Origin of the sequence: Vibrio sp. Hal054, assembly GCF_037162405.1 — a bacterium.
Classification (GTDB): Bacteria; Pseudomonadota; Gammaproteobacteria; order Enterobacterales; family Vibrionaceae; genus Vibrio; species Vibrio diazotrophicus.
Map to the genome: position 1 here is coordinate 1,499,458 of NZ_JARLUT010000001.1, position 57,671 is coordinate 1,557,128.

Consider the following 57,671-nt stretch of genomic DNA (forward strand, 5'->3'; position numbering starts at 1 on the left):
TTCACCAATTGGAGAAAGCAGGGCATTTGGATCGTGCATTGGAATATATTCCTGATGACGAAACACTGCTTGAGCGTGAAAAACTTGGTCAAGGTTTAACGCGTCCAGAGCTTTCTGTACTCGTCGCCTACGGCAAGATGGTGCTGAAAGACGAATTGGCTTGTGAAGAGATTGCGAATGACGAGTTCCATGCGCAGCAGCTAATGCAATACTTCCCAACTGAGTTACGTCGTAACTATTCACAACACATGCAGAACCATCCGCTACGCGCTGAAATTATTGCAACAGCGCTTGCGAATCAGATGGTTAACGAAATGGGTTGTAATTTCGTTACTCGTTTGCAGGAAGAAACAGGCTCAAACGCTGTTGATATTACTAATGCATACGCTGCTGCCCGTGAAATCTACAAGTTAGGTTCAGTGCTCGAAGAAGTCCGTAAGCTGGATAACAAAGCCGATGCATTAACGCAATACGAAGTGATGTTCCATGTTCGCCGTACTCTGCGTCGTCTATCTCGTTGGTTGTTACGTAATCGTCCGGGAAAACAATCAGTTCGTGATTTGATTGAGTTGTACCAAGCAGATGTAGAAGCTATCGCGAACAAACTTGATGACGTGCTTGTGGCTGAAGAAGTAGAAGAGCACAACATTATGGCTAAGGCTTGGATCGATAAAGGTATCGAACCTAAACTGGCTAACTATGTGGCTCGTTTGTCTAGCTTACACTCAGTGCTGGATATATCTACAGTAGCTAAGGAAAAACAGAAAACAGTTGAGCAAACAGCCAAACTGTACTTTAACCTTGGCGACCGCTTGTCTCTGCACTGGTTCTTGAAACAGATTAATAACCAAGCGACAGACAATAACTGGCAAGTATTGGCACGTGCAGCATTCAGAGAAGATCTGGATTGGCAGCAACGTCAACTAACCGCACAAGTGCTTAACTGTGAATGTGCAAGTGGTGAGTTGGACGTCATCAAAGCGCTGGATGAGTGGATGGAAGCAAATTCAGTCTCTTTACACCGTTGGGAAAATATCCTCAATGAGTTCAAAGTCGGTACAGTCCATGAGTTTGCGAAATTCTCTGTTGCATTAAGAGAATTGATGCTGCTCAACTTAAACTGCCAAGCGGTTGAATAAAGTTTGAATTGTTAGCCGAATAAGACAATAATTACGCCCCGTTTAATCGGGGCTTTTTTCTATCGGAGGCACAATGCTCTACCGCTTAGCCAGAACTGGCTTTTTCAAATTGGATGCTGAAAAGGCGCATGATCTTGCCATCCAAAACTTCAAACGTTTTACCGGCACTCCTCTTGATCTCTTCTATCGTCAACATCTCCCTAATCGACCAGTTGAATGTATGGGATTAACATTCAAAAACCCTGTTGGCCTTGCGGCTGGTCTTGATAAAAATGGCGAATGTATTGATGCATTTGGTGCTATGGGTTTCGGATTTGTAGAAGTAGGGACAGTAACTCCTCGTCCTCAATCCGGAAACGACAAACCACGTCTTTTCCGTATAATTCCAGCAGAAGGGATCATCAACCGTATGGGTTTTAATAACCTAGGCGTTGATAACCTAGTTGAGAATGTAAAGAAAGCCAATTACGACGGGATTATCGGTATCAATATCGGTAAAAATAAAGACACACCAATCGAAAAGGGTGCGGATGACTATTTGATCTGTATGGAGAAGGTTTATCAGTATGCTGGTTATATTGCTGTAAACATCTCATCGCCAAATACTCCTGGACTGCGCACTTTACAGTACGGTGAAGCACTCGATGAACTATTAGCAGCGCTGAAGGAAAAACAAGCTGAACTTGCTAGCAAGCATGATAAGTATGTTCCTTTAGCTCTTAAAATTGCACCAGATCTGAGTGATGACGAAATTAAGCAAATTTGTGCATCATTACTTAAGAACCAAATCGATGGTGTCATTGCAACTAACACTACTTTGGATCGTTCTTTGGTTGAAGGTATGAAGCACGGCAATGAAGCGGGTGGGCTAAGTGGTAAACCACTTCAATCTCGCAGCACTGAAGTGATCAAATGTTTATACCGTGAGCTAGGCGATCAAATTCCGATTATTGGTGTTGGTGGTATTGATTCATATGTTGCCGCTAAAGAAAAATTGTTGGCTGGTGCAAAACTTGTTCAAGTTTACAGCGGCTTCATTTACCAAGGACCAGGTTTGGTAGCGGACATAGTAAAAAACATCTAATTTGTCTTGCGGTGTATAGATTTACGCAAAAGTGACAAGGTAATGTAGAGAGGGAATGAGCAAATCATTTCCTCTTTTTTTTGTTTTTCCTCTCTTAGAATGAACTTCAGTTAGTTGGCAAGGGTAATTAAGCGTTTTACCTAAATAGTCTGATAAAAAATATATAGAGAGTCAGGACAATGCTTAAACCGAGTGACAAATGGAATTGGTACTACTCAGATAGTGAAGGCTATCTGATGCTAGAACTGGGTGAGGATATGGTGTTTCGCACCAACCTTAGCAGCAATCTATTAGTAGATTGCGCTTTTGCATCTAATCAATTTACCGTTGATGACGCTTCCGACTATCAAACATATAAGGAGCGTATTGATTGCTTAAATCTCAGTGAGCCGCGCAAAGTAGAATTAGTTCTATATTGTGTAGCCGCTAAACGCTTCCATAAGCCAGTTCAACCTAAGAGCTGGTTCTTCGACTATCAAAGCAGTGGTTATTCTCCAGAAGAGGGTGAAGTTGTCAGCTTGGTTAACAGTAATGGCCAAGGCTATTTTATCGTCTTAGAAGTGGGCGACAGTGCAAGTCTTTGTGCACTCGTTGACCTTGAAGATTTTGCTCTAAACGGTTCAAAGCAATTGCGCTTTGGACAGGTTATTAAAGTCATGCATGATCGAATGGCTTCAGCAAATCAAATTTTGCTACCTCAGCCTATGGCGATGGTAGGTTAACTTTCCCTAGTATTTTCGTTCCTTTGTTTCATTTCCTATCGGCGTAAAGCCGATTTTTTTTGCCTCAAATTTGCCATCGACAGGTAGGGTAACATCCGTTACTGCTATCTCATTTTTGATTCTGACAAATTAATTACATTTATTTTCCTTCAAATGTGACATCCAAATCGCACAAATCTCACCCCCAACTCATCTAAAAATTCCTGTTTTAGCTAATTTTGTAACTAATTTACAGTGTAAAAATGCATCTGGTATAGTCCAATTTGAGGGTGAATAAATACTCACTATCGCTATGAGCCCTTAAATTATTAGCTTTAGCCTTAGTGATGATTTATCCGGCGGTTTTTTGGGTAATAGAAAGGATGTTTTGTGTTTTTATGGATTTGGGGTGTTTAGATTTGGGCAAGCTGTCCATTGTCAGTTATAATCTGACACCATTTTTATTAGCTAAAGAACAGTATGAATCAGTATCTAGCGGTAACCTCAAACGGTCTTGAGAACCTATTAGTAGAAGAATTAACAAAATTAGGGATTTCAGACGCCAAACCTGTACAAGCAGGGGTGAAATTCAAGGCGTCAAATGAGCAAATTTACCGTTGTTGTTTATGGAGCCGACTTGCTTCACGATTTGTACGTGTTATTACAGAATTCAATTGTCAAAATGATATGGACTTGTACCTTTCGGCAACGTCAGTGAATTGGGTCAATCATTTTCACAGCTCTAAAAAGTTTGTTGTTGACTTCAACGGTACAAACCGAGAGATCCGTAACAGTCAATACGGTGCAATGAAAGTTAAAGACGCCGTAGTTGATTGTTTTGAAAAGAAAAATCTCCCACGCCCTTCGATCAGTAAAGATCATGCAGATCTTCGCATTCATGTTCGTTTACATAATGATAAAGCGCTGCTGGGTATCGATATGGTTGGTGGTGGCTTACATGTCCGAGGTTACAGACCGGAATCTGGTCGAGCGCCACTTCGTGAAACGTTGGCTGCAGCAATCATTCTACGTAGTGGTTGGGATGCCTCTAAGCCATTGCTAGACCCTATGTGTGGCTCGGGAACTCTATTGATTGAAGCTGCAATGATGGCTGCAAATATCGCACCTGGACTTAAGCGCGAGAAATGGGGCTTTGAGTCACTTGAAGATTTTGAACCAGAGCTATGGGCAGAGGTGAAATCTGAAGCGAGTGTTCAAGCAAAAAGGGGTGTCAATAAAACTGACACTAAGTTCTTTGGCCTAGATAATGATAGTCGTGTACTGAAAACAGCTAGAGATAACGCTAGACGAGCTGGTGTAGAAAACTTGATTCAATTCGAGCTTGGTGATGCTTCTCTGCTTAAGAAGCCACAAGGCTTTGAGAATGGCGTTATTATATGTAACCCGCCATATGGTGAACGTTTGGGAACTCATCCTGGTCTGATTGCGCTTTACACTGCATTTGGTGCTCAGCTGAAATCAGAGTTCGGTGGTTGTCAGGCGTCTATTTTCTCTAGTTCAGACGAACTGCTAAGTTGTTTGCGTATGCGCGCTGAGAAACAATACAAGCTGAACAACGGTGCGTTACCTTGTCACCAAAAGAACTACTCAATTTCAGCTCGTGAACGTTCTGAAGATGAGCAGCAGTCACAATCAACACAAATTGCACCAGATTTCTCAAATCGATTGAAGAAGAACATTGGCAAGATTGGTAAATGGGCGAAACGAGAAGGTTTAGATTGTTACCGTATCTATGATGCTGATCTTCCAGAATACAACGTAGCGATTGACGTTTATCAAGACCAGCTTGTTATCCAAGAATACGCAGCGCCTAAGAATATTCCAGAAGAGAAGGCGAAACGCCGTCTTACTGACATCATTCGAGCGGCGATTCAGGTGACGGGAACAAACGCAAACAATGTGGTTCTAAAAGTTCGCGAGAAACAAAAAGGTACGTCCCAGTATCAGAAGTTTGGCCAGCAGTCTCAAACGATGGAAGTCAGCGAGTATGGTGTAAAACTTATCGTTAACTTACACGACTACTTGGATACAGGTCTTTTCTTAGATCACAAAATCACTCGTCGTAAATTGGGTGAGATGGCTCAAGGTAAAGACTTCTTGAACTTATTTGCCTACACAGGTTCAGGCACCGTTCACGCGGCTTGCGGTGGTGCAAAATCAACTACTACGGTTGATATGTCGAATACCTATCTTGAATGGGCTAAAGACAACATGAAGCTAAATGGTCAAGTAGGGCGTCAACATCAGTTTATCCAAGCGGATTGCCTTCAGTGGCTGGATCAGGCTTCGGGTCAGTATGATCTAATCTTTATCGATCCACCGACGTTCTCCAACTCGAAACGCATGGAACAGTCTTTTGATGTTCAAAGAGATCATATTCAGTTAATGAAGAACCTCAAGCGTATTCTACGCCCAGATGGCACGATCGTTTTCTCGAACAACAAGCGTCATTTTAAGATGGATATAGAAGAGCTAGCTAACTTGGGCTTGGAAGCGAAAAATATTTCAGCACAAACGCTTCCGCTCGATTTTGAGCGCAATAAGCATATCCATAACTGTTGGATTGTTACTCACAAGCAGCTCTAGTAGATAATTAATAGGGAAAGGTTGAGTGATCACTTTATATAGTACAGAAGGCTGTCATCTATGCGAGATGGCCTTCGCTTTACTAAATCAAGCAAATGTCGCTTCTCAAGTTGAAGTGATTGACATTGCATTCGATGAAGAACTGTTTTCTCGTTACGGGGTAACTATACCCGTTGTCTCATATCAAGGTTCAGAGCTTAACTGGCCTTTTGATTTTTCAGAATTAACTCAGTGGTTAGAAAATAATGGCATTAATTACCATTCATAACGGTTTACTGGCTTTCGGTGATCATCCTTTACTCGATCACGCAGATTTTGCATTACAAGAAAACGAGCGAGTGTGTTTGGTTGGACGAAACGGCGCTGGTAAGTCGACGTTAATGAAAATCATCGCAGGTGAAATCCTTCTGGATGATGGCAAAATGCAAGTGATGCAAGATGTTGTCGTCTCACGTTTAGAGCAAGACCCGCCTCGTAATCAGGAAGGAACGGTTTTTGACTATGTTGCTGGTGGACTACAAGAAGTCGGTGAGCAATTAAGGATCTATAACGATCTGCTCGATCTCGTTGCCGTTGACCCATCTGAGTCCAATATTAAAAAGCTTTCTAACGTGCAAGAGCAGTTGGAACACGCAGGCGCTTGGCGTTTCGAAGACAGAATTCAGAACGTTTTGGGCTCTTTGAAGCTTGATGGTCATACGAAACTTACTGATCTATCTGGTGGTTGGCAGCGTAAAGCTGCTTTGGCTCGCGCCTTGGTGTGTGACCCCGATGTATTGCTTCTTGATGAGCCAACCAACCACCTAGATGTTACGACCATTGAATGGCTGGAAGGGTTCTTAAAGGACTTCCGTGGCTCAATTATCTTTATTTCTCACGACCGTTCATTCATTAAATCTATGGCGACTCGCATCGTAGACTTAGATCGTGGTCAATTAAACTCTTTCCCGGGCGACTATGAAAATTATCTCAATGAGAAAGAAGAGTTACTGCGAGTAGAAGAGCTGCAAAACGCTGAATTTGACAAGAAATTGGCTCAAGAAGAGGTCTGGATTCGTCAGGGTATCAAGGCTCGTCGTACGCGCAACGAAGGTCGAGTAAGAGCGTTGAAAAAGCTTCGTGAGGAGCGTAGTGAAAGACGTGAAGTGCAGGGGAAAGTTAACCTGCAAATTGATGATGCTGCTCGTTCAGGAAAGATTGTATTTGAAGCAGAAAAATTAAGTTATGCCATTGATGGCAAACGCCTCGTTGATAACTTTAGCTTCAATATTATGCGCGGCGATCGCATTGCACTGATTGGTCCGAATGGTTGTGGTAAGAGTACACTGCTGAAGCTTCTTTTGGGTCAGTTGGAGGCGGACAGTGGCCGTTTGCACTGTGGTACGAAGCTGGAAGTGGCCTATTTTGATCAATATCGTGAAGTTTTAGACCCTGAAAAAACGGTTATAGACAACCTTGCTGATGGTAAACAAGAAGTGACTGTAGGTGGTCGTCAACGTCACGCATTGAGCTATCTTCAAGATTTCTTATTCGCTCCTAAACGCGCAAGAACACCCGTAAAAGCGCTGTCAGGAGGTGAGAAAAACAGACTTCTGCTCGCTCGTCTGTTCCTAAGATCCAACAATTTATTGGTTCTAGATGAACCAACCAACGATTTAGATATCGAAACTTTGGAACTTTTGGAAGATTTGCTTGCCAATTATCAAGGTACTTTATTGTTAGTCAGCCACGACCGTGAGTTTGTAGACAATACAGTGACGACGAGTTGGATTTTTGAAGGTAACGGGAAAATAGAAGAGTTTGTCGGTGGCTATCACGATGCTCAACAACAGCGCTCTCAAGTACTGCAATCGCGTAGTGTCGAAAACGCCGTCAAACAAGAAAAATCGGTTGAGCCAGCTCCCAAATCGGAGCCTGCGAAGCCTAAGTCTAAGAAGTTATCTTATAAACTGCAGCGTGAATTAGAAACTCTGCCGCAAAAACTCGAAGAATTAGAAGCTGAAATAGAATCAATGCAAGAGCAAGTCAACGATGCAGATTTCTTTAGTCAGTCTGTAGATGTGACACAACCAATTTTAGACAAGTTAACTGCTAAAGAGCAGGAGCTTGAAATTGCATTTGAGCGTTGGGAAGAGCTCGAAGCAATGCAACAGGATAGTTAATGGATTTTATGAATAGAAAATTGTTTAAGCTGAGCCTTGTGAGCTCAGCTATTCTTGCTACCACACAGGTGTCTGCTGCGCTTTATAATGTAGTCGAGGTAACGCCAAGTACTACTAACAGCTATAAAAGTGCTTATGGTGTCGCTATTGAGCCTGCAACCACCACTGGTGCAAGTGATAACTGCTTTGTAAGTAATGTTGCTGGTTCCAAGTCATGTGACAGCTATATTCTGGGTGGAGAAACTCGATTAGTAGAGATGAACTCAGGTTCAGAAGTTGATGGTTTAAGCTTTAGAGAAGAAGCGCCGTTCGCGATGAACCGTCAGTTTAACTTAATCAATACCTATGATGATTTCGAAAACTATTGTGAAGCTCAACTAGGCTATTCAACTTGTAACCAGTGGGCAAGTGTTCGTTGGAATATCTGGTCTGCTGAACTGAATGGGAATGCTACACCAAATTCGATTGGTTTTATCGGCGCATCAACGACTAGTGACGAGGTTTATGAGTCTGCTAACGTAGTTATCAATAGTATTTCAGATTCTGGAAAAGCGATTGGCATTGACTCAGGTTTTGCTAACGTTACTAATTTTCGCCGAAATTCAGTAACTGCTCGTACTGAAGATAAGGTACCTTCAGGCTATTTCCAAACCAGAGCTTGGAAATCTGACGGTACATATACTGCGGGAAGCGTATCAAAAGAACAAGCAACTGCCGACAACGGTACATTCTACTCATCTCATCCAGCTCTTTGGGAAAATAGCACCGGTACAGCGGTAGAAATTCCGTGGGTAAGTGGCACCGCTTTAGCATCTTCAAATAATATTGCTGAAGGAAGTATGCGTGATTTCGTTATTGTTGATAACGTTATTTACGGTGTGGGCTTCAATGCATATGACTCCAGCAACAACTATATGAATGCTACGGTCTTTAAATTAGATCTAGGCTCGAATACATTCAACACTCAATCTGCATGGTCATCAACGGTTGTGAATGATGCAACTGTCGTTATCGGTTCTGACACCGTTCACACTAATTCAGTCATCACGTCTGTAAACAAACACTTAGTCGCTATTGGTAGCGCAAAGAGAACGGGTAATACACCGTACAACGGTTCTGCCTCAAACCGACTATTTATTGTTAATGATGTTTCTGCTTCATCATTAAACGCATTTTATCCAACTGGCGGAATTCTCTTTGCTGGTGCCGGTGGTAAAGCTGGGGCAATTAACAACTACAACGAAATTGTTGGTCAGCTTGATTTTGCTGACACTCGAGAAATAGATGGGAAACCGAGAGTGAAACGCGGATTTATATATCCGTACAATGCTGCTAGTAGTGATGCCACTCGCATGAGTCGCTTCGCCAATAAAGCATGGTTTCTTGATGATCTAACAAATGGCGACAATGCAGCGTCGACTAATAACCAATATCGCGTTGTGGATGCTACAGATATCAATGATGCAGGCGTGATTTCTGGTACAGCGCTGAAGTGTAGTGGTGGATACAGTACTACTTCTCACAACGCTTCTTGTAGTGGAACTGAAACTGTTGTGGCAGTGAAACTTGTACCGATTGCTGGAGCCACTTCAAGTGACATTAGCCAGCGATCTACCGATACAACAACCTCTGAACGTTCGGGCGGTAGTTTAGGTTTGTGGAGTTTAATCCTTCTGACTTTAGGTTGGTTCCGTAGAAAATAGTCATTTTTTGTCAATAAAGGCACAAGCTCACAAAAATAAGCTTGTGCTTTTTTTTGACTTGAGAAAGGTCAGATTTTGCGCGATTCTTTAGGTGTGGTCATAAAAGATCCACACTAATGTAATAGTTGTAAGTAAGACACAAGTTACTGTATGAGGACTGCACTATGAAGAGACAAAAGCGTGATCGCCTTGAAAGAGCACAATCTCAAGGTTATAAAGCTGGTTTGAATGGACGATCTCCTGAGGAGTGTCCATACCAACAAAGTGATGCTCGTTCATATTGGCTAGGCGGTTGGCGTGACGCAAGAGATGATAAAAACTCTGGTCTCTATAAATAACCCCCACATACTAAAGGATCTTAAGCCCCGAAAGGGGCTTTTTAGTACCTAGTATTTATAACGCACTATAACTAAGTGCATATGATAAAATTAAAGCAGCTCGATAGCTGCTTTAATTAATAACTGAGAATTAAAACGCAGAAGTGTCTTGGAAGAGACCAACTTTCAAATCTTTAGCTACATAGATTTCTTTACCATCAACAAGCACGCGACCATCAGCAAGACCCATTACAAGTTTGCGATTTACTACACGCTTCATGTTGATTTCATAAGTCACTTTTTTCGCAGTTGGTAGAATCTGTCCAGTAAACTTAACTTCACCAACACCAAGAGCACGGCCTTTACCTTTACCGCCAACCCAGCCTAAGAAGAAACCCACAAGTTGCCACATTGCATCTAGACCTAGACAGCCAGGCATTACTGGATCGCCAGGGAAGTGGCAATCAAAGAACCATAAATCTGGAGTGATATCTAACTCAGCAATAATAAGACCTTTACCAAATTCGCCTTCAGTTTCAGACATTTTGCTAATACGATCCATCATCAGCATGTTTGGTGCTGGTAACTGAGGGTAACCTGGGCCAAATAGCTCACCACGGCTAGAGGCTAATAGGTCTTCACGATTATATGAGTCACGTTTGTTTTGCATTATCAATTACTCCAATTTCTGATAGGGTGCATGTTAGTGAACACGTGTACGCCAGACAACTCCGATCAGTACTAAACAAACCAGTTTTTGATACGTTCCACAAACCCAACTGGCTGAACATGTTTTTCAAAATTTTCAATACGTTCTGCAATTTTGCTAATGACGCTATCTTCATCTTCACCTCTGAATGGTTTACCCATAACAAGAGGAACGACTTCATCGACATGCGACACTGGCCAAATATGAAACTCTCCATTCTTAATACTTTCGACTACAGATTTATGAAGAGCCAAATGTTTCAAATTACTTTGAGGAAGGATCACTCCTTGCTCGCCTGTAAATCCTTGGTGTTGGCAAACATGGTAGAAGCCTTCAATTTTTTCATTTAAACCACCAACAGCTTGCACTCGGCCAAATTGATCTACGGCTCCAGTAACGGCAATTTGCTGATTAATAGGGTATTCAGAAAGCGCACTAACTAATGAGCATAGTTCAGCTAGCGATGCACTGTCACCATCAACTTCACAATACGACTGCTCAAATACTACAGATGCTGAATAAGGAAGAGGGACGTCTAAGTCGAGTTCGCTGCTAACAAAAGCTTGCATAATCATCATACCTTTTGCGTGCAAGTTTCCGCCTAGTTCAACCTTACGCTCTACGTCAGCGATGTCACCATCACCAAAGTGAATAACACAGGAAATACGTGCAGGCTCACCATAAGACACCGGGTGGCCGGCTATATCTACAACGGTTAATCCATTGACTTGACCAACTTGTTCGCCCTGAGTCTCAATAAACACTTGTCCATCGAGGATATCGTCTAAAGCTCTTTCTGGTAGGTAAGATTCTCTGTAGTGACGTGCATCTATCGCTTTTTCTATGTGAATAGCTTCAATTACATCACCATTCGCTTCTATTGCAGCTTCTTCCAAGAGAGCTCTATGCCACATAACGCAAAGAGGAGCATAGTGTTGATCTTCGGTATATCTAGCGCCGGCTGTCATTAAGCTTACAAGTGCTTCAATGTTTAGCTGAGGAAGTGCGTAGTAATCGCATAGCCATTTAACAAATGATAAATATTGGGTTATCGAATCTGAATCAATCTTTACATCTAGTTCTAGTTCACTGTAAATACACAGACCAGAGTGGATATCTGCATCTAGAAAATCAACATCACCAAGTTGACTTCTATCACCAACAACGATGAGTTTGACATCATATTGGCTGTACTGCGTTTCTTCGATGATAGATTTTGGATCACAGTTAAATGGAGCAACGGGTGTACCAAGAATGGCCGATTTCAAAGTAGGCCAGTGACGTGGATTGGCTAAAAGTAAGTTAGCGGAAACGATAAGATAGCCACCATCAGCTTGAGATATCAGGCCCTTAGATTTAGAGACAATATGACCATTTTTAGCTTTTACTTGTCCTAAAATTGCTTCCATATCAAGCGATTCAGTTGAAATAACTGGCTTGCCTTCAACCATGCTTTCTAATTTTTCTTTTAACAAAGAGCGATATATTGAGTTGTCAGGGGCATTAACAATCAAGAAACGGCTAAATCCTCTAATGTTTAGAAATCTGTCGATTGCTTTTGTTAACCTAGATTGAGTATCGATTAGCGAGATCGGCTGTAGGTTAGGGTACTGTTCGAGTTGAATTTGAAATTCATCGTACTGGGGAGTTGCAAGGCGCCAAATATCTTGAGTCATTGAATTACTGAATTGATTGTTAAGAGACAACGAATTATATAGAAAAACCACTAGTTCGAATAGCACACTTGATGAATGATCTTCCTCTAGTTTTTATCAGGATTAATTTGAACATAAAATCGGGTTGGGTTACGCTGTCACCCTGATTTTTAATGGATTGCCTCAAATGAAATATCAACAGCTTGAAAACCTAGAATGTGGTTGGAAATGGCAGTATTTGATTAAGAAGTGGAAAGATGGTGAATCAATTACTTGCCATCTCGATCGCAGTGAAGCGGATGCTGCCATACAGAAATTGAAATCGATTGAACATGAACCTACGTTGGTTCTGGAATGGATTGAAAAGAATATGGCTCCAGAGCTTGATAATAAGTTGAAGCAAGCGATTCGAGCAAAACGTAAGCGCCATTTTAACGCAGAGCAAATCCATACACGTAAAAAGTCGATTGATCTTGATTACCAAGTCTGGGAAAAACTTTCCACCAGAGCTAATGAATTGGGATGTACGTTGTCAGACGCAATTGAATATCTGCTTAGTGAAGCTTCTCGAAGCGAAAAAGCCAGTAAAGCGGTATCAAACTTAAAAGAAGATTTGAGTAAGTTGCTATCTAATTAGGAGTTAACTCATGCTGTACGTAATTTTAATCGCTGCTTTAATCATTTTCTGGCTTGTAGCTGTTGATAGGCCTGTACTTAAAGTCACTTTTAAAGATGGTACTTTAAGTAAAGTAAAAGGTCATTTTCCTCCAACTTTTAAACATAACGTCACTGAGATTGCGGAAGTAACTCCATTCAGTGGTGAAATGAAGGTATATCAACAACGTACAGGCATGAAATTAGTATTTACAGAGCAAGTTCCTAAAAAAGTTCAACAGCGAATTCGCAACGTTTTTCCGCATCAGGGATTTAAGAGTTCTGGTGATAAAACCAAGAAGAGTCATTAAGTAAATGATTAAAAATCAAATCGATAAGGCGATAACACAGCACATTATCTCAATAATATCCAAGTGCGCATTATATGTATTATGTTAAATACAATCTTGTAGGTTCGAATAAAACACCTGTATTGCACGGATAACTGCTCTATTCCTTGTGCGTTTTAACATAATTGGTATTTACCATAAAATACCTAATAACTACATTTATCATCTGTGATTAAAAATGTAGTTATTAGGCTGTAAACCTTTCTATAACTGATGAGATTTCATTGATACGCATCGGTTTAAGCATAAAGTCATTCATTCCGGCTTTTAGGCATTCGTCTTTATCGTCATCCATTGTGTGTGCTGTTAGTGCAATGATCGGGACACTAAGACTCTTAGCGCGAATTTGTTTGGTTGCTTCAATTCCATCCATCACTGGCATTGAAATATCCATAAAGATTAAATCGAATTGTTCGTCGTTTTTGATGAGCTCTACTGCTTGTTTGCCGTTATCTGCTAATGTCACGTTGTAACCTAGGCGGCTCAGCATCAATTGTATTACTATCTGATTGGTTTTCGTGTCTTCAACTACCAGAATGTTATAAGCCTTCTCTTGGTTCTTCTTAATTGCTGCGTTGGTTATTGTGCCCTTGGATACATCCATGCAACTATCTTTGAGAGGAATCGTTATTTCAAAGCAACTTCCTTTGTGTAATGTGCTGCTAACTGAAATTGTGCCTTTCATCAGTTCTACAAGATGTTTAGTTATGGTTAACCCCAGTCCTGTACCGCCATAATTTCGAGTATGCGAGCTATCCGCTTGTATAAATGGTGAGAACAGTTGTTCAACTCTTTCGCTTTCTATTCCTATGCCCGTGTCGTTAACCTGAATATTCAATTTTCCGTCGAGGTCATAAAGTGACACTGTGACCATACCTTTTTCGGTGAATTTAACGGCGTTCCCAACAACATTAAACAGTATTTGAGTTAAACGAACAGGATCGACTAGATACTCAGTTGTAGGGCAAAGTTTTACATCAACGCAAAATGCTATGCCTTTATCTTCTGCGAGCTGCCGGTGGTACTCTAGAGCATGATTTAGTTTATGGTATAGATTTACTTTGTGACACTGTAGCTTAAAGTGCCCTGATTCAATCCGACTTAGATCCAGAACATCGTTGATTATCACAAGAAGTAGTTCCGCCGAATGCTCCATTTGTTCCAACAGATCCAGTTGATGAATGTTAGATGTATCTCTTAAAACATCAATTAAACCTAACACAGCATTCAATGGTGTCCTTAACTCATGACTCATCATGGCTAGGAATTGAGATTTAGATTTGTTCGCCTGCTCTGCTAGTTGCTGTGCCACAACCAGTTCTTTGGTTTTTATATCAACAAGTCTTTGTAACTCTTCTTTGTATTCAATATCGCTGATTGCTCTTTCTAGAAGCGGCCTAAATCGAAGTAGAGTTGTCTTCATATCTAGACTGAATTGGCCTTTTTTCTTCCCGAGCAGTAACAACACTGAATCTGATGTTTGAGTTCTAATCCCGGTGATCAAGGCTGATTCAATCTGATTTTTGAGGAAGCTATTGAGATATTTAAACTCATCAAGCTTGATGGGTTCAAAAAGTATGATGGATTCGCCATCAAGTACGCGCTGAAATTTGGTTCCGTTTAACCAGTTCTTTCCTGTGAACGCAATATTGGACGTAAGAAATGTGGAGTAGCTTGTGCTGTCCTTCCCTTTAGATATTACGATGAAGTCATTGAACTTAATGTATCGACTAAGCACCTTCTTTAATTCGTCGAAGATTTGATATTTGTTGTCTGCTCGGCTAAGTGCAGACAAAGCCGCTAGGATGACTTGGTTTTCTTCGGTTATTAGGCGTTCCCGCTCTCTGCTACGTTCTAACTCAAGCAACGTTTCGTTGAAATGTTCAATATATTGCTGCTTCATAGATAGTGCTCTGACTCGTAAAAGATTGCAGATGAAATCATTAAATTGCCGTGGGCATTTTCTCCGCCGACAAGTTTCCCTTGTTCACCAAAGGTGAAAGGACAGATGAAAGGACAACCATTCATTTGAGAGATGATTTTTTCATATACTTCTCTCATTTGTTTCCCTAGATGCAGCATAGAACCAGCGCAAAAAATGATGATGCCACCAACCATCTCTGTTTCATTGTAGTTCTTTATATTGGCATCTTTTACAAATCTTGATGCTCTTTCTATTAGATGTGCTTTTGAGCCAGTCATTAAGGTTATGGTCTCTCCTACTTTGCTTTCGGAAAACATTTCTAAAGCATCTTCGTCAGTAATACGAATTGGATGTGACAATTTAAAATATGGTTGATTGTCTATATGACCAACGACATTTCCGATAGGAAATTCAGAGATATAATCAAATAAGTATTCGTCTAGAATCGATAATCCAGACCACTCACTCAACCATTGTTGATAGACCTGTTTAGCTGGCATTTTATCGATAGCATAAATGTAACGTCCACAGGCATTAGTCACTCTACCTGAGTACTCTGTAGGCGAATATCCAACACTCAAACTTGTGGCAACAGGTATGGAAAGAAAACCGACAAGAATAGTCAAAGCTTCAGATGAATCATTATGTTCATTGGACACTGACCAGTTTCCGACGATATTATTGTCGGCAGCGGTTCCACCTATAATTGGTACCTGAGTTCCGAACTGTGCGTCAATCGCTTCTATAATTCGTTCTTCGTTACCTGGAGTTGAATGGAGGACGATAAAGTCTGGAACTTCACCGACTCTGTTTGCTTTTAAAAGAGCTTCATTGACGGCTGAACCAACTATTTCGTCGTACTGAATACAATCTTTAAGGCTGACATAAGCTGTACCGTAGGCGCTGCTCTTTGAATCATCGTAAATTGCCATAACACCAATAACGGTCCCACTGTGTATCCCCTTGTCTGTCATTAAACCATTACAGGAAGAGCAACCGATAATCGGAATATCTGGAAAGTAACAAGAAAAAAAGCTGGAAAGGTTTTGGTTACTATAGGTTTCGGTGTAGTAACAAACTATTGCACTGATACCGATCAGATTGATGGAAGACCGGATCTCTTTGATGGCGTCATTAGCATCTGGATTATTTGAAATAGCTGTTTTAAGTCGCATTTACGAGTTACTTATGTATACAGTCCGAATTAATTTATACCCCATAATAATTTAGATATGTATGGCGCTCTCCTCTCTATGTCACATAAGTCTTATAAATTGAACGATGTAAACTAGTTTTCAACCTCAATTTTTACTGAGTTATTAATAATAAAATAATCAACTGTATTAACTTTGTTACTTTTAGGCAAAAGCGCAACAACTTGAGCGTTTCTTGTCACCTCTCCTTCGTAAGTAATTTTCCAATCTTGGGGAATTGGATAAACATTCAACAACCCTGTTTGCTTATCATTTTTTGTAACAGTTATTTTTTCATTATTTACAAATACAAAACAATTTGGCTGAGGCTTGCAAGTCACCGTGCTTACCTCTGTATATGTGATCGTTCTCCAAAAGAAAGCGATAACAAGCAAGGTTAAAGTGATGAGAATTTGAGCAAGCCTGTGTTTTGTAAGCTTTTCAGCTGCCATTAGAGTGGGTTCCTCGTGTAACAAAGTTCAAAGTTTTGAAATAAAAGGGCAAAACCTGATAAAGGGTAAGGTTACTACACTGTCATTGAATTGTTAATTGCAGTATACTTTTCCGCTTGAAAATGCCACTTTTTCGTAAAGTCAGCAATAGCTATTAACGTTTTGATAAAACTTTAATTTTGTTGTGGATTTGGGTGGCATTGCGACATTTGTCGTGTTGGAAGAAAAGTGTAGTTAATTAGACATTGGAAGCATGCAAAATGAGCCAAGAAAAGCAGCTTGAACAAAACTATAACTATACAGTCGTTCGTCAATTTACCTTAGTGACTATTCTCTGGGGTATTGTCGGAATGGGTGTAGGTGTTTTGATTGCCGCTCAATTAGTTTGGCCACAGCTAAACTTTGATACGCCGTGGCTGACGTATAGTCGTCTCCGTCCGTTGCATACTAATGCGGTGATATTCGCGTTTGGTACAAGTGCCCTGTTCGCAACCTCTTATTATGTTGTACAGCGTACCTGTCAGACTCGTCTATTTGGTGGGCCGCTTGTTGCATTTACCTTTTGGGGATGGCAAGCAATCATTTTATCCGCAGCAATTTCTCTACCATTAGGTTTTACCTCTGGTAAAGAATATGCTGAGTTAGAATGGCCTATCGATATTGCTATCGCAGTAGTATGGGTTTCTTACGCAGTGGTGTTCTTTGGAACACTTGTGAAACGTAAAACGTCTCATATATATGTAGCAAACTGGTTCTTTGGGGCCTTCATTATTACTGTTGCTGTTCTGCATATTGTAAACAGCATGGCAATCCCAGTATCAATGACTAAGTCATATTCGATTTATTCAGGTGCTGTCGATGCTATGGTTCAATGGTGGTATGGTCACAACGCGGTAGGTTTCCTACTAACAGCTGGTTTCCTAGGTATGATGTACTACTTCGTACCTAAGCAAGCAGAACGTCCAGTTTACTCTTACCGTTTATCGATTGTTCACTTCTGGGCATTGATTTCACTTTATATCTGGGCAGGTCCGCACCACTTACACTACACCGCTCTTCCTGACTGGACTCAGTCTTTGGGCATGGTGATGTCTTTGGTTCTATTCGCTCCTTCTTGGGGTGGTATGATCAACGGTATCATGACGTTGTCTGGTGCATGGCATAAGCTACGTTACGACCCTATCCTACGTTTCCTAATCGTATCTCTGTCTTTCTACGGTATGTCTACCTTTGAAGGCCCAATGATGTCGATTAAGACAGTAAACGCACTTTCTCATTACACTGACTGGACGATTGGTCACGTTCACTCTGGTGCATTGGGTTGGGTTGCAATGGTATCGATTGGTTCTGTATATCACTTGATTCCTCGCCTGTTTAACCAAGAACGTATGTATTCAGTTAGCTTGATTAATGCTCACTTCTGGTTAGCAACAATCGGTACTGTACTGTACATCGTGGCGATGTGGATTTCGGGTGTTATGCAAGGTTTGATGTGGCGTGCAGTTAACTCTGACGGTACGTTAACTTACAGCTTTGTAGAGTCTGTACAGGCTTCGTACCCATTCTATACCGTACGTTTCATCGGTGGTTTTATTTTCTTATCTGGTATGTTCCTAATGGCGTACAACACATATAAGACGATTTCAGCTCCGAATCACAGCCTAAAAGCTATCCAACAACCAGCGTAAGGAGATTTAAAGAATGAGTTCAGATTCTAATAATCGCCATGGCATTATCGAACGTAACGTCGGTTTGTTGGCAATTATGATTGTATTCGCCATCAGTTGGGGGGCTTTAGTTGAAATCACACCGTTGATTTTCCAAAAGCAAACTACTGAGCCAGTAGAAAACCTGAAACCATACACTGCATTGCAGATGGAAGGTCGTGACATTTACATCCGTGAAGGCTGTAACGTGTGTCATAGCCAAATGGTTCGTCCTTTCCGTTCTGAAACCGAACGTTATGGGCACTACTCTGTAGCAGGTGAAAGTGTATGGGAACATCCATTCTTATGGGGTTCTAAGCGTACTGGTCCTGACCTTGCTCGTGTTGGTGGTCGTTATTCTGATGAATGGCATCGTGTTCACTTGCTAAACCCTCGTGAACTAGTTCCAGAATCGAATATGCCAGCTTTCCCTTGGTTAGCTGAAAACGTACTTGATGGGAAAAATACTCAGAAGAAACTTGAGGTTTTCCGCAATCAGTTCGGCGTACCATATACGGATGAACAAATAGCGAATGCGGCGAAAGATGTTGAAGGAAAAACAGAGATGGATGCCATCATTGCTTACCTTCAGTCTATTGGTCACGCAATGAAATAAACAGAGGTAATTATGGATATCGGTACTATTCACAGTATTTGGACCATAACGTTGTTTGTCTGCTTCATCGGTGTTGTTTGGTGGGCGTTTGGCAAAAAGCGTAAAGCGCGTTTTGACGAAGCCGCAAACTTGATCTTTGCAGACGAGCAAAAAGAAACACCCTCTAATAAGAACAAGGAGTGACTGAGTAATGACGACATTTTGGAGTCTTTGGATCATCGTAATTACGGTTGGTACCCTACTTGGATGCGCAATTCTTCTCGTTTGGTGTCTTAAAGACAAAATGGGTGTTGAAGAAGGCGCTGACATGGGCCACGAGTACGATGGTATTCGCGAGATAAATAACCCGCTGCCTAAGTGGTGGACCTATCTATTTGTTAGTACGTTCATCTTTGCTGCTGTCTATTTAACGCTTTACCCAGGTTTGGGGAATTTTAAAGGTGTTTTAGGCTGGCAAAGTTCAGACCAAAAAGTACGTACATTGGAAGAATCAAAAGCTTCTATTGCTAATGCTCAAGAAACGAAAACTCTTGTTCAATACGCGAAGGAACTTGATGATGCTGATGCGTACTTCGGTGAAGCTTTCAAGCGTTTAGCGTACAAAGATGGTGGTTCGGAACTGCGTCCTGTTCCTGAAATTGCAGCAGATTCTGATGCATTGAAAGTTGGACAACGTTTGTTCCTACAAAACTGTTCTCAGTGTCACGGCTCTGATGCTCGTGGTCAGAAAGGTTTCCCTAACCTAACTGATAACGCGTGGCTTTATGGTGGTGAACCTGATGCAATCGTGACAACGATTCGTCATGGTCGTATCGGTCAGATGCCAGCATGGAAAGATGCATTGGGTGAGCAAGGTGTAGCTGAAGTAGTGAGTTATGCACTTAGCCTAAGTGGTCGTTCTGTAAATGCTCGTGAAGCTGAAGCAGGTAAAGCGCGCTTTGTAGTTTGTGCAGCTTGTCACGGTACAGATGGTAAAGGTAACCCTGCTGTTGGTGCGCCTGACCTGACTGACCAAGATTGGTTGTTCGGCGATTCACGTGCTGCGGTAACTGAAACAGTGATGTACGGCCGTTCAGGTGTAATGCCTGCATGGATTGACATTCTAGGTGAAGACAAGGTGCAGCTCGTTTCTGCTTATGTCTGGAGCCTAAGCAATTCAGATAAATAGTAAAAATCTAATAACAGCCCCTTTCCTAGGGGCTGCTTTTTTCTTAAATTTAAGCCTTCTAAGTTTAATCCCTTCTTTTTTGTTGTAGAGAACTTTTTTATGGTAAAGCCTTGGTATAAACAATTTTGGCCGTGGTTCCTGATTATCCTTCCACTTACTGTTGTTGTATGGACAATCGTTACGGTTATCGTGTTTTCGAATAACTCAGTTTCATTGGTTACTGAGGATTACTATAAAAAAGGAAAAGGTATTAATGTAGATTTATCTAAGATACACATAGCTAAAGATCTTGGTCTTAATGCTGCTGTTAGCTCTCAAGGCAATGAAATCATTATCCAGTTTAATAAAGGAAAACTGGATCACTATCCAGCTATTCAGGCGATGTTTGCTCACAGAACCCTTGCCGATAGAGACTTCTCACAGCTGATTACTGCTGATGCAAAAGGCAATTACAAAATTACTCGCGATGATGAGATGCAAGGCCCTTGGTTTATCGAGTTAACGCCACACAATGGTGAATGGCTGGTTCAAGGCCGAGTTACATTCCCTTCTGCTTCACCGACTCAACTGATGAACTAGTGATATGAGCAAAGCGTGTTACCACTGCGGTGAAGATGTACCAGAGAACACCGATTTCAAAGTCACCATTCTCAATGAAGAACGCGACATGTGCTGCCCCGGTTGTAAAACCGTGGCAGAAACCATTGTTGATAATGGACTCGTATCCTATTACCAGTTTCGAACAACAACTGCGGATAAAGTTGAGTTGGTTCCGGAACAGCTAAAAGCATTGATCCATTACGATAACTCTGACGTTCAGGCTGAATTCGTCAGAAATGTGGATTCACACTCGGAAGTGACATTGTCACTTGAGGGGGTATCCTGTGCAGCGTGTGCCTGGTTGATAGAAAAGCAGCTGGTTAAAGAACCTGGCGTAATAGGAATTCGTGTCAATACCACAACAAATAGAGCTCTGCTCAGTTGGGATAAGTCTTCTGCAAAACTCAGTGATATACTTTCTCGCATTCATAACCTAGGTTACAAAGCTGCGCCTTTTGAAGCTGATAAGCACGAAGCTCAATATCACCAATCAATGAAGCAATATCTATATCGTCTGGGTATTGCTGGTCTAGCAACAATGCAAGTTATGATGCTTGCGGTTGCTTTGTACTTGGAAGCGTTTGCTGATCTAGATAGTGAATTTAAAAACTACTTCCGCTGGGTGAGCTTGTTGTTTGCTACTCCTGTGCTCCTATATTCCGCATTTCCCTTCTATGTCAACGCATGGCGAAGTATTAAAGGTCGCACTTTGGGAATGGATGTTCCCGTGTCTATCGCCCTGATCTTTGCTTATGTCGCAAGCTTGTTTGCAACTGTTACTCAAAAAGGCGAAGTCTTCTTTGAGTCTATTTCCATGTTCACCTTCTTCCTACTGGTGGGACGTTTTCTGGAAATGCGAGCAAGACGAAAAGCGGCTGCGGCCAGTGGAAACCTACTGAAGCTAATTCCAGCGATTGCCACTCGTATTGACGGCTCTCAAACGCCAGTTAAGACTCTGCAAATTGGAGAGAAAATTCGTGTATTACCCGGAGAGCATGTTCCCGCTGACGGCGCGGTTATTTCAAGCCGTATTCATGTTGATGAATCCATGTTAACTGGCGAATCGCTACCTGTTGTTAAAAATATTGGCGACGCTGTATACGCAGGGACACTAAACGGCGATGAATCATTTGACCTTGAAGTAACGGCAACAAAAGCAGATTCGGTAATTTCAAACATTGTTCGCCTTCAAGACGACGCTCAATCATCGAAGCCGAAAATTGCTGAGATTGCAGATGTTGTGGCGAGATACTTTGTTGCCATCATTTTGGTCATTGCTTTGGGAACATGGTTGTTCTGGCATAGCTCACGCCCAGACGATGCCTTCTGGATTATGTTATCTGTGCTCGTTGCTACCTGCCCTTGTGCTCTTTCATTAGCAACACCAACGGCGATAACCTGTGCAACCTCTCGCCTTGGTAGCTATGGCATTTTGCTTCGTAAAAACCATGTATTTGAAACACTGTGTAATGTTAATCATCTCGTTTTGGATAAAACGGGCACACTCACTCATGGCAACATCGAAATCAGTGAGGTAAAAGTACATTCACAAGAGTGGACCAAAGAACAATGTTTAGCGATTGCTGCAGGGCTTGAACAATACGCCAATCACCCTATTGCACGAGCATTTAAACCTTACCTAAACGCTGACTTTGTTTCGTTAGACGTTAAAAACATTATTGGTTCGGGAATAGAAGGTTCGTTTGAGGGATACAGAGTTTGCATCGGTAATGCGGATTATGTTCTGGAAAGTAAAGACATAATTAACGAGCGAAACGCCGTGTATATGTCTATTGATACTAAACTCGTTGCGACTTTCTTTTATCAAGACCCTATTCGTTCCGAAGCAAAAAGCTTCATTGAAAAGTTTCACCAAGCTGGTATTCGAATCACGCTATTGACGGGCGATTCTCAAGTTAATGCTGAAACTGTTGCGAGTGAACTCGGTGTGGATAATGTAATCGCACAAGCCAAACCTGAAGATAAACTCAATTACTTACGCTCGCTGGATCCGCAAGACATTACATTAATGGTTGGTGATGGTATCAACGATGCCCCAACGCTTGCGGGGGCTCATCTATCTGTTGCCATGGGCGGTGGCACTGATGTTGCCAAAGCTTCTGCTGATATGGTGTTACTCGGAGACAAGTTAGATCGCCTTCTGGACGCTCGAGAACTTGCTCTAAAAACTCGTAGCATTATCAGACAGAATCTTGCTTGGGCTTTGGGGTATAACTTGGTGATTTTGCCCTTGGCTGTCGCAGGGTTTGTTGCCCCTTATGTCGCGGTTGTAGGTATGTCTGCGAGCTCGATTATAGTAGTATCTAATTCTCTTCGATTACTGAAGGAACAGAACAACTAAATGGAAAGCTTGTATATTTTAATTCCCATCGCGATCGTCATTGTAGCCGTAGCAGTTGCCATATTTTTGTGGGCGGTAAAAAGTGATCAGTTCGAAGATCTAGAGCGCCAAGGTCATAACATCTTGTTTGACGAGGATGAGCATTTAACGCCAAAGAATCATTCTGATAACGAAAAAAAGATGAACGCTGATTTCGTTGGAGCCTTTGTTGTCGGTTTATTAGGTACAGGACATTGTGTCGGAATGTGCGGTGGTTTAGGTACCCTGCTAAGCATTGGCCAAGGCACCAATAAATCGACTCTTCCAATCGTATTTTATAATGTTGGTCGTATATTAAGTTACTGTGTTTTTGGCGCACTGATCGGTGGGTTAGCCACAACATTAACTCAAATATCGACTCTCAATCATTCGCTAATCTGGCTAAGAATTTTGTCCGCGATGATGATGATAATTCTCGGTTTGTATGTCGGTCGTTGGTGGTTTGGTTTACTCAAGCTAGAAAAGCTGGGCACGGGCATATGGAAATACATTTCTCCTCTCGGGCGAAAACTGCTTCCACTAAAAAAAGCTGGCATGCTCTCCCTTTTGGAATTATCTGGGGGTGGCTACCTTGCGGTTTAGTCTACTCTGCGCTAACGTGGGCGGCTGTTTCCGGTAGTACTATTGAGGGCGCCTTGATTATGGGTGCATTCGGCCTTGGAACATTGCCTTCTATGTTGCTCGTTGGATTTGGAGCAACACAAATTAAGCAGTTACAGCAGTCGCCTATTTTTAGGACAATTGCTGCAATTTCAATTATTTGTTACGGCATATATACCGGTTACAACGCAATAAACATGCTAGTTAATCTTAGCTAGATGATTGATTAGCAAAATGATTTTTTTAACTATCCTTTAGTGTGAAGGGATGCTAAAATATTGATGTAAATCAATTAGTGAAAGGTCGTTATGATTTCGGAAAAGCCTGCTGCGAAGCGAATTCAATCTGGTGGATGTGCTATTCACTGCCAAGACTGTAGTATTAGCCAACTATGTATTCCATTCACTCTTAACGAGTCTGAACTGGATCAACTTGACCAAATTATTGAGCGTAAAAAGCCAATTCAAAAAGGTCAGGAATTGTTCAAAGCTGGTGACGAACTGAAGTCTTTGTATGCAATCCGTTCAGGAACAATCAAGAGCTACACCATTACAGAACAAGGTGACGAACAGATTACTGCTTTCCATCTTGCAGGTGATTTAGTTGGCTTTGATGCGATTACGGGCGATGCACACCCTAGTTTTGCGCAAGCACTTGAGACCTCTATGGTTTGTGAAATTCCTTATGAGATCCTAGATGACCTTTCAGGCAAAATGCCTAAGCTTCGCCAACAAATTATGCGCTTAATGAGTAACGAAATTAAGGGCGACCAAGAGATGATTCTTCTGCTATCTAAGAAAAATGCTGAAGAGCGTCTAGCTGCATTCTTGTTTAACCTTTCTACTCGTTTTTCTCAACGTGGTTTTAGCCCGAGAGAGTTCCGTTTAACCATGACTCGTGGTGACATCGGTAACTACTTAGGTCTAACAGTTGAAACCATTAGTCGCCTACTTGGCCGTTTCCAAAAATCAGAAATCCTGAGTGTAAAAGGCAAATACATCACAATTATCGATCATGATGCTTTGATGGAATTGGCTGGCGTCTCCAAAGAAAGTAAATAAACATCAATGACGTAGCTCAACAATGAGCTGCGTCATACTTCTTCTATAATCCCTCTTTTTTTGCTAAACCTCTCGCAACTTCTAAGCTACTCTTAAGTAAGAAATCTCCGAAACGATAAAGGAGTTTATTATGAGTATTTACAACAAGATCTTGGTTGTAGCTGATATAAATCATGATGAACAACCCGCTTTAGCCCGAGCTATTCAGTTAGCTAAGAAAAGTCGCTCAACAAGTCATATTACGTTCTTCTTATCTATCTATGACTTCTCCTATGACATGACATCCATGTTATCCGGAGAAGAACGTGATGCTATGAGGCGTGGTGTCATTCATCAACGCGAACAGTGGATGAAGAAAGTTGCAGAACCTTACATCAAAGAATCCATTGTTTTTGATGTTAAAGTCGTTTGGCATAATCGTCCTTATGAAGCCATCATCGGTGAGGTATTTGCTGGTGAACACGATATTTTAATCAAAAGCACTCGTAAGCATGACGTGTTGGAATCAGTGATCTTCACTCCTACTGATTGGCATTTGCTTCGTAAGTGCCCTATTCCAGTCTTGTTGGTCAAGAATTCAGATTGGCCTGAAAATGCGAATATTATCGCCTCTGTCCATGTAGGTTCTGAAGTAGAAACTCACTTAGATCTTAATGACAGAATGGTCGAACAGCTTTTAAATCTTTCTGAACGTTTAGGCACAAACTCATATTTGGTTAACGCTTATCCGGTCACACCAGCAAATATCACAATCGAATTGCCTGAGTTTGACCCGACAACCTATACCGATGCGGTACGCGGGCATCATTTAACAGCCATGAAAGCGTTACGTCAGAAACATGGTATCGATGAAGAACATACGCTCGTGCAACAAGGTTTGCCTGAAGATGTCATCCCTCAAGCAGCTGAGAAGCTCAATGCCGCGATGGTTATCTTAGGCACTACTGGTCGAACAGGTCTGTCTGCGGTGTTTATTGGTAATACGGCTGAGCAAGTGATTGATAAAATTAACTGTGATGTAATGGCACTAAAACCTAAAGGCTATGTTAGCCCTCTTGACCCGACCGTTGCTTCTTAACTATCAGTAACATCTCATAAGTCCCTAAACGAAAGTCTAGGGACTTTTTTTATGCTTGAACGCTTAACTCTGGCATATCGTTCATTTATCCGTATCATACGCACTTCATTTTGTTTCTAAGATTAAAGACTGCAACCTGATGACTGAGCAAACTCAAGAGCTAACCAAAGCTCAACAATACAATTTCAACAAATTGCAAAAGCGTATTCGTCGTAATACAGGCCAAGCAATCGCTGATTTCAACATGATTGAAGATGGCGACCGTATCATGGTCTGTCTATCTGGCGGCAAAGATAGCTTTACTATGCTTGAAATCTTAATGAGCTTACAAAAGAGCGCACCTGTCTCTTTTGAGTTGGTAGCAGTAAACCTTGATCAGAAGCAGCCGGGATTCCCAGAGCACATTCTGCCAGCGTATTTAGAGCAGCTTGGCGTTAAGTATAAAATTGTAGAAGAAGATACCTACTCAATCGTGCAGGATAAGATCCCTGAAGGTAAAACAACCTGTTCGCTTTGCTCTCGTTTACGCCGTGGTATTTTGTACCGTACGGCTAAAGAGTTGGGTGCGACTAAAATTGCACTTGGACACCATAGAGACGACATTCTTGAGACTTTGTTCCTCAACATGTTCTATGGCGGAAAAATGAAAGGTATGCCACCTAAGCTTGTTTCTGACAACGGTGAACATGTGGTAATTCGTCCTCTGGCTTATTGCCGAGAGAAAGACATCATTAAGTACGCAAGCATGCATGACTACCCTATTATTCCGTGCAACCTGTGTGGCTCACAGCCAAACCTACAGCGCCAGAATATTAAGCAGATGCTGAATACTTGGGATAAGCAATTCCCAGGTCGAATCGAGTCTATGTTCCGCGCTATGCAAAATGTAGTACCTAGTCACTTGGCCGACTTCGAACTGTTTGATTTTAAATCTATTAACAGTGAGTCAGGTGTAATTAATGGTGGCGATATTGGTTTTGATAAGGAAGATATTCCGGCAATGCCAATGCAAGACGAAGATAGCGTAATGGAATTTGATCCAAGCTTGAAATTGGACGTGACTAACGTTTGATTCCCGACAGATGAATCCTTAAGAGAAAGGCTGCATTAATTGCAGCCTTTTTTATGTCATTTTTTCGCAGTGGGTAAATATGGAAGAACTCGGGTGGTTTCTTCGGGGAGTTTCATCCAACCATCTTTTCCAATTTGCTCTAAAGAAACCTGAGCTTTACCATTCACTATTTCAACATCTGATCCATTACTTAACTGGATAAAGCCATTCAAGTTGTTGGCAAACTCCAATGTCACACCAGATACTTCAGGTGTAAACCAACTAGAGAACATGCCGCCTAACGATTCAAGAATTTCTTGCATCTGCGGAAGCAATTTCTCGATGTCACCATACGGAACTTGTCCTGATAAAGCGGCTTTTGTCATCACGACAAGTGAAAAGTCGCAACGCGTATCCTGTGGAGTATCAACAAATACTAGTGGATTTGCTTGTTTAAGATTTCCATCAACAGGAAGCAAAAGCTCATGGATTTCGCTGCTCGGAACCAGTTCGTAGTGTTTTTCCTTTTCCATCCAAGCTTTTTCAATAGTACACAGCTTTTTTGTATCGGCATTGACGAAAAACACACCGACCTTCACATCTGGATATTCAGGTTTGTCGTTGTTTTTAAGAGACGAATACAGTTTGTTGTAGGTGAACATGTATTCTTGAGCCGCAGCATTGATAGAAAAGCCCGCACAAATTAGCCCTAGGGCTAACGCTGTAATTCCTTTCATTAATTTGTCCAAAATTGTTCGTTATGACGCATCATGGCCTGTAGATCCTGAATGTAGTCTTCACCTCGTTCAGAATATTTCAATAAGCCATTACTCATTTCCATTGCACTGTTCATACTCAGTAGATCTGCGCCGTCTTCTCTAAGTTGAAAACGGATTTCGCGCAAATCAAAGTAAGCTTGGTTTCTATTTACATTCATAAAGTAACGGTGGATAGATTCTTGAACAGACTTAAATTTTGCCACTTCATGAGTCATACCTTCGCTACGTTGTAACGGAACTACTCCGCAACCTTTGCTATAACACCATTGGCCAAAATAGTTTTTTGCCGTGCGAGCAAATCGCGATGTACCCCAAGCAGACTCATTTGCGGCTTGCGTTAATACCAAAGCTTCTGGAATCACATCGACACGATGCAGCATGTTGTCTATCCAATCAGATGTTACAACATCTCCCTGCATTTCAACTTGATACAGATGAGAGAGCCGTTTCGCATCGTCGATGTCGGAGTCAGACATTAAGCCTGATTCAAGATTTTCTTTGAGACGAACCAGCCTTTCTCTTTCTTTTTCAATTCGTAGGTTTTCTAAAGCAATTCCCGGTTTTAAATATGAGAAGAACGCATGTTTCTTCTCATTCACATCGGTATAAGCAGTGAAATCTGGTGCCTTTGATACAGCTTTACCTTTGCTAACAACAGATTCAGTTGCGCTCTTTTGGCTTTCAAAATTGTAATAGCCATAGCCAGCAACTGCGATGATTCCGCCCAAAGCGGCAACTTGAAAAAACTTATGCATTAAATACCTGAGAGTTATTATCCTGATTGTCATCATTATCTTTATTGGTAGTGATGATCTTTAAACGCACCCCAAACATGTTGCGGTAGACAATTCCTTTTAAATGGAAGAAAAACGGAACAACAAAAATCAAACCTATTCCGTACATAAGAGCCGCTGTAACAAACATAATCATCACGATTAAGTAAAGCGACGCTAGAGGCAAAAGCTTCTTGTTTGCTGCACGCAGTGACAGAAACAGCGATTGCATTGGTGGCACTCTCTTCTCGCAAATGAGTAAGATAGAGTTGCTAAATGCGATGGAAAGATACATAGACAGTAAAGGAAAAATCATTCCTGCAATGCCTTGCAGTACCAAACCCACGAGTGTTGCTAGGATGACTGGGATAGTAAACTGCAAACCTTTACTGATGTGTCGTGTTTTCGTTTTCAGGCCAGCGGCATGGCTCATTGCCATAAGGCTTACACCAGCGAAAATTGGCGCACTGACAACTTCGTAACTAAAATTGGCGATGAAAATGGCCTCAATCATCCCCTCTGGAAAATCAGAACCTTGCTCTATCGCGGTAATAATCGCAGAAGGATCACCAAGTTGAAGCTTTAGTGCAATGAAAAATATTGCAATTTGTATGGCAACCATTACTACGATTGCCGGGGAAAAAGAGACAAAATGCTTTAGTGTTGTATCCCAAGACTCCTTCAGAACCTCACCAACTTTCAGTTGGTATTGACCTGATAGCGCTTGCTCTACAGTACCACCTACGTTGAAATCTCTCTCTATATCCTTGCTCATAAAATGCCCTAGGTTGGCGAGTCATATTTGGGTTTGGAATATGACAACATAAAATTTTGATTCATTATACTGAAATGCACCCGAGTCTAAAATCGAAACTCGAATCGCATCTTGCTTTCTTATTAATATGGTTGATAATTAACCAATTGAAAGCATTGGTAGTTATCGCACTGTGGATGTTAATGAAAGTTTGCTTTTAACTACAAAACTTTTTGTGTTTCAAGATGAGAAAACGCTTTGAGATCGCCTTTTTCGTGATTATCATGCGCCACTAATTTGTATTTATTTAACAGGTCCAACAAGTAGATAGTTTACAACTTCTAGTTAACTTATCTGCGGATCAGGGTGGAGAAAGACAGACGTTGAACAAACCAAATTCAGTAGGAAAACCAGTTGTAAAACTATCTGGTATCAGTAAAAGTTTTGATGGTAAACAGATCATCGGAAACTTGCAGCTAGATGTTAATCATGGTGAATTCCTAACCATTCTTGGCCCGTCAGGGTGTGGTAAAACTACCGTTTTAAGAATGATAGCAGGTTTTGAATCTGCTGATAGCGGTCAGATTCTACTGGATAGTCAAGACGTTACTCAAGTTCCTGCTGAACAGCGACACGTCAATACCGTATTCCAAAGTTACGCTCTATTCCCTCATATGACGGTGTTTGAAAACGTCGCATTTGGTCTGCGTATGCAAAAAGTGCCGGCGAATGACATCGAACCGCGAGTAATGGAAGCATTGCGTATGGTTCGTCTGGATCAAATGGCGCAACGCAAGCCGCACCAACTTTCAGGTGGTCAACAACAACGTATCGCTATTGCACGTGCTGTTGTTAATAAACCTAAAGTACTTCTGTTAGATGAATCTCTTTCAGCTCTTGATTACAAGTTGCGTAAACAGATGCAAAGCGAACTTAAGCATCTACAGCGTCAACTTGGCATCACCTTTATCTTCGTTACTCACGACCAAGAAGAAGCCTTGTCGATGTCTGACCGCATTATCGTTATGCGCGACGGCAATATTGAACAAGATGGCTCACCACGTGAAATTTACGAAGATCCTAAGAATCTATTTGTTGCTCGTTTCATTGGCGAAATCAACGTGTTTGCGGCTGAAACCATTAAGCGTCTTGATGAGAAACGTATTCTTGTTGATATCGAAGGCGTTGAATCTGTGGTTTATTACGACAAACCGGTGAATGCTGGCGATAAACTTCAAGTTCTTCTTCGCCCAGAAGATTTACGCATTGAAGAGATCAAAGAGTCAGAGACCAAAGGTATCGTTGGTCACGTGACAGATCGCACCTACAAAGGCATGACTTTAGAATCCGTAGTTCAATTGGATTCAGGCATGAGTGTTATGGTTAGTGAATTCTTTAACGAAGATGATCCTGACGTTGACCACTCAATTGGCCAAAAAGTTACTATCACTTGGGTAGAAAGCTGGGAGGTAGTCCTCAATGATGAGCAAGAAGCTTAATCTTCAGACTTCAATCATCAGTTTAATTGTTGGCTGGTTAGTTCTGTTTGTTCTAATCCCTAACCTGATGATTATCATTACGAGTTTTCTGACTCGTGACGAAGCGAATCTGATTGAGTTGACGTTTACCTTTGATAACTACTTAAGATTGCTCGACCCGCTGTACGCGAAAGTAATGCTTCATTCTTTCTATATGGCGATAGTAGCAACCATTTTGTGTTTGATTATCGGTTACCCGTTCGCTTACATCGTTGCGAAGATGCCTGAAAAATGGCGTCCGATTATGCTGTTTCTGGTGATTGTTCCATTTTGGACTAACTCGTTAATTCGTACATACGGATTGAAGATTGTTCTTGGTACCCAAGGGATTTTGAACAAAGCATTGTTAGACATTGGCCTTATTGATGCTCCGTTACGTATTATGTATACAGAAACTGCAGTGATGATTGGTTTGGTGTACATCTTATTGCCGTTTATGATTCTTCCGCTTTATTCAGCGATTGAAAAACTGGATGACACTTATATCGAAGCGGCTCGTGACCTTGGTGCAAATAAATTCCAAACGTTAACCAAAGTTATTTTGCCTCTGACTATGCCTGGCATTATTGGTGGTTGTTTGCTTGTTCTTCTTCCTGCTCTTGGAATGTTCTACATTTCAGATTTACTTGGTGGTGCGAAAAACTTGCTGATTGGTAACGTAATTAAGAGCCAAGTGTTGAATGCTCGTGACTGGCCGTTTGGTGCCGCTACAAGTATTGCATTGACCATCGCGATGGCATTCATGCTTTATGCATACTACCGTGCTGGTAAATTGTTGAATAAGAAAGTGGAGCTAGACTAATGGGAAGAGTTGTTAGATTTAGCTTTATGAGCGTGGTGTACCTATTTTTGTACCTACCAATCATTGTGTTAATTGCAAACTCATTCAATGCGAACAAATTCGGCATTAAATGGGGTGGTTTCACCACCAAGTGGTACCACGCATTAATGAATAATGACAGCTTAATGCAAGCGGCATGGCACTCTATTAGCGTGGCTGTTTTTTCAGCGACGGCAGCCACTATCATTGGTAGTTTGACGGCTGTAGCCCTATTCCGTTACCAGTTCCGTGGTAAAAACATGGTTAACGGTATGCTGTTTGTTGTAATGATGTCTCCTGACATCGTTATGGCAATTTCACTTCTTGCACTATTCTTAGTGTTAGGTGCGAAGCTAGGCTTTATGACGCTACTGATTGCTCATATTACATTCTGTCTGCCATTTGTTGTTGTGACTGTATTCAGTCGTCTAAATGGCTTCGATGTAAAAATGCTAGAAGCAGCAAAAGATTTGGGTGCGAGCGAATGGGTAATTTTGAAGAAAATCATTTTACCTCTTGCTAAACCTGCTGTTGCAGCCGGTTGGCTATTAAGCTTTACCTTGTCTCTTGATGACGTAATTATCAGTTCGTTCGTAACAGGCCCGACTTACGAAATTCTGCCATTGAAGATCTACTCTATGGTGAAAGTTGGTATCTCGCCTGAAGTGAATGCACTTGCGACCGTTATGTTGGTCGTGTCGCTGGTACTGGTCGTTACTTCACAGTTACTGGCAAAAGAGAAAGTGAAATAATTTTCAGTTAATTGACTAACTGAAATTCGAAACGGAATAGCAGATGTTATTCCGTTGTCCTTTAAAATGCCCTTGGGGCAACGTTTGGTTTGGAGCTAACGTCAATGAAAAAATGGGCTACTTTATTAGCTGGTAGTGCATGTGCGCTTTCACTGTTATCTGCGCAAGCAGTAGCAGAGGATAAAGAACTGGTATTCATGAACTGGGGACCATACATTAACAGTGGTATCCTAGAGCAGTTTACTGCGGAAACTGGTATCAAAGTAATCTATTCAACTTACGAGTCGAATGAAACACTATATGCGAAGCTAAAGACTCACAACGAAGGTTATGACCTAGTTGTTCCTTCTACTTACTTCGTGTCTAAGATGCGCGACGAAGGCATGATTCAGAAGATTGATAAATCTAAGCTATCAAACTTCAAGAATTTGGATACTAACTATCTAAACAAGCCTTTCGATCCAAATAACGACTACTCTATTCCACACGTTGTTGCTATCACTGGTCTTGCGGTGAATACAGACATGTATGATCCAAATGACTTCCAAAGCTGGGGTGATTTGTGGAAACCTGAACTTAAAGGCCAACTAATGCTGATGGATGATACTCGTGAAGTATTCCACATCGCATTACGTAAACTTGGCTACTCAGGTAACACCACTGACGAGAAACAAATCGACGAAGCGTACGCTGAGCTACAAAAACTAATGCCAAACGTATTGGTATTTAACTCAGACAACCCTGCTGACCCTTACCTAGCTGGTGAAGTTGGTCTAGGCATGCTTTGGAACGGTTCTGCAGCTGCTGCACAAAAAGAAGGTCTACCTCTTAAACTTGTATTCCCTAAAGAAGGTGGTATCGGTTGGGTTGACAACTTTGCTATCGCTTCAGGTGCAAAGAACATCGATGCAGCACATAAGATGATCGACTTCTTACTACGTCCAGAAATCGCAGAGCAAATCTCTAACGATACTGGTTACCTAACTGCTGTGGCTCAGTCTAACGAGAAATTCAAAGACGTAGCTCCACTATTCCCTTCTCAAGAAGATCTTGATCGTGTGGAATGGCAAGCAGCTGTTGGCGACAAAACAGTGAAGTACGAAGACTACTTCATGAAGCTTAAAGCCGGTCAATAACCCAATAAAAAGAATTAAATAGGCAGCTTTGGCTGCCTATTTTTTTTCGAGCTGTTATACTGTTTTTCCTATTTGATCACGCGTTTGCCTAGGTAGGCTCTTGCACAAAACATGGAAAAGTAATGAAAAGTAAACTGTATGCTGGCGCTCTTTTTGCCGCGACTCTATTCACTACCAATGCAATGGCTAATGACCAAGAACTCTATTTCTATAACTGGTCAGAATATATTCCAAGCGAAGTTCTAGAAGACTTTACCAAGGAAACAGGTATTAAAGTCATCTACTCTACATACGAATCGAACGAGAGTATGTACGCTAAGCTAAAAACACAAGGTACGGGTTACGACTTAGTTGTCCCTTCAACGTATTTCGTTTCGAAAATGCGTAAGGAAGGCATGCTTCTTGAGATTGATAAGTCGAAGCTATCTAATTTTGCAGGTTTGGATTCTAACTATTTAAATAAACCTTTTGATCCAAATAACAGCTACTCAATCCCTTACATTTGGGGCGCGACAGGTATCGGTATCAACACTGATATGCTGGATAAATCAAACATCCATAACTGGGGTGATTTATGGGACGCTAAATGGGAAGGACAGCTGATGATGATGGACGACTCTCGAGAAGTCTTCCACATCGCTCTTGTTAAGCTAGGATACTCACCAAATACTACCGACCCGAAAGAAATTGAAGCAGCTTATGAAGAACTGAAAAAGCTAATGCCAAATGTGTTGGTATTTAACTCAGACTTCCCTGCTAACCCTTATTTAGCGGGTGAAGTATCGCTAGGCATGCTGTGGAACGGTTCTGCATACATGGCTCGTGAAGAAGGCGCAAACATCGATATTATTTGGCCAGAGAAAGGCGCGATCTTCTGGATGGACAGCTTAGCTATCCCTGCTGGTGCAGCGAACATCGAAGCGGCTCATAAAATGATCGACTTCCTACTTCGCCCAGAGAACGCAGCAAAAATTGCAGTAGAAATTGGTTACCCAACACCAGTTAAAGCAGCGTATAAGTTACTTCCAGAAGAGTTTGCGAACGATCCAAGCATCTTCCCTCCGCAAGCCATTATGGACAGCGGTGAATGGCAAGACGAAGTTGGTGACGCAAGCGTTCTGTACGAAGAATACTTCCAGAAACTTAAAGTCGATAAGTAATCGAACAATGAATGAATTAAAAAAGCGGCTTGTAGCCGCTTTTTGTTTATCGTAATAATTTGTTTGAACAAGGAAACTTGAGAGTAACCTCGCTAATGATTACCGAATTTGAAATCTGGCTGCTGAAGTTCAAGAATTTCTTCAACTAAGCGCGGAACTTCAACACTCGCCTTTCCATAACGTTTTTCTGCAAACTCACTCTCCACCGCACTAGGCTCCAAATTTATCTCAATCGTGTGTGCTCCATGCATTTTCGCATCGTGAACAAAACCAGCTGCAGGATAAACCACGCCGGAGGTACCAATTGAAATAAACAAGTCTGCTTCTTCTAATGCTGAGTAGATGTCTCCCATTCGCAGAGGCATTTCACCAAACCAAACGATATGTGGACGCATCTGCGCAGGTATTTGACAACAGTGGCACAGGTCACCAGTCAACAAGTCGCCCGTTTGTTCTATGGTTTGATTAGAGACACTACAACGGGCTTTAAGCAGTTCGCCATGCATATGAATGATATTTTGGCTTCCGCCACGCTCATGCAAGTTGTCGATGTTCTGAGTAATGATAGTGACTTTTCCATCCAGCTCTTTTTCAAGCTGACCCAAAGCAATATGTGCCGCATTGGGTTTAATGGCATCAGACTGTAATTTGCGGCGACGTTGGTTATAAAAGTCCTGAACTAAATCTGGGTCTTTAGCAAAACCTTCCGGTGTAGCAACATCTTCGATTCGATGATTTTCCCAAAGTCCATCTTGAGCTCGAAAGGTCTGAATACCCGATTCCGCAGAGATTCCAGCGCCTGTTAGCACAACAACATTGCGATACGGAAATTTCATACAACATCCTTATTCTGAATAGCTTTTGGCTAGATTAGCACTGAAGCAAACTCAACTGTAGTTTTCGCCGTTAGACAATAGTCTTAATTTTAGTACTTATTACTTGTTATGTGATTCAGAAAAGCCAAGAGCAGACCATTGGCCTGCTCTCGTTTAACGCTCAAATATTAGAAAAAGAGCGAGATGTTATTCTTCGTTGACTGAAGAAATTTTGTGTACAGCTAAGTCAGCACCGATAAACTCGTCTTCTTCGGATAGACGTAGCCCTGTCAGAGCGTTAAGCGCTCCATAAACCACGAATGCACCAACGAGAGCAACAAGGATACCCAACACAGTACCCATCACTTGAACCGCAATGCTAACACCACCTAAGCCACCTAGAGCCGTTTGACCGAAGATACCTGCTGCAATCCCACCCCAGGCACCACACACACCATGTAACGGCCAAACACCTAGTACGTCATCAATTTTGGTTTTGTTTTGCAGTTGTGTGAATAGCCATACGAATAGCGCACCAGCAATAACGCCTGTCACTAACGCACCTAGCGGATGCATGATATCAGAACCCGCACACACGGCGACAAGCCCAGCTAAAGGTCCATTATGGATGAAACCCGGGTCGTTTTTGCCAACAACAAGCGAAGCTAGGATCCCGCCGACCATCGCCATCAACGAGTTCATCGCCACAAGGCCGCTAATGCCCGCTATAGCTTGTGCAGACATAACGTTAAAGCCAAACCAGCCAACACACAGAATCCAAGCGCCTAGCGCCAAAAATGGAATGTTTGAAGGTGCAAAGTTGGTATGTTTACCGGCGCGAATACGACCTTTACGCATTCCTAGGAAGTACACGGCAACCAGTGCAATCCAACCGCCAACGCTGTGTACCACAACGGAACCGGCAAAATCATGGAAACCTGCGCCAAAGCGATTTTCGAATGCTTCTTGAATTCCATAATTGCCGTTCCAGATGATCCCTTCAAAGAAAGGATAAACCAGACCAACAGTGAAAAACGTAGCAATGAGAACCGGATAAAAACGCGCACGTTCCGCAATACCACCCGAAACAATTGCAGGGATAGCGGCAGCAAACGTCAGTAGGAAGAAGAACTTAACTAACTCGTAACCATTGCCTTGAGCCAATGTTTCAGCGTCAGCAAAGAAGTTCGCACCATAGGCAATCCAGTAACCAATAAAGAAATAAGCGATAGTTGATACACCAAAGTCCGCTAGAATTTTTACTAATGCGTTAACTTGGTTTTTCTTACGAACCGTCCCTACTTCCAAAAATGCGAACCCTGAATGCATTAAAAACACCATAATGGCGCCAAGCAGCAAAAATAAAGTATCTGAACTTTGGGTCAGGGCTTGTACAGCTCCATAAACCTGACTTTCGGTTTGAGTCATTCTCGTTACACTCCATGCAGAATAAAAAAGCGCACCAACTAGGTGCCAAATGTTTTGCAATTCACAACATTGGTGAATTTATTATGTTTGTGCCCTGCATGAGCAAGATGTATTCCAGTTTGGAACTACTGGAATAATAAAGACATTAACTAATTGATTATTAATAATATTGGTTTTAAAGGTAGGAATGTTTGAATGATAAAAAGTAGGATTTTTGCCAATAAATAGCACCATATTGGTACGTGTGAACTAATATGGTGCGCACTATTGTTGTACAAAAATTGCCCGAAACTGGCGCGAGTGGTTCAGTGAGAATTTTATAGCTAGCCTCTATTGGCGCTAAACCATCATAAATCTGACGGTACATTCGGGCTTTTACATAGGGTATGTGGAACAAGGTTTTGGACAAAAGCTTGTCACAAGCTTCACGCGTTATCTATCCTTCGGGTAACTTTTAGTCTCCTAAAATGCAGAACGACACCGATTGAGTTGGTGCCGTCTTTGATTAGAAATGGATAAAAGCGTATTAGACGGAAGTTGAGCACTTAAATGGGGTATCTTAACAGGGTGAAAAATAACATGGGCTTGTAGTTTCTGGTGCCAAGTAACAGAGCAGCAACATGTATAGTGAAGCAACTCTGTTCAGAAATCGAAGTATTAGGAATCATAATTAAGTTCATAGGCCAGTGCGGTACTTATCGATTGCACTTAAAAACTTATCGATATCATCCTCTCTTTGCAGGTACGGTACGGATTTATTGTATAGGTCTAGGTGAGTTTGTCCGTACATGTAGCAAGCAGTAAAAGCTGAATCGGGACTGTTGCTATCAATGAAATTAAAGGTGTACCCCTGACCATCGGAAGTTTGTTCAATTTCAGTTATTAATAATGCATGAGAATCGATCCCTTTTATTTGCAATTTTACGTAAGCGATTCTTTTTCTAACCGCTACTTCTTCATAGATCTCATCCATGTACTTTTTTAGCTTTTCAGGTGTTGTCTCATAGCTACCAGAAAGTCCATTGATCCACTGCCAAAGTAGGAGACCATCATAAAGCTGCCATAGATTTAGGTACTTTTGTATTTCCTCTTTGAATTCCATTGAGAACTCAGAAAAATTATTGAACCCGCTAATCTCTGACACCTGTTTGCCTTTAATTAAGTTGCGGATGATCTTTTTTGCCTCTTTCTTGGAGCACTTAGGTTCATTTGGCCTGTATGTGGTAAGGTACAATGCAGCTCGCTGCAAGCGCGAATGCCACCAACACACACCTGCGTTAAAAAGTCCGCCAGCGTTTTTGAAAGCGATCAGGTTCTCGTTAGACTCGAAATATTCTTTAATCCCTGCTAAGTGAATGAAGTAGTTAGGATCTTGAGATTTTTCTATGAACTCTTTTTTCGACGTTGAGGCTTTTTGATGTTTAATACCCAGTGTTTTTCCAGATAGCTTAATCTCATTGGTGTACATATCCATGAGACGTTGCTTTTCGGTATGGCTACTTTTTAGCCTTGCTTCGGCACTGATCAAAGCTGCTCTTTCGTCAGGTGACAACGCGTCAATTTGTTTTGTATTGAGTTCTTCAATGTCATCTGAGTCAAAGAATTCAATTCCATCTGTATGTTTCATTCTAAATGACCTCCATAATCAGTTGCAGTCGAATGAATAGATATCACATACAATACTAGTTGCATTTGAGGAGATAACCTTACTATTAACATGTCTTTTGTTAAGGTTAAGCTTAAGAGGGCTGAATGAGATTGATGGGGGTGGGGGCTGGTTAATTAATCACAGCCCTACTCTTATCGACTACTGACGTTATGATACGGTAAATCTAACCTATCTAGTTTTTTAAACAATGCGTCCATGTGATCGCTTTACCCTCGTTGTTGCATAAAAAATATAACGCTAAGCTAAGTGGCTGATAACGCAAATCCACTGAACCTAATATAATAACCGTAAACACACTAGTCGATTTCAACACAAAACCGCCAAGCGTTAATAGTCCGCCTTGAGCGCCTTGTTATTCCAGCCTTTTTACAACTTGGTTCATTGTATAGTGAACGAACTGCGAACCGAGTTCAGTAAGCTGATATTGTTTTGTATTTTCAAACGCCGATTCCATTGTGTTGCTGCCAGATCCTGAACGCTTTGTAGCTCTAGTTTGCTTTACAAACTGCCCTTGCATGTTTGTAGGTCTAAACTGGCGAATAACACCACCAGTGCTTAAATCCCTGATCAGTAACTTAAATAGGTCAGCTTCTGCACTATCTTCTCGAGGCATAATATCGCTTACTGACTGCCAAATACCTAACCGCGTCACGCCAGGTTGCTGATAAATAGATCGAATAACCTTAAAGTGAATTTCATGATAAGTATCAAGCCAATCATTAAACAACCTAATTTGATCGTCAGGACATAGATTTGAGGCTGCTGCGTTGGAAATTAAATTTACGACATACTGCCTTTTTTCTGCTGTATCAGAACTATCCCAAGACCTAAACGCACGTCGCACTAGTCCTAAATATTCTTCACTTTGAATTCGTTCTTCTAATTCTTCAGGAATCGATTCTAACCGTTCAGTAACCTCATCGAGGGATTGTGCTAACTGTTCGATTTTTACTTTGTGGACTTTCAGCCACTCTTCATAGAGTGAATTTACTTGCCCTTGGCTTTTCTCTCCGTGAGCAGCCGCACCAGATGCTAAAATACTGCCTACCCAAGGTATAACACTCATTGCATTAGCGGTGACGCGACAGTATTTTTTCCATTTGTCACTTCCACTCAACACAGCCAAATCATGAATAATAAATTCTTCCGATCTTTCAACGTTAGTACTGGTCACGGTTCCCTCCTTTAAGCCTAACAGTATCTTTTAACTAGACACATTCCATATAAAACTAAATACATATTTAGTTATTAGACAAAATAGGTCAAATCATGACAAGAGAAATGAGTCCTGAATCTTAGGCTGGCAAACAACGGGGCAAAACCGTGTTTACGGTGATTGATACTGGCAATGCTTTGTATACATGAAATCACGAAGGGAATCCCCTAAGTATTTACCAGAAGTAAATTGTCCTAAGCGATACAATAGTACACGGTATGAATGGTGCGAAAATGTTCATTCTGATTTGAGTAAGAAAAACTATTTTCGCCCATTCTGATTTACCTAATTAACCGTTTGATAATTCACTCATGTCATTCTGACTCTCTGTGAGAATTTCCAATCAGTTTTATAAGTTTGGCCCCTTAGAGGGCGCATGAGGAATATTGTTTCTCAACTGCTGCATCCCTTTAATCATTCGCACAAACCAAAGTGAAATAGCAAACAAAGCGATTAATGCTCCGACATAGGGAATAGCGCCACCAACGGTCGTTAACCATGAATGTGCATACCAGTAACGATTAACGCCCATGATCAGCCCGTTGGTAGTGGCGACAGTGACAATCAATACCACAAAGAAAGTCAAAAAGAGGAAGAAGCTGCGGATCAAACCATAGTAGTGAGAATTTGCGACTTCCCCATCCTCGTTTTTATCCAGACGATATCCGGCATAAATAATGCCGATAACGCCGGAGATTAGACAGGTAAACGGAGTTAACAAATTAGCGATGTAAACGAACCACACTGACTTGTTATCCGAAGCTTGCATAGTATTAGCGCTTGTCATGCATTGGCTCCCCCATCGGTGGAGATTGAGTCTTGTTGGAAACGGCATCCGCTTCTTCAATTTCTCCTTTGGCTTTCATTTCCTCATACCATAAATCGTGATGCTCTTTAGCCCAAGTTTCATCGACTTTACCCGTCACCATGCCTTCTAATGCGCCTTCCATACCAAACAGACCAATATAGATATGGAACACGAAACCACAGATTAAAATCAGTGCCGAGAACATGTGGACAAGGTTAGACATCTCCATATCGCGACGAGTTTGACCAAAGATAGGGAAATCAAGGAACAAACCACTCACAGCAGCGAAGGCACCAAACACAATCAACAACCAGTAAACTGCTTTTTCACCAGCATTAGAGAACCCAGCTGATGGATGTGTACCTTTATGCTTACCGACCATTCCACCCAGTTTCATTGCCCATTGAACATCCACTTTAGTAAACAGCGATTTACGCCACCATTTGAGCAGGATAAACACCAACAGCACAAAGAACAGTGGCCCTACATAGTTGTGATACTGTTTTGCGGCGAAAACGATATAACCCCATAAGTCAGTTGGGATGTACGGTTTCAAAAAATGCTTACCATAAACTAGCATCAAACCACTGAACGCCAGCGTTAGGAAAGTAAACGCCATAGACCAATGCAGCGCCCTATCTAGTCGCGACCAGCGATTTAACTTTCTCCCAGTTCTTGGTTTGCTCAACATGATTGGGCCAACAATCACGTACGCCAGAATAACCAAAGCAATACTGCCGAAAATCGCGACAGCACCCGCTGGAGACATCCATTTTTCTTTCAAAATAAACCATGTCTCGCCCGGTTTACTGATCAGAACACCATGCTCAGGAGACTCAGAGGTAGTATATCCAGACACACCTTGACGAACTTGTCGCCAGTAATCAGCACCAGCAAGTTGGCTCATCTCACTCTGCGCAACATCTGCCTTGCCATTTACGGCTTTGCCACCTTCTTCTGCAAACGCAGGCGGAAAAGCCAAGCACAGCAGTGCTGCCAGTAAAGGCAGCACTCGACCAGCAGCGCGAACAATTAAATTTCGCATAGGCTACTAGCTCCTTGTTGCGTCATAAGAAAGATCTTCACCATTGGTCCAGCCAGCACCTTTTGCACCACGCTCAACAACACGTTGACGGAAGATATCTGAAACTGTCTCAGCATCCCCTGCCATAAGCGCTTTGGTTGAACACAGTGAAGCACACATTGGAAGTTTGCCTTCCGCAATGCGGTTCGCACCGTATTTTTTACGCTCTTCTTCAGAACCCACTTCCGTTTCAGGACCACCTGCACAGAAAGTACATTTGTCCATTTTTCCACGCTCTCCAAATGCAGTTTGTTTAGGAAATTGTGGTGCACCGAAGGGGCAAGCGAACAGGCAGTAGCCACAACCGATACATAGATCTTTGTTGTGCAGAACAATACCGTCTTCCGTGTGTACGAAACAGTCTGCTGGGCAAACTGCCATACACGGTGCATCGGTACAGTGCATACACGCAACAGAGATCGAGTTTTCACCCGGCTCACCATCGTTAAGTGTTACAACGCGTCGACGTTGGATACCCCACTCTAATGCGTCGTCGTTTTCGTTTTTACATGCAGTCACACAACCGTTGCATTCGATGCAGCGCTTGGTGTCACATAGGAATTTCATTCTAGCCATCGCGGTGCTCCTTACGCTTTACGGATGTTACATAGTGTGACTTTCGTTTCTTGCATCTGAGTCGTTGGATCGTAACCGTAAGTGGTTGCAATGTTCGCTGACTCGCCAACAACATATGGCTGAGTACCTTCTGGGTACCTGCCTCTTAGGTCTTCACCTTGGAACTTACCGCCGAAGTGGAACGGAATGAATGCCATTCCCGGACGTACACGACGAGTCACCATAGCTTTAACGTGAATGCGCCCTTTCTCCGCGCCTTCAACCCAAACCATATCGCCATCTTTGAAGCCTAAATCGTTGGCATCTTTAGGGTTGACCTCAACAAACATCTCTTGTTGAAGCTCTGCTAGCCATGGGTTTGAACGTGTCTCATCACCGCCACCTTCATACTCAACCAAACGACCAGAAGTCAGAATGATTGGGTATTCTTTCGACTTATCCTGATCCTGAATGGATTTATAAAGGGTTGGTAGACGATAGATAGACTCTGCATCATCCCAAGTCGGATAATCCGCAATCAAATCTCGGCGTGGTGTGTATAAAGGCTCACGGTGAAGCGGCACACGGTCTGGGAACTCCCATACAATGGTGCGCGCTTTCGCGTTACCAAACGGAATACAGCCATGCTTGATTGCCACACGCTGAATGCCGCCAGACAGATCGGTTTTCCAGTTCTTACCTTCTGCTTCTGCTTTCTCTTCAGGGGTAAGATCGTCCCACCAACCAAGATGTTGCAGTAGCTTCGCGCTAAACTCTGGATATCCGTCTTCGATTTCACTTCCTTTTGAGAAGCTATCTTCAGCAAGTAGGTTTTTGCCTTCGAACTCGACACCGTAACGAGCACGGAAATTACCGCCACCTTCTGCAACAGTTTTGGACGTGTCATAAAGAATATGAGTGCCTGGGTGTTTCATCTCTGGTGTGCCCCAACATGGCCAAGGCAAGCCGTAGGTTTCACCGTTTACTGGTCCACCCTCGGCTGAAAGCGTTGTTTTATGGAAGGTGTGCCAGTTTTGTTGATGCGCTTTCAAGCGCTCCGGACTTTGTCCTGTATAGCCAACCGTCCACATCCCTTTATTAAATTCACGAGTGATGTCTTCAATGACGGGTTGGTTATTTTCGACTTTAATGTGCTTAAACAGCTGATCTGCGAAACCCAGCTTGCTTGAAAGCAAATACATGATTTCGTGGTCTGGTTTTGAATCAAACAATGGTTCAATGACTTGGTCACGCCACTGAATAGATCGGTTAGATGCCGTCACACTGCCGTAAGTTTCAAACTGAGTGGTTGCTGGAAGCAGATAAACACCATCAGTACGGTCGTTCATCACCGCTGCGACCGTTGGATATGGGTCGACAATGACCATCATGTCCAATTTCTTCATCGCTTTTCTCATTTCAACGCCACGAGTTTGCGAGTTTACAGCATGGCCCCAGTAGAACATGGCGCGAATGTTGTCGTTCTGCTCGATATTAGATTTGTCTTCGAGCACGCCATCAATCCAACGCGATACAGGAATACCCATATTGTTCATTGGCTTGTGACCTCGATACTCTTTCTGGTCGAATCGATTTTTAATCCACTCGAAATCGATATCCCACACGCGAGCCCAATGCTTCCAAGAACCATCAAGTAAGCCGTAGTAACCCGGAAGAGTATGAGAAAGTACGCCTAGGTCGGTTGCTCCTTGAACGTTATCGTGACCACGGAAGATATTTGCACCGCCACCAGATTTGCCTAGGTTTCCAAGAGCCAGTTCAAGTACACAGTATGCGCGAGTGTTGTTGTTACCTGTGGTGTGCTGAGTACCACCCATGCACCAGACCACACAACCAGGACGGTTTTCTGATAGCAATTTCGCCGTGTGATAAACGTCTTCTTCGCTCACACCTGTAACGCGCTCAACCTCTTTAGGGTTCCATTTCGCCACTTCAGCGCGAATTTCATCCATACCGAATACACGCTGACGAATGAATTCTTTATCTTCCCACTGGTTATTAAATATGTGCCATAGCAAACCCCAGATAAATGCCACGTCAGTACCTGGGCGCAAAGCGACGAAATGATCCGCTTTTGCCGCAGTACGGGTACGTCTTGGGTCAGCGACAACAATCTTACAGTTGTTCTTCTCTTTGGCGATTAAGATATGTTGCATCGCCACGGGGTGAGCTTCCGCAGGGTTAGAACCAATGAACAGAATCGATTTGCTGTTATGCATATCGTTAAAAGAGTTGGTCATGGCTCCGTAGCCCCAAGTGTTTGCTACACCGGCTACTGTTGTCGAGTGACAAATACGCGCTTGGTGGTCAACGTTATTGGTACCCCATAGCGAAGCCATTTTTCTGAACAGATACGCTTGTTCGTTGCTGTGTTTCGCGCTGCCAAGCCAGTAAACAGAATCAGGACCTGACTCTTCACGGATTTTCAGAACATTGTCGCCGATTTCGTTAATGGCTTGATCCCATGAGATCTTTTTCCATTTACCGTTTTCGAGTTTCATCGGGTATTTCAGACGACGCTCACCATGGCCATGTTCACGAAGAGCTGCACCTTTTGCACAGTGTCCACCAGCGTTAAATGGGTGGTCAAATGCGGGTTCCTGACCTGTCCAAACGCCATTTTGAACTTCAGCGTAGATACCACAACCCACAGAACAGTGAGAACAGATGGTTCGCTTCACTTCAGTTTTGGCATTGCGATCAACTTCTTCCGCTTGCGCCTTTTTGATCATTCCCGGAGCAAACAGACTTGCACCGACAACAGCACCACCAGCAGCTAAAGAGCTGTTTTTCATGAAGGCACGACGGCTAATCCCGAGCTGATTCTTTTCTTTTGTTACGTTATCAGAACGTTTAGTTAGTCTCATCTGCGAGCTCCTATAGCGTGTCGTAGTAATCACGAATGTGTTGTGTCTCGTGATAACCTTCTTTTTTAGTTGTAGGTACATTCAAAGACGGTTCTTGCGCACTGACACTTTGAGAAACTGTTGCGCCTACAGCGCCAGCAACCGCGGCAGTTCCAAGTCCTTTGAGCAGGTCACGTCTGCTTTTATCGATGTCTTGTTGTTGTTTTTTCATCATTGCTTCCTTATCTCGTCCCTATTGTTGCCAACAAGGTAAGTCTGAAAGCGCTTTACGCGCTTATTCAGTCAGGTTCTTTACTTCTATTTTGTGAGTATTACGTTTACTTACCTTTGCCTCGGTAAATGACACATTTTCTAAGGACAAAAATGCACGCATTAAGGTGGCAACTGCATGGTAATAACGGGTGTGTTGCGCTTCGGTAATTTGAACAGCAAGACGTTCATACCAAGGCGCTAAATGACGATTGAAAAATGATTGTTGAACGGATTCCGGCTGTTCGCACAAATACGCCATGGTTTCGCAAAGCGCTGAAATATGATCTTCAGGCTCTTTCACATTTTCACTTCGCTCTAAACCTAGCTGACTTAAATGTGTACGAATTTCCGCCAAAGGCTTTTCCATTAGCGAGCCAGTTAAATGCCAAGATGCAAAAGGTACGACTTCACCCCGACCAATACCGATAAACAGTTCTTGGTACTCATCTTCAAGTTGCTCAACATTAGCATTCTTAGACGCATGAACGATTTCAGACCAAGCCTGAGCCATAGGCGTACCGTTGTCTTCAAACTCTAACTCAGAGAGAAAATCGAGCAGTTCTTTGCTAGGCGCTTGGCGAAATAGCGTCGCCAATAACAGATAGATATCTGAACGCATTGATTGTGCCTGTTCCATTTCCTTCTCCTAATATCTCAGCTGTTGTTCTGGGTCGTTAGCCATAGACTCAAATACATCAATCACACGGCAGTCTTCACACATAGCAATACGGTTCAAAGCTTCAGCAGTAGCAAAGTGTGAGTGACCTTGTAACTTATTCTGCAACATAGTGATCATAGATTGAGGGGCGAATGGCTTATGGCAGCGCAGACATTTCGCTGGTTCTTCCTGATGGAGCGTGATCGCCGATTGACGTGCTGCTTTATCCCAGTTCATTTGCTTAACACTTGTTAGAGCATTTTCAGGACAAGCTTTGATACACAAGCCACATTGAACGCAGTCTTGTTCAACAAACTTAATCCCCGGAATATCACCTTCATGATGAAGCGCTCTTGTTGGACACACAGCAACGCATCCCATACATAAAGTACAGTCTTTGGTTGAACACTCTATCGCGCCGTAAACTGAAGAGGCTTCTAATGGCTGCGCCACTTTCTCGATGTTGAATTGTTCAGCAAGTGCATCAAGCGAGGTAAATAGACGGGCACGCTTGTTCCCTTCTAACTCACCTAAACGTAATTGAAGATCGTCGGTGATTAGGTTTGGAGCCCCTTCGCGAAGCGACTCTAAGTAGAGGATGTTTATTGTCTCTTTCGCTAGGCCTAACTGAGAAAGCAATGTTTGAGCGGTTGCGACTTCTTGTTCCAGAATACGTTGAATGGTTTTCGGCATTCGACGACTGGCAGCAAAAAGAACTTGAGTCGCTCCATTGGTTAATGCGGCAAACCAAGTATCAATACCGACAGATGGCAGTTCATCGACCGTCACTGGAATAACGTTTTCTGGTAGTGCCTTTAACGCCATCAGGTTATACGTCTCATGTTCTGAGCTACAAATCAGAACGACAGGTTTTTCACCGCCCGCTTGAAAATAGTTTTTAAGCAAACGTTCGATAAACTTTTGTGTCTCTTTAGGTGTGGGTAATGCGTAATGAATAGCTTCGGTAGGACAAGCGGTGGCACAAGTTCCGACGCCTTGGCATAGATAAGGGTTAATCTCAATTCTATGACCTGTTTTGTCTGAACCTTCGCTTGATAACGCACCCGCAGGACAGGCATCCACACAGCGTTCACAACCTTTTACACCGCGTGAACTGTGCGCGCATAAATCGGTATCAAGTCGGAAATATTTAGGTTTATCAAAAGTGCCGACCAAATTTGGGATTTGCTCAAGTGCGTCAGCCAGTTTTGGATAACCTCGCCCTACAGGGAAATACCCCGGAACAGGAACTTCTTCCGTCATGACGCCATTCAGAGACATATCAAGGATGATATCGAACGAATCTTTTCCTATAGCGACTTTTGAAAGGCTGGTTGTGACACCATGGTTTTGTACCAGCACATCAAAACTGCCGAGGTATCCACTAATTTGAACGCTATCTGCAAAGTAGATATTGGCTTCTTTGCCCTTTTCCCCATCTATGGAGAGCAAAGAAACAGATTGAACTTGAGGTAATTGTTCTGCGATACGTTCAATCAGACTGGTAGGCCCAATAATCAGAGTATCGCCAGAGGACTCATAACTCACCGTGGGAGGAATGAGGTTAGATAATTCGACGGTATTTTCAATGGCAGAGTACCGCGCGATTCCATTTTGCGAAGTCGATTGTTGTAAGTATTGTTTTAGCATTTGCTCGCTTCCAGTGTTTATCCACACACTTTTTATCTGGATATGAACCTACATTAGCAAATAGCGTTCCAAGAAAACTTTTCAATATTTACAACAAGATACAAGGATAACACTAAGCTAATTAAGGGCATTATTATCTTGTGGGACAATTTGTCCCAACTGCTAACTTACCGTTTAGTCAAAATGTACCTATGATTTATATGGTATTTTTTGTCTCACCTTCTAAATCAGAGAGTTCAGTATGGGTCTCTAATGCTGTTTCTTCCGTTTGCTCACCCTCTTCCACCTCACTATGCTGCGCAAGCAGCTCTGGCTGTTCAGACTCAAACTCTTCCTGTTGCTCAGGGTTTTCGGTCGACTCTTTCAACCATCCTCTCAATGTTTTCGCAACTTCCGGTGAAAGAGGTTTGAGAGCACTGAAGTCCTGAGCGTAGTCGTTCATTCGGCACACTTCACTAAACTCGCCGCCGAAAAATAGCTTACGTAGCGCGGCTTTTTTAATGTCTTTATCGGCTTCCGAAGTCAGTAATGAGGCAAGTGATTTAGGTTCGCTACCCTCTTGTAATGCTTCAACATCTGAAGATAGGTTTTCGTCTGATCTGTCTTCGCTTGTAAGGTCAATGGCAGCATCAGAGTTAATTGAATCAGCTTCCAATCCTGTCTTCGCGTCTTCTACCTGAGCGTCTTTCTCTCCCTCAAGCTTGCGTTTTGACCAGCGCGTTAAGAATGAATCATTGACCACTAGACCTCCCCGCGCCTTTACGCTTCTTACCACGCACTTCTAACAGTTCGCCGTGTCTGCCGATAAAGGCTTCCATCCAAGCTTGCACTGGTAATGGCATGTCGTTCGACAACACCAAATACTCTCCATCCATATACTGACCCGCGACACTTTGCGAGGCGATTAAACGGATGATTTTTGGTGTTTCGCCATCTTCTGGCTGTTCTAAAATCAAAAACAATTTTGGACTTTTGGAGCTGAGGTTAAAGCGATAGTCTGTACGCTCGTCTCGATATAACTCTAGCGTCGCAACATGCTGTGAGTTCTCGTCTACGGTTAGATCAAAGCCAAGTAACTGCCATTGGGTTGTTACCCACATTCCGGCAGTAATCTCATGTTCTTTTAAGCGACAGCTAATCGGCCAACTGTTTTCGGTTTTTGCCATCGTTTGTTTAGCTACAAGAGGTTGAGCTTGTATTTGTTTTTCTGACATAAGAAACCTAATCAATTCTTGTTTTAGTATATGTTGTTAGTGTTATTTAAGGTGACACAAAGCAAATATTGAGCCATTGACTCAAGCCTAGTTGGAAATTTGCGAATGTCATGGGTTAAATGTCGCATAAATTTGCGGTTAAATGATGAAAATGTCCTAATCGACGCAATAAACAAAGCAATGGAATGAAACTTGCTGTTTCGTTGTTCTCCGATCACTCCATCAGGAATCTCACGTGGCACAACCGAAAATCATAAAAACCAGTGAAAACCCATTTCAAACTATCGAAGTTGAAGTTTTTGACGAATATGGTGAGCGCTTAACTAAATCTATCGCCTGTGAGCGCCCGTTAACGGTCATGCTTAACTGGAAAGAGATAGTCACCTTGATGACATTAGGATCCCGCCCTGAAGCACTTGTCTTAGGCTACCTCAAGAACCAAAGTTTTCTTAACGATCCTGAAGCGCTTGAGTCAGTTATTATTGACTGGGAAACCAATACCGCAGCCATTGTCACCAAAGAATCGCTAGAACATTTAGAACCCGCATTAAAGAAAAAGACCGTTACTTCGGGCTGTGGTCAGGGAACTATGTACGGCAACGTCATGAAGCAATTGGAAGGTTACAAAGTTCCTCAAACTGAAATTAAACAGTCTGAAATTTACGACGCGCTCGAAGCACTCACCCATCACAATGATACTTACAAGGCGGCAGGAGCTGTTCATGGCTGTGCTGTTTGCCAAGGTAACTCTGTGCTTTCTTTTGTCGAAGATGTTGGTCGTCATAATGCAGTTGATACTTTGGCGGGTGAAATGTGGCTTCAAGGTGAAAGCGGTGATGACAAAATCTTCTACACCACCGGAAGATTAACCTCAGAGATGGTGATCAAAGTGGCTCAAATGGGCATACCTGTTTTGTTATCTCGTTCTGGGGTGACACAAATGGGATTAGAGCTTGCTCATCAGTTTGGTATTACCACTATTGCTCGAGCGAAAGGACGTCGTTTTCAGGTCTACAGTGGCGTTGAGAAAATAGAATTTGATGTTAAAGGTCATTTGGCCGATGAATCCGACTAATGGATTCAATTGCTCAACAAATGACTCATCCTAAAAAGTAAAAACTCTTTATACAACCTTACATACAAGGGCGTATCAGATTTGATACTGCGTTATTTTGATTGCATTTTTTAGTCTGGATATCTGTATCTAAAACCGGATATACGATCTACACTGTTTTATGAAATCAATGGCTTACTTTAACGATAACGCATATGCAAAATTTGTTACGTCTTTTTTTGATGTTTTGGCTAGTGAGTGGACAAGCAGCCCATGCCGAATGGGATGTGAATAATATCAACACAACGCCAACAGCGAACAACAATGCTTTAGAGATCGAGCAGCAGATTAAAAAACTGCCAGACTCTTTGTTCATGACACAAAATGAATATCTTGAGGTCTCTAGACTGTTGCATTCAACACTCTCTCTTCAATCGAATAACATTAATAATTTCTCACAGGCTTTAGTTGCCTATCGCAATCAAGATGATGACTTCAATTGGTTTAACTTGGAGCAAAGCTATCTCACTCAGGTGAGTTTAACCCATTCAAAGCAACAGTTACTTCGTTTGGCGGATGAACACACCAGAGCAGAAGTTACCGGATTTGGCCCGACTGGAGTTCTTCAGTTCATACAGGAATGGAAAGTGGCTCAACTGAGCGCCGAATACCTGTTTTATTTCCAGATACGCAGTTTTCAATCCCTTATCGATGATTTGCTGATATCCCCTGTACCTTTTATTTGGTCGGTGTGTAAGGTTCTGTTTATCTACTTTTTATTGGTGTGGTGGCTGAGACACAGCAAGAGACTCATTGAACTGTTTCGTAACACCTATTTAAAAGACAAATCAGAACCTTCGCTTTGGGCGCGTATTGTCTGGTATGCCAGCAAGGCAAACAAAGCTATAGCGTGGCTGATTGCGATAACTTTCTCACTGCAAGTACTTGCGGAAATTAAGAGTTTGCAGCACCTCGTCTATCTCGAAATTTTCATTTGGTGGATCTGGGGCGGTTCTATCGCCGTCAGCTTGATTCTGGAATTTACCTACAGAACCAGTCATACCTCGAATAAGGCGCTAATGGCGTTAAGGCTCAGCACTATTCGCCGCATTGTTTGGACGGTGATCATTACGGGTGTGATTCTCCAGCTTTCTATGCGCACATTGGGTAAAGGAACCATCTATTACTGGATTCTCAATACCATGTATGCATGGTTCTTTGTCATGATCGTGTCGGTGCTAAACCTGTGGCGTGAACGTATTTTCGCGTATGCGGAAAAGGCTTCAGACAGACCGCTTTGGGTTAACTGGACCATAAGTAAGAAAGATGCGTTCGCCGTCAGAGTGTTCGCCACCACCATTACCCTAGCGTGGCTGTTAATGCATACGTTGCAATACCGACTTATTGCAGCGCTTTCAAACTACACTTTCTTCAGTCAGGCACTTGCTTATCTGTTTAGAATCGAAGTGGCTAAACAGAATGAAAGTATTTCATCTGACCATAACCACGTCCGTATCAAAGGTGATGAAGCTTTTGAGTATATTCTACCGGGGTCTATGGATAGCGAACTGATAGATTATGCCGCTGACGAAATAAAGCAGTTGTCCCGCTACCTACTGACCGACAGTCCGGCAATCTGCGTTGTTACGGGTGAACGTGGTATTGGCACCACAACTTTACTTTATACCTTGCTGCATAAGGTAAAGAATGCTGAGCCTTTGTATCTGAACTGTCCGTATTCAGGCTACGCAGAACTGCTTGAATTACTGGCGTTAAGCTTAGGTTTAGAAGCGGAGTCATCCGAGATTCAAATTCTTTCCCATTTGCGTAAGAGTGAACAAACCTATCTGATTGCCATAGATAACGCTCAACGTTTGGTAAAACCTATGGTCGGTGGACTAAACAGTTTAATGAAACTCACCAACCTACTTCGTCGCTCTAAGAAAAATCACCGTGTGATTATGGCCATCGAGAAATCGAACTGGCGCTTCGTCGACAGAGCGCGTGGTGAACGTCTGTTGTTTGACTGGGTTACGGTTCTTCCTCGCTGGAATGAGAAACAGATGGTAAACCTGCTTGATAGCCGGATTAACCGAGAGATTGAATCGCCTGTCAGTTTTGAAGGACTTGTGGTACCCCGTCAATGGGATCAAGATGATTCCAGTGATGACGAACGTGCGAAACAAGGTTTTTACCGCATTCTTTGGCACTATTCCGACGGTAACCCTACGGTTGCGTTGCGATTCTTCCGCCGTTCTTTGAACCGCAATAAAGAAACGGGAGTGGTTAATGTCAATTTGTTCCATGTTCCTGACTCGCAAGATCTGGAACAGATGCCTAAACCTATGTTGGCCGTTCTACGTTCTATCGTGCAGCTTGAGGTCGCTTCTAGTGAAGAGTTGTCCAAGTGTACTCAGCTAAGTATTGCTGAAGTCATTGGTATCGTGCGTTATTTCCAAAGTCGCGGATATTTGGAATGGGCAGAAGATAAAGCGCGTGTTTCTGATCACTGGTATCGCACGATTACCAATGTTCTCGATCGCCAACATTTACTGGTGAAATAAACAATGAAGAAAAGTACTACTCACATATTTTCACGTTTTATTGTTTTAGTTTTACTCTGCCTCGCATTGCCAAGTTATGCGAGTGAAGAGTCCGTTAACGCGGAGAGCTTTCAACAGATCGCCAGCTTAGTCCGATGGAGCGGCGTACTATTCTCTATTCTGATCATTGCTGCCACTTGGCTGTTGCTGAAGTTCATGAGCTCATTAGTTGAGACGATTGGCAGTCAGTTTGCGCAATATCGCATGTTGCTGCAAAAGCTCCAGTCGTTTCTCCAGTTCTTTATTTACATGGGTGCTGGTGTGGTGGTGTTTGTCCTTAGCTTCAGGATCAATGACCATATTTTAGCTTTAATCGGCGGTACCTTAGCGGTGTCTGTGGGCTTTGCTTTAAAAGACTTGGCAGCATCGTTTATCGCTGGAATGACGGTTATGATTGACCGCCCGTTTCAAGTTGGTGACCGCGTCACATTTGAGGGGCATTATGGCGACATCATCACCATTGGCTTGCGTTCTGTCCGTATGCGTACTCTCTCAGACGACATTATTACCATCCCAAATAACAAGTTCTTAAACGAAGTGGCCGTCAGTGGTAACTATGGAGCCCTAGATATGCAGGTGGTGATTCCATTTTATATCGGTATGGATGAAGACATCGTTTTAGCGAGAAACCTTATCCAAGAAGCCGCCTCTTCCAGTCGTTACATTCATTTACCCAAACCTGTCACTGTATTGGTTAAGCAGACCATTACGGATAACTATTTGGCGGTTCAGCTAACCTGTAAAGCTTATGTGGTGGATACAGCGTATGAGAAGCTGTTTGAGACAGACATTACTTTGCGGGTCATGGATGAATTCAAACAACACGGAATTAAACCACCGAAGATTGCGATTCACGCACAATAGACATTCGCTACTGTTTGAAACGGTAGTTTTAGACTGATAACAAAATGCCTCGGTATAGAGGCATTTTGCTTTTTTGCGTTATCGAAATTAAGAGACTGATTTAGCGATAATCAGGTCTGTGTCTGCCTTAACTGGCAGGAAAACACTGAATACACTGCCCTTACCGACTTCCGACTGCACTCTGATCTCGCCGCCAGTTTGGCTGAGCATACTTTGAGATACCGATAATCCTAACCCCGTACCATCACGCTTAGTGGTATAGAAAGGATCAAAGATACGTTTGAGATTTTCTGGCTTAATACCGCACCCTTCGTCTTCAATTGTAATAATGGCTCCGCAACAGCGATCTTCTTCAAACCAGTCTTTGCTCTGTATTGTCAGTTTGCCTTTACCATTCATGGCATGGATAGCATTCATCTGTAAGTTAACCAGAATCTGCAACAGCAGATGGCGATTGACTTCAACGGACTTACGAGCGTTAAGGTCGACAACAAACTCAATATCTCGCTTTTTAGCGCCGGTTTTAACTAGTGTGATACTTTCTTCAATGATTGGGTTGACGTGCTGCCAGGTAATTTCATCCTGTACACCACCTTGTCGGCTGTATTGAAGCAAACTGCGAGTAATATTTCTGATTCTATCCACTTGTTCTAAAATCGCCTGAATCTCTTCTTCTATGCGAGCGCCTTCTTCGCCTAATTCAAATTGAATTAGCTCCGTGTTGCCCAAAATCACTGCGGTTGGGTTATTGATCTCGTGGGCGATCCCCGCTGTCAGCTCACCGAGAGCCGCCAGCTTTTCGTGCACAATCAATTTGTCCCGCGTGGTATGCAACAATTCAATATGGTGTTCGAGTTGTTCTGTTTTTTCTCTCAGCTTCGTCGTTCTAGAGTGAACCTTTTCTTCCAGTTCGTTAGCCGCGTTCTGAATTTCGTCATTTCTCTGCTGGAGCAGATCCAGCATGTTGTCAAACTGCTTCGCCAATTGTGCTAACTCGTGTTTTTCATCTAATCCAAGCGGACCAATGCGCTGGTTCTTACCCAATTGAACAAGCTTCACTACACGATGTATACGCTCAATCGGTCGGAAAAGATCACGTGATCCGCGATAGACAAACAGACCTGAAAATGCCAACAGTACTAACGTTGTCACCGCGATTTCAAAGATGTTGGTAAGGTAAGTTTTGACAAACGGCCACATCAAATAGCCGGTATAGAGCATACCGATTACTTGGTTATTCTGATTTCGAATCGGTTGATAAGCAGTGATATACCAAGCATCGTACACATACGCTCGATCAATCCAGTCTTCACCACGACCAAGAACGGCTTGTTTCACTTCGTTTGATACTCGGGTACCGATGGCTCGCCCTTCTCTTTCATCGCTATTGAGCGGCACGTTGGTACTGACGCGTAAATCATCCAAGAACAAAGTGACGGTACCGACTGGCCTTAACTTATCGTGTGTATACGGATAAACAATATCGCGAATTTCGTCGATTAATCCGCTACTGTTATTCAGTAGCTCACCACCATCAAGAAAGCCAATCACCTTATTGTTACTGTCATATACCGTCACTACTGTGCGGCTGACTAAACCTCTGCTCTCGACAGCGTCTCCGCTCAATTCTTTGACTTTTGCGCGTTGCGCTAGGCTCGGTTCTAGCTCGTGTAGTTCTTCGCCACTAAGCACATCAAAAAACGTTTTATTTTGGCTCAGCTCAGTATAGTGAGCCTCATTTTCTGTTGAGTTAATGGGGTGGAAAGTCAGGAAATCGAGTTGATAGCGCTGTTTTTGGTTTTTCACCCAAACGTCTACAGAACTGATGGACTGACCGTTCAAACGCACTCGAAACTCATAAGAATCCGCTAGCGCCTGAATCCGATTCACCTGATTCTGTTGTTGGATTGAAATTGATTTATTGGCAACGCCCAGTCTTTCGGCAACATCAACAAGTGTACTTTGCCATGTGTAATGAAGAGACCAATAGACTGAAATGGCAATCAACGCGAGTAAGGTAAAGCCTATGGGAACGGACGTCAGGATCAAAAGACGGTAGCGAACCATGGTCTGAAAGCGATGTTTCCATTTACGCCACAGCGGAAAATCATTCCACATTTTCAGTCCCTTCGCTTTCCCACTCTTTGTACTTACGTTCTAACGTTTTTCTTGCGACGCCAAGATCTCTCGCAGCAGCTGATTTATTTCCTTCATGGAAATAAACCAGTTGTTCAATATGCGCTCGCTCTACATCTTTAAGTGTCCAAGCATTAGGATAACCCGTTGCCTTATCACGCTTTTTGTTTTCAATGTACTCAGGTACGCCTGCAACATGTGACACCGTCACTGATACATTCGTTGGATGTGCTATGCCATTCATCTCACGCCAATAATGAGCGGGCGGCTTACCCAGCAAGATGCAACGTTCTATAAGGTTTTTCAGTTCTCGGATATTACCCGGCCAATCATAATCGTTCATCGCACTGACATCTTCATGCGCCCACTTCGGAACAGGCACTGCCAGTTCTTTACACAGTTTTTGCGTAAAGAATGGTACCAACTCTCTTAAGTCACTTTTTCGATCACGTAAAGGTGTGACATCAATTTTGAGCACGTTTAGACGGTAATAGAGATCGCTTCGGAAACGACCATGTTCGACTTCTTTTTGCAGATTGCGGTTTGTCGCAGCAACGATTCGAACATCGACGTTTATCTCTTTTTCAGAACCTACAGGGCGAATGGCTCGTTGCTCTAATACTCGCAACAAAGAAGATTGCATGGTGAGTGGCATTTCACCTATTTCATCGAGAAATAGAGTGCCGCCATTAGCCACACGGAACAAACCTTCACGGCTTTTCTTCGCGCCAGTAAATGCGCCTGAAGTGTGTCCAAACAATTCGCTTTCCAACAACTCAGGAGCAATTGCGCCGCAGTTAACCGGAACAAATGGGCCTTTTCGGCCACTGGCCTCGTGAATACCACGCGCTACCAACTCCTTACCAGTTCCCGATTCACCTTCAATCAATACCGAAGCTCTTGAAGGGGCAAACTGCAAGATTAGCTGTTTGAGTTGTTTCGTTTTCTCTGACTGGCCGATAATCTGACTTGTGGTATGGCGCTCAAAGTCATGCTTCAACGCATATTGCATCCGGGCACTTAAGCATTTATCCATACAGCGTTTAACAGCCTGCATCATCTGTTCTAGGTTAAATGGCTTAAGAATGAAGTCTGAGGCACCGAGTTTTAGCGCTCTGATTGCTGTCTCTAAGTCGGCATAACCCGTCATAAAGATCACTTCGGCTTTATGATACTCGTCGGTGAAGGCTTCTTCCCATTCAATGCCAGATCGGCCAGGTAAATTGATATCGAGAATGATTAAATCGTAATGATTGGCGGTACGCAGTAATTCCGCTTCTTCAATAGAGCTCGCACAATCCACTTTAGAAAACCATTTGCTTAAGGCTTTCTTCAAAATGGCCTGCATACCCATTTCGTCATCGACAACAAGAACCGAAAACGCCTGATATAAAGGAGCTTGCTTTGAATCTATAGTATTGCTCATGAGTTTCTCAACGATAATTCATTAGGACAGAACGACTCACATAACCATACTACTGATGTGCCCATGTTGAGACATTTTGTCCCTACAAATGTGCGCTATCGCCTAATTTTGTAAGATTAATCATGATATTGTCTAATTCCCATACAAAAAGCCTAGTTTTAAATGTGGCATCCAGTTTGCTATGTCTGATCTGCTATAAGTCAGATTCAATCATCGTTAAGACGTAATTTGGCGGTCAATCTAGCTCAGCCCACTATTAAAATTAAAATGTAAAATGGATTTCATAATGAATAATAAGATTTCTCTTGCTCTTGCAGCAACGTCATTGGTTTTAGTCAGCTATTCCGCATCCAGTGCGGAAGATACACAACGCATTCGTTTAGCCACCACCACCAGTACCTACCATTCAGGATTGTTAGACTACCTACTGCCAATTTTTGAAAAAGAAGCCGGATATAAAGTGGATGTCATCGCGACAGGAACCGGTAAAGCGCTAAAAATGGGTGAAAACGGTGATGTTGATTTGGTAATGACACACGCACCTAAAGCAGAAGCAGACTTCGTTGATAAAGGATTCGGTGTACTGCCTCGCAAACTGATGTACAACGATTTTGTTTTAGTTGGTCCAAACAGCGATCCCGCTAAAATCGCGCAACAGAAAAATGTCCTTGATGCTTTTAGCCATATTGCCAAAGACGGTGTGACATT

Annotated in this window: 51 protein-coding genes and 2 pseudogenes (2 of these 53 only partly in view); 30 read left to right on the plus strand and 23 right to left on the minus strand. The window is 42.5% G+C overall.

Going from position 1 to position 57,671, the window contains the following annotated elements; translation table 11 throughout:
* The 8 genes from P4S58_RS06860 to rmf all read left to right on the plus strand — a co-directional run.
* Positions 1-1,139, plus strand: the 3' end of a protein-coding gene (locus P4S58_RS06860) for an NAD-glutamate dehydrogenase (RefSeq protein ID WP_102969504.1). The gene continues 3,700 nt to the left of window position 1, outside the view; 1,139 of the gene's 4,839 nt are visible here — the last part of the coding sequence; its start codon lies off the left edge, out of view; it ends in the stop codon at positions 1,137-1,139.
* 73 nt (positions 1,140-1,212) lie between these two features.
* Complete coding sequence (pyrD, locus tag P4S58_RS06865; protein ID WP_042482448.1) at positions 1,213-2,223, plus strand: quinone-dependent dihydroorotate dehydrogenase; 1,011 nt, start codon at positions 1,213-1,215, stop codon at positions 2,221-2,223.
* 179 nt (positions 2,224-2,402) lie between these two features.
* Entirely contained in the window at positions 2,403-2,945 is a 543-nt protein-coding gene (locus P4S58_RS06870; protein WP_042482445.1) for a cell division protein ZapC, read from the plus strand.
* A gap of 459 nt (positions 2,946-3,404) precedes the next feature.
* The gene (rlmKL, locus tag P4S58_RS06875; protein ID WP_337163335.1) at positions 3,405-5,531 is read left to right on the plus strand and encodes a bifunctional 23S rRNA (guanine(2069)-N(7))-methyltransferase RlmK/23S rRNA (guanine(2445)-N(2))-methyltransferase RlmL; all 2,127 of its coding nucleotides are present in this window, start codon (positions 3,405-3,407) and stop codon (positions 5,529-5,531) included.
* 25 nt (positions 5,532-5,556) lie between these two features.
* The gene (locus P4S58_RS06880; RefSeq protein WP_337163337.1) at positions 5,557-5,799 is read left to right on the plus strand and encodes a glutaredoxin family protein; all 243 of its coding nucleotides are present in this window, start codon (positions 5,557-5,559) and stop codon (positions 5,797-5,799) included.
* On the plus strand, positions 5,777-7,693 hold the full coding sequence (locus P4S58_RS06885) for an ABC transporter ATP-binding protein (protein ID WP_112404609.1): 1,917 nt from the start codon (positions 5,777-5,779) through the stop codon (positions 7,691-7,693). Before P4S58_RS06880 ends, P4S58_RS06885 begins: the two co-directional genes overlap by 23 nt.
* A gap of 8 nt (positions 7,694-7,701) precedes the next feature.
* Complete coding sequence (locus tag P4S58_RS06890; protein ID WP_102969517.1) at positions 7,702-9,396, plus strand: DUF3466 family protein; 1,695 nt, start codon at positions 7,702-7,704, stop codon at positions 9,394-9,396.
* Between the two features lie 164 nt (positions 9,397-9,560).
* Complete coding sequence (rmf, locus tag P4S58_RS06895) at positions 9,561-9,734, plus strand: ribosome modulation factor (RefSeq protein WP_042482436.1); 174 nt, start codon at positions 9,561-9,563, stop codon at positions 9,732-9,734.
* A 130-nt stretch (positions 9,735-9,864) separates the two neighbouring features.
* Here the strand turns inward: rmf and fabA are convergent, their stop codons facing one another.
* Positions 9,865-10,383, minus strand: a complete 519-nt coding sequence (gene fabA, locus P4S58_RS06900) for a bifunctional 3-hydroxydecanoyl-ACP dehydratase/trans-2-decenoyl-ACP isomerase (protein WP_042482432.1) — start codon at positions 10,381-10,383, stop codon at positions 9,865-9,867.
* 71 nt (positions 10,384-10,454) lie between these two features.
* The gene (locus tag P4S58_RS06905; protein ID WP_337163339.1) at positions 10,455-12,098 is read right to left on the minus strand and encodes a Lon protease family protein; all 1,644 of its coding nucleotides are present in this window, start codon (positions 12,096-12,098) and stop codon (positions 10,455-10,457) included.
* A gap of 166 nt (positions 12,099-12,264) precedes the next feature.
* Here P4S58_RS06905 and matP point away from each other — a divergent pair, with 166 nt between their 5' ends.
* Positions 12,265-12,714 (plus strand): macrodomain Ter protein MatP, encoded by a 450-nt coding sequence (matP, locus tag P4S58_RS06910; protein ID WP_042482429.1) that lies wholly within the window; start codon positions 12,265-12,267, stop codon positions 12,712-12,714.
* A gap of 10 nt (positions 12,715-12,724) precedes the next feature.
* On the plus strand, positions 12,725-13,042 hold the full coding sequence (locus tag P4S58_RS06915) for a DUF3634 family protein (protein ID WP_042482425.1): 318 nt from the start codon (positions 12,725-12,727) through the stop codon (positions 13,040-13,042).
* 226 nt (positions 13,043-13,268) lie between these two features.
* Here P4S58_RS06915 and P4S58_RS06920 read toward each other — a convergent pair whose 3' ends face one another.
* The 3 genes from P4S58_RS06920 to P4S58_RS06930 all read right to left on the minus strand — a co-directional run bounded on the left by P4S58_RS06920 (position 13,269) and on the right by P4S58_RS06930 (position 16,650).
* Positions 13,269-14,984, minus strand: a complete 1,716-nt coding sequence (locus tag P4S58_RS06920) for a response regulator (RefSeq protein WP_337163340.1) — start codon at positions 14,982-14,984, stop codon at positions 13,269-13,271.
* Complete coding sequence (locus P4S58_RS06925; protein WP_337163342.1) at positions 14,981-16,180, minus strand: FIST signal transduction protein; 1,200 nt, start codon at positions 16,178-16,180, stop codon at positions 14,981-14,983. Before P4S58_RS06925 ends, P4S58_RS06920 begins: the two co-directional genes overlap by 4 nt.
* A gap of 113 nt (positions 16,181-16,293) precedes the next feature.
* Positions 16,294-16,650, minus strand: coding sequence for a hypothetical protein (locus P4S58_RS06930; protein ID WP_102966571.1), 357 nt, complete (start codon positions 16,648-16,650; stop codon positions 16,294-16,296).
* A gap of 260 nt (positions 16,651-16,910) precedes the next feature.
* Between P4S58_RS06930 and ccoN the strand changes: the two genes are divergently transcribed.
* The 11 genes and pseudogenes from ccoN to ttcA all read left to right on the plus strand — a co-directional run bounded on the left by ccoN (position 16,911) and on the right by ttcA (position 26,952).
* Positions 16,911-18,338, plus strand: coding sequence for a cytochrome-c oxidase, cbb3-type subunit I (gene ccoN / locus P4S58_RS06935; protein WP_042482416.1), 1,428 nt, complete (start codon positions 16,911-16,913; stop codon positions 18,336-18,338).
* Between the two features lie 13 nt (positions 18,339-18,351).
* Positions 18,352-18,972: a cytochrome-c oxidase, cbb3-type subunit II gene (ccoO, locus tag P4S58_RS06940; protein WP_042482413.1), complete on the plus strand. Its 621-nt coding sequence runs from the start codon at positions 18,352-18,354 to the stop codon at positions 18,970-18,972.
* Positions 18,973-18,984: 12 nt separating this feature from the next.
* The gene (locus P4S58_RS06945; RefSeq protein ID WP_042482410.1) at positions 18,985-19,155 is read left to right on the plus strand and encodes a CcoQ/FixQ family Cbb3-type cytochrome c oxidase assembly chaperone; all 171 of its coding nucleotides are present in this window, start codon (positions 18,985-18,987) and stop codon (positions 19,153-19,155) included.
* A 7-nt stretch (positions 19,156-19,162) separates the two neighbouring features.
* Positions 19,163-20,140 carry a cytochrome-c oxidase, cbb3-type subunit III gene (gene ccoP / locus P4S58_RS06950; RefSeq protein ID WP_042482406.1) on the plus strand — a complete coding sequence of 326 codons (978 nt, stop codon included), beginning with the start codon at positions 19,163-19,165 and terminating at the stop codon, positions 20,138-20,140.
* Positions 20,141-20,239: 99 nt separating this feature from the next.
* The gene (locus P4S58_RS06955; RefSeq protein ID WP_337163346.1) at positions 20,240-20,719 is read left to right on the plus strand and encodes a FixH family protein; all 480 of its coding nucleotides are present in this window, start codon (positions 20,240-20,242) and stop codon (positions 20,717-20,719) included.
* 4 nt (positions 20,720-20,723) lie between these two features.
* A complete protein-coding gene (locus P4S58_RS06960) occupies positions 20,724-23,102 on the plus strand; it encodes a heavy metal translocating P-type ATPase (protein ID WP_337163348.1) in 2,379 nt (792 codons plus the stop codon).
* A pseudogene (ccoS, locus tag P4S58_RS06965) lies at positions 23,103-23,237 on the plus strand (cbb3-type cytochrome oxidase assembly protein CcoS); the annotation flags it as partial.
* 45 nt (positions 23,238-23,282) lie between these two features.
* Positions 23,283-23,959: pseudogene (locus P4S58_RS06970) on the plus strand (sulfite exporter TauE/SafE family protein).
* A gap of 90 nt (positions 23,960-24,049) precedes the next feature.
* Positions 24,050-24,802 carry an FNR family transcription factor gene (locus tag P4S58_RS06975; protein ID WP_042482392.1) on the plus strand — a complete coding sequence of 251 codons (753 nt, stop codon included), beginning with the start codon at positions 24,050-24,052 and terminating at the stop codon, positions 24,800-24,802.
* A 130-nt stretch (positions 24,803-24,932) separates the two neighbouring features.
* Positions 24,933-25,880 carry a universal stress protein UspE gene (gene uspE / locus P4S58_RS06980; RefSeq protein ID WP_042482385.1) on the plus strand — a complete coding sequence of 316 codons (948 nt, stop codon included), beginning with the start codon at positions 24,933-24,935 and terminating at the stop codon, positions 25,878-25,880.
* Positions 25,881-26,019: 139 nt separating this feature from the next.
* Positions 26,020-26,952, plus strand: coding sequence for a tRNA 2-thiocytidine(32) synthetase TtcA (ttcA, locus tag P4S58_RS06985; RefSeq protein WP_337163350.1), 933 nt, complete (start codon positions 26,020-26,022; stop codon positions 26,950-26,952).
* 56 nt (positions 26,953-27,008) lie between these two features.
* On the opposite strand, the gene P4S58_RS06990 is transcribed toward ttcA, so the two are convergent.
* The 3 genes from P4S58_RS06990 to P4S58_RS07000 are packed head-to-tail and all read right to left on the minus strand — an operon-like array spanning position 27,009 to position 29,258.
* Positions 27,009-27,668, minus strand: coding sequence for a DUF2987 domain-containing protein (locus P4S58_RS06990; RefSeq protein WP_337163351.1), 660 nt, complete (start codon positions 27,666-27,668; stop codon positions 27,009-27,011).
* Positions 27,668-28,465, minus strand: a complete 798-nt coding sequence (locus tag P4S58_RS06995; protein ID WP_102966568.1) for a glucosaminidase domain-containing protein — start codon at positions 28,463-28,465, stop codon at positions 27,668-27,670. The genes P4S58_RS06990 and P4S58_RS06995 overlap by 1 nt, the downstream gene beginning before the upstream one ends.
* Positions 28,458-29,258 (minus strand): hypothetical protein, encoded by an 801-nt coding sequence (locus P4S58_RS07000; RefSeq protein WP_042482374.1) that lies wholly within the window; start codon positions 29,256-29,258, stop codon positions 28,458-28,460. The genes P4S58_RS06995 and P4S58_RS07000 overlap by 8 nt, the downstream gene beginning before the upstream one ends.
* Before the next feature lie 362 nt (positions 29,259-29,620).
* On the opposite strand from P4S58_RS07000, the gene potA reads away from it, so the two are divergent.
* The 5 genes from potA (at position 29,621) to P4S58_RS07025 (ending at position 34,643) form a co-directional block, all read left to right on the plus strand.
* The gene (gene potA / locus P4S58_RS07005) at positions 29,621-30,736 is read left to right on the plus strand and encodes a spermidine/putrescine ABC transporter ATP-binding protein PotA (protein WP_042482371.1); all 1,116 of its coding nucleotides are present in this window, start codon (positions 29,621-29,623) and stop codon (positions 30,734-30,736) included.
* Entirely contained in the window at positions 30,720-31,577 is an 858-nt protein-coding gene (gene potB / locus P4S58_RS07010; RefSeq protein ID WP_174435412.1) for a spermidine/putrescine ABC transporter permease PotB, read from the plus strand. The genes potA and potB overlap by 17 nt, the downstream gene beginning before the upstream one ends.
* Positions 31,577-32,347, plus strand: a complete 771-nt coding sequence (gene potC / locus P4S58_RS07015) for a spermidine/putrescine ABC transporter permease PotC (RefSeq protein ID WP_042482364.1) — start codon at positions 31,577-31,579, stop codon at positions 32,345-32,347. Before potB ends, potC begins: the two co-directional genes overlap by 1 nt.
* A gap of 104 nt (positions 32,348-32,451) precedes the next feature.
* A complete protein-coding gene (locus P4S58_RS07020; protein ID WP_042482361.1) occupies positions 32,452-33,483 on the plus strand; it encodes an extracellular solute-binding protein in 1,032 nt (343 codons plus the stop codon).
* 122 nt (positions 33,484-33,605) lie between these two features.
* Positions 33,606-34,643: an extracellular solute-binding protein gene (locus P4S58_RS07025; RefSeq protein WP_102966567.1), complete on the plus strand. Its 1,038-nt coding sequence runs from the start codon at positions 33,606-33,608 to the stop codon at positions 34,641-34,643.
* Between the two features lie 92 nt (positions 34,644-34,735).
* On the opposite strand, the gene cobB is transcribed toward P4S58_RS07025, so the two are convergent.
* The 13 genes from cobB to P4S58_RS07090 all read right to left on the minus strand — a co-directional run bounded on the left by cobB (position 34,736) and on the right by P4S58_RS07090 (position 48,832).
* Entirely contained in the window at positions 34,736-35,479 is a 744-nt protein-coding gene (gene cobB, locus P4S58_RS07030; protein WP_337163357.1) for a Sir2 family NAD+-dependent deacetylase, read from the minus strand.
* Between the two features lie 186 nt (positions 35,480-35,665).
* Positions 35,666-36,886, minus strand: coding sequence for an ammonium transporter (locus tag P4S58_RS07035; protein ID WP_337163358.1), 1,221 nt, complete (start codon positions 36,884-36,886; stop codon positions 35,666-35,668).
* 676 nt (positions 36,887-37,562) lie between these two features.
* Positions 37,563-38,513 carry a hypothetical protein gene (locus tag P4S58_RS07040; protein ID WP_337163360.1) on the minus strand — a complete coding sequence of 317 codons (951 nt, stop codon included), beginning with the start codon at positions 38,511-38,513 and terminating at the stop codon, positions 37,563-37,565.
* Positions 38,514-38,907: 394 nt separating this feature from the next.
* The gene (locus P4S58_RS07045) at positions 38,908-39,729 is read right to left on the minus strand and encodes a hypothetical protein (RefSeq protein WP_337163362.1); all 822 of its coding nucleotides are present in this window, start codon (positions 39,727-39,729) and stop codon (positions 38,908-38,910) included.
* A gap of 391 nt (positions 39,730-40,120) precedes the next feature.
* Positions 40,121-40,540, minus strand: coding sequence for a hypothetical protein (locus tag P4S58_RS07050; RefSeq protein WP_337164528.1), 420 nt, complete (start codon positions 40,538-40,540; stop codon positions 40,121-40,123).
* Positions 40,541-40,544: 4 nt separating this feature from the next.
* On the minus strand, positions 40,545-41,624 hold the full coding sequence (locus P4S58_RS07055; RefSeq protein ID WP_337163364.1) for a formate dehydrogenase subunit gamma: 1,080 nt from the start codon (positions 41,622-41,624) through the stop codon (positions 40,545-40,547).
* A gap of 6 nt (positions 41,625-41,630) precedes the next feature.
* The gene (fdh3B, locus tag P4S58_RS07060; RefSeq protein WP_042482336.1) at positions 41,631-42,239 is read right to left on the minus strand and encodes a formate dehydrogenase FDH3 subunit beta; all 609 of its coding nucleotides are present in this window, start codon (positions 42,237-42,239) and stop codon (positions 41,631-41,633) included.
* 11 nt (positions 42,240-42,250) lie between these two features.
* Positions 42,251-45,106 (minus strand): formate dehydrogenase subunit alpha, encoded by a 2,856-nt coding sequence (locus P4S58_RS07065; RefSeq protein ID WP_337163366.1) that lies wholly within the window; start codon positions 45,104-45,106, stop codon positions 42,251-42,253.
* A 10-nt stretch (positions 45,107-45,116) separates the two neighbouring features.
* The gene (locus P4S58_RS07070) at positions 45,117-45,317 is read right to left on the minus strand and encodes a twin-arginine translocation signal domain-containing protein (RefSeq protein WP_042482330.1); all 201 of its coding nucleotides are present in this window, start codon (positions 45,315-45,317) and stop codon (positions 45,117-45,119) included.
* 63 nt (positions 45,318-45,380) lie between these two features.
* Positions 45,381-45,977, minus strand: coding sequence for a TorD/DmsD family molecular chaperone (locus P4S58_RS07075; protein WP_042482777.1), 597 nt, complete (start codon positions 45,975-45,977; stop codon positions 45,381-45,383).
* A gap of 27 nt (positions 45,978-46,004) precedes the next feature.
* A complete protein-coding gene (locus P4S58_RS07080) occupies positions 46,005-47,666 on the minus strand; it encodes a 4Fe-4S dicluster domain-containing protein (protein WP_102964177.1) in 1,662 nt (553 codons plus the stop codon).
* A gap of 196 nt (positions 47,667-47,862) precedes the next feature.
* The gene (locus P4S58_RS07085; protein WP_042482325.1) at positions 47,863-48,408 is read right to left on the minus strand and encodes a DUF3306 domain-containing protein; all 546 of its coding nucleotides are present in this window, start codon (positions 48,406-48,408) and stop codon (positions 47,863-47,865) included.
* Positions 48,398-48,832 carry a DUF3305 domain-containing protein gene (locus tag P4S58_RS07090; RefSeq protein WP_174435411.1) on the minus strand — a complete coding sequence of 145 codons (435 nt, stop codon included), beginning with the start codon at positions 48,830-48,832 and terminating at the stop codon, positions 48,398-48,400. The genes P4S58_RS07085 and P4S58_RS07090 overlap by 11 nt, the downstream gene beginning before the upstream one ends.
* Before the next feature lie 283 nt (positions 48,833-49,115).
* Between P4S58_RS07090 and fdhD the strand changes: the two genes are divergently transcribed.
* The 3 genes from fdhD to P4S58_RS07105 all read left to right on the plus strand — a co-directional run bounded on the left by fdhD (position 49,116) and on the right by P4S58_RS07105 (position 53,401).
* Complete coding sequence (gene fdhD / locus P4S58_RS07095) at positions 49,116-49,955, plus strand: formate dehydrogenase accessory sulfurtransferase FdhD (protein WP_042482318.1); 840 nt, start codon at positions 49,116-49,118, stop codon at positions 49,953-49,955.
* Positions 49,956-50,149: 194 nt separating this feature from the next.
* The gene (locus tag P4S58_RS07100; RefSeq protein WP_337163368.1) at positions 50,150-52,498 is read left to right on the plus strand and encodes an AAA family ATPase; all 2,349 of its coding nucleotides are present in this window, start codon (positions 50,150-50,152) and stop codon (positions 52,496-52,498) included.
* A 3-nt stretch (positions 52,499-52,501) separates the two neighbouring features.
* Positions 52,502-53,401: a mechanosensitive ion channel family protein gene (locus P4S58_RS07105; protein WP_102969007.1), complete on the plus strand. Its 900-nt coding sequence runs from the start codon at positions 52,502-52,504 to the stop codon at positions 53,399-53,401.
* An 87-nt stretch (positions 53,402-53,488) separates the two neighbouring features.
* On the opposite strand, the gene P4S58_RS07110 is transcribed toward P4S58_RS07105, so the two are convergent.
* Positions 53,489-55,519, minus strand: coding sequence for a sensor histidine kinase (locus P4S58_RS07110; protein ID WP_337163369.1), 2,031 nt, complete (start codon positions 55,517-55,519; stop codon positions 53,489-53,491).
* Positions 55,509-56,963: a sigma-54-dependent transcriptional regulator gene (locus P4S58_RS07115; RefSeq protein WP_337163371.1), complete on the minus strand. Its 1,455-nt coding sequence runs from the start codon at positions 56,961-56,963 to the stop codon at positions 55,509-55,511. Before P4S58_RS07115 ends, P4S58_RS07110 begins: the two co-directional genes overlap by 11 nt.
* Positions 56,964-57,249: 286 nt before the next feature.
* On the opposite strand from P4S58_RS07115, the gene P4S58_RS07120 reads away from it, so the two are divergent.
* Positions 57,250-57,671, plus strand: the 5' portion of a protein-coding gene (locus tag P4S58_RS07120) for a substrate-binding domain-containing protein (protein WP_269350724.1). Its footprint extends 397 nt past the window's final position; 422 of the gene's 819 nt are visible here — the first part of the coding sequence; the start codon lies at positions 57,250-57,252; its stop codon lies beyond the right edge, outside the window.

Excerpts from the sequence above, each read along its gene's own strand:
- fdh3B (WP_042482336.1), bottom strand. The coding sequence starts at position 42,239 with ATGGCTAGAATGAAATTCCTATGTGACACCAAGCGCTGCATCGAATGC.
- P4S58_RS06990 (WP_337163351.1), bottom strand. The coding sequence starts at position 27,668 with ATGAAAGGAATTACAGCGTTAGCCCTAGGGCTAATTTGTGCGGGCTTT.
- ccoN (WP_042482416.1), top strand. The coding sequence starts at position 16,911 with ATGAGCCAAGAAAAGCAGCTTGAACAAAACTATAACTATACAGTCGTT.
- P4S58_RS06920 (WP_337163340.1), bottom strand. The coding sequence starts at position 14,984 with ATGAAGCAGCAATATATTGAACATTTCAACGAAACGTTGCTTGAGTTA.
- P4S58_RS07040 (WP_337163360.1), bottom strand. The coding sequence starts at position 38,513 with ATGAAACATACAGATGGAATTGAATTCTTTGACTCAGATGACATTGAA.
- P4S58_RS06870 (WP_042482445.1), top strand. The coding sequence starts at position 2,403 with ATGCTTAAACCGAGTGACAAATGGAATTGGTACTACTCAGATAGTGAA.
- P4S58_RS06905 (WP_337163339.1), bottom strand. The coding sequence starts at position 12,098 with ATGACTCAAGATATTTGGCGCCTTGCAACTCCCCAGTACGATGAATTT.
- P4S58_RS07025 (WP_102966567.1), top strand. The coding sequence starts at position 33,606 with ATGAAAAGTAAACTGTATGCTGGCGCTCTTTTTGCCGCGACTCTATTC.
- P4S58_RS06995 (WP_102966568.1), bottom strand. The coding sequence starts at position 28,465 with ATGCATAAGTTTTTTCAAGTTGCCGCTTTGGGCGGAATCATCGCAGTT.
- P4S58_RS06975 (WP_042482392.1), top strand. The coding sequence starts at position 24,050 with ATGATTTCGGAAAAGCCTGCTGCGAAGCGAATTCAATCTGGTGGATGT.
- P4S58_RS07055 (WP_337163364.1), bottom strand. The coding sequence starts at position 41,624 with ATGCGAAATTTAATTGTTCGCGCTGCTGGTCGAGTGCTGCCTTTACTG.
- ccoP (WP_042482406.1), top strand. The coding sequence starts at position 19,163 with ATGACGACATTTTGGAGTCTTTGGATCATCGTAATTACGGTTGGTACC.
- rmf (WP_042482436.1), top strand. The coding sequence starts at position 9,561 with ATGAAGAGACAAAAGCGTGATCGCCTTGAAAGAGCACAATCTCAAGGT.
- potB (WP_174435412.1), top strand. The coding sequence starts at position 30,720 with ATGAGCAAGAAGCTTAATCTTCAGACTTCAATCATCAGTTTAATTGTT.
- matP (WP_042482429.1), top strand. The coding sequence starts at position 12,265 with ATGAAATATCAACAGCTTGAAAACCTAGAATGTGGTTGGAAATGGCAG.
- P4S58_RS06885 (WP_112404609.1), top strand. The coding sequence starts at position 5,777 with ATGGCATTAATTACCATTCATAACGGTTTACTGGCTTTCGGTGATCAT.
- P4S58_RS07020 (WP_042482361.1), top strand. The coding sequence starts at position 32,452 with ATGAAAAAATGGGCTACTTTATTAGCTGGTAGTGCATGTGCGCTTTCA.
- rlmKL (WP_337163335.1), top strand. The coding sequence starts at position 3,405 with ATGAATCAGTATCTAGCGGTAACCTCAAACGGTCTTGAGAACCTATTA.
- P4S58_RS06945 (WP_042482410.1), top strand. The coding sequence starts at position 18,985 with ATGGATATCGGTACTATTCACAGTATTTGGACCATAACGTTGTTTGTC.
- P4S58_RS07110 (WP_337163369.1), bottom strand. The coding sequence starts at position 55,519 with ATGTGGAATGATTTTCCGCTGTGGCGTAAATGGAAACATCGCTTTCAG.
- P4S58_RS07105 (WP_102969007.1), top strand. The coding sequence starts at position 52,502 with ATGAAGAAAAGTACTACTCACATATTTTCACGTTTTATTGTTTTAGTT.
- P4S58_RS06915 (WP_042482425.1), top strand. The coding sequence starts at position 12,725 with ATGCTGTACGTAATTTTAATCGCTGCTTTAATCATTTTCTGGCTTGTA.
- P4S58_RS07070 (WP_042482330.1), bottom strand. The coding sequence starts at position 45,317 with ATGAAAAAACAACAACAAGACATCGATAAAAGCAGACGTGACCTGCTC.
- P4S58_RS06925 (WP_337163342.1), bottom strand. The coding sequence starts at position 16,180 with ATGCGACTTAAAACAGCTATTTCAAATAATCCAGATGCTAATGACGCC.
- potC (WP_042482364.1), top strand. The coding sequence starts at position 31,577 with ATGGGAAGAGTTGTTAGATTTAGCTTTATGAGCGTGGTGTACCTATTT.
- P4S58_RS06955 (WP_337163346.1), top strand. The coding sequence starts at position 20,240 with ATGGTAAAGCCTTGGTATAAACAATTTTGGCCGTGGTTCCTGATTATC.
- P4S58_RS07075 (WP_042482777.1), bottom strand. The coding sequence starts at position 45,977 with ATGCGTTCAGATATCTATCTGTTATTGGCGACGCTATTTCGCCAAGCG.
- P4S58_RS07100 (WP_337163368.1), top strand. The coding sequence starts at position 50,150 with ATGCAAAATTTGTTACGTCTTTTTTTGATGTTTTGGCTAGTGAGTGGA.
- pyrD (WP_042482448.1), top strand. The coding sequence starts at position 1,213 with ATGCTCTACCGCTTAGCCAGAACTGGCTTTTTCAAATTGGATGCTGAA.
- P4S58_RS06890 (WP_102969517.1), top strand. The coding sequence starts at position 7,702 with ATGAATAGAAAATTGTTTAAGCTGAGCCTTGTGAGCTCAGCTATTCTT.
- ccoO (WP_042482413.1), top strand. The coding sequence starts at position 18,352 with ATGAGTTCAGATTCTAATAATCGCCATGGCATTATCGAACGTAACGTC.
- uspE (WP_042482385.1), top strand. The coding sequence starts at position 24,933 with ATGAGTATTTACAACAAGATCTTGGTTGTAGCTGATATAAATCATGAT.
- P4S58_RS07065 (WP_337163366.1), bottom strand. The coding sequence starts at position 45,106 with ATGAGACTAACTAAACGTTCTGATAACGTAACAAAAGAAAAGAATCAG.
- P4S58_RS07035 (WP_337163358.1), bottom strand. The coding sequence starts at position 36,886 with ATGACTCAAACCGAAAGTCAGGTTTATGGAGCTGTACAAGCCCTGACC.
- P4S58_RS07090 (WP_174435411.1), bottom strand. The coding sequence starts at position 48,832 with ATGGCAAAAACCGAAAACAGTTGGCCGATTAGCTGTCGCTTAAAAGAA.
- P4S58_RS07000 (WP_042482374.1), bottom strand. The coding sequence starts at position 29,258 with ATGAGCAAGGATATAGAGAGAGATTTCAACGTAGGTGGTACTGTAGAG.
- cobB (WP_337163357.1), bottom strand. The coding sequence starts at position 35,479 with ATGAAATTTCCGTATCGCAATGTTGTTGTGCTAACAGGCGCTGGAATC.
- P4S58_RS07050 (WP_337164528.1), bottom strand. The coding sequence starts at position 40,540 with ATGCAAGCTTCGGATAACAAGTCAGTGTGGTTCGTTTACATCGCTAAT.
- P4S58_RS07115 (WP_337163371.1), bottom strand. The coding sequence starts at position 56,963 with ATGAGCAATACTATAGATTCAAAGCAAGCTCCTTTATATCAGGCGTTT.
- ttcA (WP_337163350.1), top strand. The coding sequence starts at position 26,020 with ATGACTGAGCAAACTCAAGAGCTAACCAAAGCTCAACAATACAATTTC.
- P4S58_RS06960 (WP_337163348.1), top strand. The coding sequence starts at position 20,724 with ATGAGCAAAGCGTGTTACCACTGCGGTGAAGATGTACCAGAGAACACC.
- fabA (WP_042482432.1), bottom strand. The coding sequence starts at position 10,383 with ATGCAAAACAAACGTGACTCATATAATCGTGAAGACCTATTAGCCTCT.
- P4S58_RS07080 (WP_102964177.1), bottom strand. The coding sequence starts at position 47,666 with ATGCTAAAACAATACTTACAACAATCGACTTCGCAAAATGGAATCGCG.
- P4S58_RS06930 (WP_102966571.1), bottom strand. The coding sequence starts at position 16,650 with ATGGCAGCTGAAAAGCTTACAAAACACAGGCTTGCTCAAATTCTCATC.